Source organism: Pseudomonas sp. F007, from assembly GCF_057814275.1.
In genome coordinates this window covers 56,703-111,306 of the sequence record NZ_JBVATA010000014.1, presented here as the reverse complement: position 1 = coordinate 111,306, position 54,604 = coordinate 56,703, and the positions used below count along the sequence as shown (strand labels likewise).

Annotated in this window: 57 protein-coding genes and 1 tRNA gene (1 of these 58 running past the window's edge); 34 read left to right on the top strand and 24 right to left on the bottom strand. The window is 63.6% G+C overall.

Annotated features, from left to right (window positions below):
- Both ACZYR5_RS29020 and ACZYR5_RS29015 read left to right on the top strand, forming a co-directional pair.
- Nucleotides 1–365: DUF2515 family protein (locus tag ACZYR5_RS29020; RefSeq protein WP_489092179.1), on the top strand; the 365-nt coding region annotated here is incomplete at its 5' end.
- Nucleotides 362–970 carry a hypothetical protein gene (locus ACZYR5_RS29015; protein WP_489092648.1) on the top strand — a complete coding sequence of 203 codons (609 nt, stop codon included), beginning with the start codon at nucleotides 362–364 and terminating at the stop codon, nucleotides 968–970. The genes ACZYR5_RS29020 and ACZYR5_RS29015, both read left to right, overlap by 4 nt.
- Before the next feature lie 212 nt (nucleotides 971–1,182).
- On the opposite strand, the gene ACZYR5_RS29010 is transcribed toward ACZYR5_RS29015, so the two are convergent.
- Genes ACZYR5_RS29010 through ACZYR5_RS29000 form a run of 3 tightly spaced genes read right to left on the bottom strand, consistent with a single transcriptional unit; the run spans nucleotide 1,183 to nucleotide 2,711 of the window.
- Nucleotides 1,183–1,668 (bottom strand): HIT family protein, encoded by a 486-nt coding sequence (locus tag ACZYR5_RS29010; RefSeq protein WP_489092649.1) that lies wholly within the window; start codon nucleotides 1,666–1,668, stop codon nucleotides 1,183–1,185.
- Nucleotides 1,669–2,181, bottom strand: coding sequence for a GNAT family N-acetyltransferase (locus ACZYR5_RS29005; protein WP_489092650.1), 513 nt, complete (start codon nucleotides 2,179–2,181; stop codon nucleotides 1,669–1,671).
- On the bottom strand, nucleotides 2,178–2,711 hold the full coding sequence (locus ACZYR5_RS29000; RefSeq protein ID WP_489092651.1) for a P-loop NTPase family protein: 534 nt from the start codon (nucleotides 2,709–2,711) through the stop codon (nucleotides 2,178–2,180). The genes ACZYR5_RS29005 and ACZYR5_RS29000 overlap by 4 nt, the downstream gene beginning before the upstream one ends.
- Before the next feature lie 179 nt (nucleotides 2,712–2,890).
- On the opposite strand from ACZYR5_RS29000, the gene ACZYR5_RS28995 reads away from it, so the two are divergent.
- The 3 genes from ACZYR5_RS28995 (at nucleotide 2,891) to ACZYR5_RS28985 (ending at nucleotide 4,289) form a co-directional block, all read left to right on the top strand.
- On the top strand, nucleotides 2,891–3,295 hold the full coding sequence (locus ACZYR5_RS28995; protein ID WP_489092652.1) for a hypothetical protein: 405 nt from the start codon (nucleotides 2,891–2,893) through the stop codon (nucleotides 3,293–3,295).
- A 58-nt stretch (nucleotides 3,296–3,353) separates the two neighbouring features.
- Nucleotides 3,354–3,833: a VOC family protein gene (locus ACZYR5_RS28990; RefSeq protein ID WP_489092653.1), complete on the top strand. Its 480-nt coding sequence runs from the start codon at nucleotides 3,354–3,356 to the stop codon at nucleotides 3,831–3,833.
- Between the two features lie 105 nt (nucleotides 3,834–3,938).
- The gene (locus ACZYR5_RS28985) at nucleotides 3,939–4,289 is read left to right on the top strand and encodes a BON domain-containing protein (protein WP_489092654.1); all 351 of its coding nucleotides are present in this window, start codon (nucleotides 3,939–3,941) and stop codon (nucleotides 4,287–4,289) included.
- A gap of 48 nt (nucleotides 4,290–4,337) precedes the next feature.
- On the opposite strand, the gene ACZYR5_RS28980 is transcribed toward ACZYR5_RS28985, so the two are convergent.
- From ACZYR5_RS28980 to ACZYR5_RS28945, 8 genes are all read right to left on the bottom strand, one after another.
- Nucleotides 4,338–5,318 carry an ABC transporter ATP-binding protein gene (locus tag ACZYR5_RS28980; RefSeq protein WP_489092655.1) on the bottom strand — a complete coding sequence of 327 codons (981 nt, stop codon included), beginning with the start codon at nucleotides 5,316–5,318 and terminating at the stop codon, nucleotides 4,338–4,340.
- Nucleotides 5,318–6,313 (bottom strand): ABC transporter ATP-binding protein, encoded by a 996-nt coding sequence (locus ACZYR5_RS28975; protein WP_489092656.1) that lies wholly within the window; start codon nucleotides 6,311–6,313, stop codon nucleotides 5,318–5,320. Before ACZYR5_RS28975 ends, ACZYR5_RS28980 begins: the two co-directional genes overlap by 1 nt.
- Nucleotides 6,310–7,191 (bottom strand): D,D-dipeptide ABC transporter permease, encoded by an 882-nt coding sequence (gene ddpC / locus ACZYR5_RS28970; protein WP_489092657.1) that lies wholly within the window; start codon nucleotides 7,189–7,191, stop codon nucleotides 6,310–6,312. The genes ACZYR5_RS28975 and ddpC overlap by 4 nt, the downstream gene beginning before the upstream one ends.
- 1 nt (nucleotide 7,192) lies before the next feature.
- Nucleotides 7,193–8,209, bottom strand: coding sequence for an ABC transporter permease (locus ACZYR5_RS28965; RefSeq protein WP_489092658.1), 1,017 nt, complete (start codon nucleotides 8,207–8,209; stop codon nucleotides 7,193–7,195).
- Between the two features lie 77 nt (nucleotides 8,210–8,286).
- Entirely contained in the window at nucleotides 8,287–9,867 is a 1,581-nt protein-coding gene (locus ACZYR5_RS28960) for an ABC transporter substrate-binding protein (protein WP_489092659.1), read from the bottom strand.
- Nucleotides 9,868–10,039: 172 nt separating this feature from the next.
- Nucleotides 10,040–10,576 (bottom strand): D-alanyl-D-alanine dipeptidase, encoded by a 537-nt coding sequence (gene ddpX / locus ACZYR5_RS28955; RefSeq protein ID WP_489092660.1) that lies wholly within the window; start codon nucleotides 10,574–10,576, stop codon nucleotides 10,040–10,042.
- A gap of 37 nt (nucleotides 10,577–10,613) precedes the next feature.
- A complete protein-coding gene (locus tag ACZYR5_RS28950; protein ID WP_489092661.1) occupies nucleotides 10,614–11,474 on the bottom strand; it encodes a MurR/RpiR family transcriptional regulator in 861 nt (286 codons plus the stop codon).
- A gap of 210 nt (nucleotides 11,475–11,684) precedes the next feature.
- Complete coding sequence (locus ACZYR5_RS28945; protein WP_489092662.1) at nucleotides 11,685–13,373, bottom strand: sigma 54-interacting transcriptional regulator; 1,689 nt, start codon at nucleotides 13,371–13,373, stop codon at nucleotides 11,685–11,687.
- A 362-nt stretch (nucleotides 13,374–13,735) separates the two neighbouring features.
- Between ACZYR5_RS28945 and ACZYR5_RS28940 the strand changes: the two genes are divergently transcribed.
- The 14 genes from ACZYR5_RS28940 (at nucleotide 13,736) to ACZYR5_RS28875 (ending at nucleotide 26,233) form a co-directional block, all read left to right on the top strand.
- Complete coding sequence (locus ACZYR5_RS28940) at nucleotides 13,736–13,981, top strand: phenol hydroxylase subunit (RefSeq protein ID WP_027616239.1); 246 nt, start codon at nucleotides 13,736–13,738, stop codon at nucleotides 13,979–13,981.
- A gap of 19 nt (nucleotides 13,982–14,000) precedes the next feature.
- Nucleotides 14,001–14,996, top strand: coding sequence for an aromatic/alkene monooxygenase hydroxylase subunit beta (locus ACZYR5_RS28935; RefSeq protein ID WP_489092663.1), 996 nt, complete (start codon nucleotides 14,001–14,003; stop codon nucleotides 14,994–14,996).
- Nucleotides 14,993–15,262, top strand: coding sequence for an MmoB/DmpM family protein (locus ACZYR5_RS28930; protein WP_489092664.1), 270 nt, complete (start codon nucleotides 14,993–14,995; stop codon nucleotides 15,260–15,262). Before ACZYR5_RS28935 ends, ACZYR5_RS28930 begins: the two co-directional genes overlap by 4 nt.
- 40 nt (nucleotides 15,263–15,302) lie before the next feature.
- Entirely contained in the window at nucleotides 15,303–16,817 is a 1,515-nt protein-coding gene (locus ACZYR5_RS28925) for an aromatic/alkene/methane monooxygenase hydroxylase/oxygenase subunit alpha (protein ID WP_489092665.1), read from the top strand.
- A gap of 58 nt (nucleotides 16,818–16,875) precedes the next feature.
- A complete protein-coding gene (locus ACZYR5_RS28920) occupies nucleotides 16,876–17,235 on the top strand; it encodes a phenol hydroxylase subunit P4 (RefSeq protein WP_489092666.1) in 360 nt (119 codons plus the stop codon).
- 10 nt (nucleotides 17,236–17,245) lie between these two features.
- Nucleotides 17,246–18,307, top strand: a complete 1,062-nt coding sequence (locus ACZYR5_RS28915; protein WP_489092667.1) for an NADH:ubiquinone reductase (Na(+)-transporting) subunit F — start codon at nucleotides 17,246–17,248, stop codon at nucleotides 18,305–18,307.
- A 40-nt stretch (nucleotides 18,308–18,347) separates the two neighbouring features.
- A complete protein-coding gene (locus ACZYR5_RS28910) occupies nucleotides 18,348–19,259 on the top strand; it encodes a SphA family protein (RefSeq protein ID WP_489092668.1) in 912 nt (303 codons plus the stop codon).
- A 217-nt stretch (nucleotides 19,260–19,476) separates the two neighbouring features.
- A complete protein-coding gene (locus tag ACZYR5_RS28905) occupies nucleotides 19,477–20,472 on the top strand; it encodes a helix-turn-helix transcriptional regulator (protein ID WP_489092669.1) in 996 nt (331 codons plus the stop codon).
- A 300-nt stretch (nucleotides 20,473–20,772) separates the two neighbouring features.
- Nucleotides 20,773–22,515 (top strand): amidohydrolase, encoded by a 1,743-nt coding sequence (locus tag ACZYR5_RS28900; RefSeq protein ID WP_489092670.1) that lies wholly within the window; start codon nucleotides 20,773–20,775, stop codon nucleotides 22,513–22,515.
- 101 nt (nucleotides 22,516–22,616) lie between these two features.
- Nucleotides 22,617–23,357: a TorF family putative porin gene (locus ACZYR5_RS28895; RefSeq protein WP_489092671.1), complete on the top strand. Its 741-nt coding sequence runs from the start codon at nucleotides 22,617–22,619 to the stop codon at nucleotides 23,355–23,357.
- A gap of 46 nt (nucleotides 23,358–23,403) precedes the next feature.
- Entirely contained in the window at nucleotides 23,404–24,813 is a 1,410-nt protein-coding gene (locus ACZYR5_RS28890; RefSeq protein ID WP_489092672.1) for a purine-cytosine permease family protein, read from the top strand.
- Nucleotides 24,814–25,010: 197 nt separating this feature from the next.
- Nucleotides 25,011–25,463: a hypothetical protein gene (locus ACZYR5_RS28885; protein WP_489092673.1), complete on the top strand. Its 453-nt coding sequence runs from the start codon at nucleotides 25,011–25,013 to the stop codon at nucleotides 25,461–25,463.
- Nucleotides 25,464–25,637: 174 nt separating this feature from the next.
- Nucleotides 25,638–25,712 (top strand) — tRNA-Gln (locus ACZYR5_RS28880).
- Between the two features lie 140 nt (nucleotides 25,713–25,852).
- A complete protein-coding gene (locus ACZYR5_RS28875) occupies nucleotides 25,853–26,233 on the top strand; it encodes a RidA family protein (protein WP_489092674.1) in 381 nt (126 codons plus the stop codon).
- A 22-nt stretch (nucleotides 26,234–26,255) separates the two neighbouring features.
- On the opposite strand, the gene ACZYR5_RS28870 is transcribed toward ACZYR5_RS28875, so the two are convergent.
- From ACZYR5_RS28870 to ACZYR5_RS28845, 6 genes are all read right to left on the bottom strand, one after another.
- A complete protein-coding gene (locus ACZYR5_RS28870; protein ID WP_489092675.1) occupies nucleotides 26,256–27,689 on the bottom strand; it encodes an N-acyl-D-amino-acid deacylase family protein in 1,434 nt (477 codons plus the stop codon).
- A gap of 23 nt (nucleotides 27,690–27,712) precedes the next feature.
- Complete coding sequence (locus ACZYR5_RS28865) at nucleotides 27,713–28,486, bottom strand: ABC transporter substrate-binding protein (protein ID WP_489092676.1); 774 nt, start codon at nucleotides 28,484–28,486, stop codon at nucleotides 27,713–27,715.
- Nucleotides 28,487–28,559: 73 nt separating this feature from the next.
- Nucleotides 28,560–28,826, bottom strand: coding sequence for an Ada metal-binding domain-containing protein (locus ACZYR5_RS28860; protein ID WP_489092677.1), 267 nt, complete (start codon nucleotides 28,824–28,826; stop codon nucleotides 28,560–28,562).
- Nucleotides 28,823–29,434 carry a DNA-3-methyladenine glycosylase family protein gene (locus ACZYR5_RS28855; RefSeq protein WP_489092678.1) on the bottom strand — a complete coding sequence of 204 codons (612 nt, stop codon included), beginning with the start codon at nucleotides 29,432–29,434 and terminating at the stop codon, nucleotides 28,823–28,825. The genes ACZYR5_RS28860 and ACZYR5_RS28855 overlap by 4 nt, the downstream gene beginning before the upstream one ends.
- Nucleotides 29,435–29,469: 35 nt before the next feature.
- Nucleotides 29,470–30,222 carry an SGNH/GDSL hydrolase family protein gene (locus tag ACZYR5_RS28850; RefSeq protein WP_489092679.1) on the bottom strand — a complete coding sequence of 251 codons (753 nt, stop codon included), beginning with the start codon at nucleotides 30,220–30,222 and terminating at the stop codon, nucleotides 29,470–29,472.
- Between the two features lie 9 nt (nucleotides 30,223–30,231).
- Nucleotides 30,232–30,852: a LysE family translocator gene (locus tag ACZYR5_RS28845; protein ID WP_489092680.1), complete on the bottom strand. Its 621-nt coding sequence runs from the start codon at nucleotides 30,850–30,852 to the stop codon at nucleotides 30,232–30,234.
- 349 nt (nucleotides 30,853–31,201) lie between these two features.
- Between ACZYR5_RS28845 and ACZYR5_RS28840 the strand changes: the two genes are divergently transcribed.
- A complete protein-coding gene (locus tag ACZYR5_RS28840; RefSeq protein ID WP_489092681.1) occupies nucleotides 31,202–32,137 on the top strand; it encodes a LysR family transcriptional regulator in 936 nt (311 codons plus the stop codon).
- Here ACZYR5_RS28840 and ACZYR5_RS28835 read toward each other — a convergent pair.
- Together ACZYR5_RS28835 and ACZYR5_RS28830 are read right to left on the bottom strand one after the other, a co-directional pair.
- Complete coding sequence (locus ACZYR5_RS28835) at nucleotides 32,122–32,568, bottom strand: GlcG/HbpS family heme-binding protein (RefSeq protein WP_489092682.1); 447 nt, start codon at nucleotides 32,566–32,568, stop codon at nucleotides 32,122–32,124. The genes ACZYR5_RS28840 and ACZYR5_RS28835 overlap by 16 nt on opposite strands.
- A gap of 11 nt (nucleotides 32,569–32,579) precedes the next feature.
- On the bottom strand, nucleotides 32,580–33,929 hold the full coding sequence (locus ACZYR5_RS28830; RefSeq protein ID WP_489092683.1) for a metal-dependent hydrolase family protein: 1,350 nt from the start codon (nucleotides 33,927–33,929) through the stop codon (nucleotides 32,580–32,582).
- Nucleotides 33,930–34,178: 249 nt separating this feature from the next.
- Between ACZYR5_RS28830 and ACZYR5_RS28825 the strand changes: the two genes are divergently transcribed.
- The gene (locus ACZYR5_RS28825) at nucleotides 34,179–34,562 is read left to right on the top strand and encodes a nuclear transport factor 2 family protein (RefSeq protein WP_489092684.1); all 384 of its coding nucleotides are present in this window, start codon (nucleotides 34,179–34,181) and stop codon (nucleotides 34,560–34,562) included.
- Between the two features lie 320 nt (nucleotides 34,563–34,882).
- Here ACZYR5_RS28825 and ACZYR5_RS28820 read toward each other — a convergent pair whose 3' ends face one another.
- Together ACZYR5_RS28820 and ACZYR5_RS28815 are read right to left on the bottom strand one after the other, a co-directional pair.
- Entirely contained in the window at nucleotides 34,883–36,040 is a 1,158-nt protein-coding gene (locus tag ACZYR5_RS28820; RefSeq protein ID WP_489092685.1) for an alpha/beta hydrolase family protein, read from the bottom strand.
- 58 nt (nucleotides 36,041–36,098) lie between these two features.
- The gene (locus ACZYR5_RS28815) at nucleotides 36,099–37,061 is read right to left on the bottom strand and encodes a LysR family transcriptional regulator (RefSeq protein WP_489092686.1); all 963 of its coding nucleotides are present in this window, start codon (nucleotides 37,059–37,061) and stop codon (nucleotides 36,099–36,101) included.
- 257 nt (nucleotides 37,062–37,318) lie between these two features.
- On the opposite strand from ACZYR5_RS28815, the gene ACZYR5_RS28810 reads away from it, so the two are divergent.
- The 13 genes from ACZYR5_RS28810 (at nucleotide 37,319) to ACZYR5_RS28750 (ending at nucleotide 53,095) form a co-directional block, all read left to right on the top strand.
- Nucleotides 37,319–38,257 (top strand): VOC family protein, encoded by a 939-nt coding sequence (locus tag ACZYR5_RS28810; RefSeq protein WP_489092687.1) that lies wholly within the window; start codon nucleotides 37,319–37,321, stop codon nucleotides 38,255–38,257.
- A 151-nt stretch (nucleotides 38,258–38,408) separates the two neighbouring features.
- A complete protein-coding gene (locus tag ACZYR5_RS28805; protein ID WP_489092746.1) occupies nucleotides 38,409–38,819 on the top strand; it encodes a Rieske (2Fe-2S) protein in 411 nt (136 codons plus the stop codon).
- 87 nt (nucleotides 38,820–38,906) lie between these two features.
- The gene (locus ACZYR5_RS28800; protein WP_489092688.1) at nucleotides 38,907–40,031 is read left to right on the top strand and encodes an FAD-dependent oxidoreductase; all 1,125 of its coding nucleotides are present in this window, start codon (nucleotides 38,907–38,909) and stop codon (nucleotides 40,029–40,031) included.
- A 57-nt stretch (nucleotides 40,032–40,088) separates the two neighbouring features.
- Nucleotides 40,089–41,786, top strand: a complete 1,698-nt coding sequence (locus ACZYR5_RS28795) for a DUF1302 domain-containing protein (protein ID WP_489092689.1) — start codon at nucleotides 40,089–40,091, stop codon at nucleotides 41,784–41,786.
- Between the two features lie 12 nt (nucleotides 41,787–41,798).
- The gene (locus ACZYR5_RS28790; protein WP_489092690.1) at nucleotides 41,799–43,187 is read left to right on the top strand and encodes a DUF1329 domain-containing protein; all 1,389 of its coding nucleotides are present in this window, start codon (nucleotides 41,799–41,801) and stop codon (nucleotides 43,185–43,187) included.
- A 63-nt stretch (nucleotides 43,188–43,250) separates the two neighbouring features.
- Nucleotides 43,251–44,357 carry a WD40/YVTN/BNR-like repeat-containing protein gene (locus ACZYR5_RS28785; RefSeq protein WP_489092691.1) on the top strand — a complete coding sequence of 369 codons (1,107 nt, stop codon included), beginning with the start codon at nucleotides 43,251–43,253 and terminating at the stop codon, nucleotides 44,355–44,357.
- A 3-nt stretch (nucleotides 44,358–44,360) separates the two neighbouring features.
- Nucleotides 44,361–46,820 carry an efflux RND transporter permease subunit gene (locus ACZYR5_RS28780; protein ID WP_489092692.1) on the top strand — a complete coding sequence of 820 codons (2,460 nt, stop codon included), beginning with the start codon at nucleotides 44,361–44,363 and terminating at the stop codon, nucleotides 46,818–46,820.
- The gene (locus tag ACZYR5_RS28775) at nucleotides 46,810–48,054 is read left to right on the top strand and encodes an MFS transporter (RefSeq protein WP_489092693.1); all 1,245 of its coding nucleotides are present in this window, start codon (nucleotides 46,810–46,812) and stop codon (nucleotides 48,052–48,054) included. The genes ACZYR5_RS28780 and ACZYR5_RS28775 overlap by 11 nt, the downstream gene beginning before the upstream one ends.
- A gap of 13 nt (nucleotides 48,055–48,067) precedes the next feature.
- Nucleotides 48,068–48,649: a cupin domain-containing protein gene (locus ACZYR5_RS28770; RefSeq protein ID WP_489092694.1), complete on the top strand. Its 582-nt coding sequence runs from the start codon at nucleotides 48,068–48,070 to the stop codon at nucleotides 48,647–48,649.
- A complete protein-coding gene (locus ACZYR5_RS28765; protein WP_489092695.1) occupies nucleotides 48,646–49,629 on the top strand; it encodes a fumarylacetoacetate hydrolase family protein in 984 nt (327 codons plus the stop codon). Before ACZYR5_RS28770 ends, ACZYR5_RS28765 begins: the two co-directional genes overlap by 4 nt.
- Nucleotides 49,630–49,639: 10 nt before the next feature.
- On the top strand, nucleotides 49,640–50,644 hold the full coding sequence (locus ACZYR5_RS28760) for an NAD-dependent epimerase/dehydratase family protein (protein WP_489092696.1): 1,005 nt from the start codon (nucleotides 49,640–49,642) through the stop codon (nucleotides 50,642–50,644).
- Complete coding sequence (locus ACZYR5_RS28755) at nucleotides 50,622–51,416, top strand: cyclase family protein (RefSeq protein ID WP_489092697.1); 795 nt, start codon at nucleotides 50,622–50,624, stop codon at nucleotides 51,414–51,416. Before ACZYR5_RS28760 ends, ACZYR5_RS28755 begins: the two co-directional genes overlap by 23 nt.
- Nucleotides 51,417–51,460: 44 nt before the next feature.
- Nucleotides 51,461–53,095 (top strand): arylsulfatase, encoded by a 1,635-nt coding sequence (locus ACZYR5_RS28750; protein WP_489092698.1) that lies wholly within the window; start codon nucleotides 51,461–51,463, stop codon nucleotides 53,093–53,095.
- Nucleotides 53,096–53,258: 163 nt separating this feature from the next.
- Here the strand turns inward: ACZYR5_RS28750 and ACZYR5_RS28745 are convergent, their stop codons facing one another.
- The 3 genes from ACZYR5_RS28745 to ACZYR5_RS28735 form a co-directional block, all read right to left on the bottom strand.
- The gene (locus ACZYR5_RS28745) at nucleotides 53,259–53,777 is read right to left on the bottom strand and encodes a GNAT family N-acetyltransferase (protein ID WP_489092699.1); all 519 of its coding nucleotides are present in this window, start codon (nucleotides 53,775–53,777) and stop codon (nucleotides 53,259–53,261) included.
- 66 nt (nucleotides 53,778–53,843) lie between these two features.
- Nucleotides 53,844–54,413, bottom strand: a complete 570-nt coding sequence (locus ACZYR5_RS28740; RefSeq protein WP_489092700.1) for a DJ-1/PfpI family protein — start codon at nucleotides 54,411–54,413, stop codon at nucleotides 53,844–53,846.
- Nucleotides 54,414–54,489: 76 nt separating this feature from the next.
- Nucleotides 54,490–54,604: the 3' portion of a hypothetical protein gene (locus ACZYR5_RS28735; protein ID WP_489092701.1), read on the bottom strand. 80 nt of this gene lie beyond the right edge of the window; the window shows 115 of its 195 coding nt (coding positions 81–195); its start codon lies beyond the right edge, outside the window — the gene reads right to left on this strand; the stop codon is at nucleotides 54,490–54,492.

The following is a 54,604-nucleotide window of genomic DNA, read 5'->3' as shown; positions in this document are numbered from 1 at the left end:
GAATTGCGGAGAGTGTTGAGCATCTTGCCACACACGAACAGGTCAATATCTTGCAGCCAACGATGTATAGCGATCCGTTATTGGTTGCCCTGCTTCGTGGCAATCACCTGGCCTATGTAACCAACCTGCTGCCCGGAGCGGCCCAACCAATCGAGCTGACCCTGGCCAGCCAGTGTGTCGCCGTCGATGACGGGCGCACCATCGGCTTCGGGAATAATCCACTGGCCGACCTGTCCAATATCGAGCAGCGCATGGCTTTTGTACTCAGGGCGGCAGCCCAGTTTCATCAACTGCTGCAAGGCGGTGATCGCTTCCGAATCGAGCAAGCGATCCGGGATATTTCCGCCGGCGGGGGTGTGCGATGAGTCTGCTTCGTCCTGTTGGTTGGCAACGGTGGGCCTGGGGCTTGGCATTTCTCGTGATGACGGTCTGGTGGATCGACGCACAGTCGGAAAAGGAAATTGCTTTGGTGATTGGCGAGCCGTACGAGGACATGCGCCAGCGTTCCAGTGCATCCATTGCATCAGCCATCCCTGCGCAAGTGTCATTCAATATCCCTAAGTCTGATGCCAGGCTGCGCTTCGTCGATCCGAAGTTTGGCTTTGTAACTCCAGCAGCACGTTTTTTCGCGATCATCTACCAGAATGATCGAATTGGCAGCGTCCGAATGTCCCCTCAAATCGAGCCACTGCTTCTCGACGACATTTTCAAAGTCGTGCTGGATTTGCAGGAACAATGGCGCAACGCCGGTTGGGTACTCACTCGCCCCGATCAATATCCTGCGCTCGCCGACACACCACAATGGCGTGCCAGGTTCAGCGGGCTCAGGCCCATGGGTACGACCTATTGGCAGGCTGGTGATCTATATCAGGTGATGATGTCGGTGCGTCGATTCAAGGATGACAAGCGGCCTACGGAGGATCGTTACCTGATTACCTTGAGTATTGCCAAACCCTGGATGAAACCGTGAGGTTTCGTCGCCCTGTGACCGGGCAACGATGGACCTGGGGCTTGGCATTTCTCGTGATGACGGTCTGGTGGATCGACGCACAGTCGGAAAAGTAAATCGCTTTGGTGATTGGCGAGCCTTACGAGGTTATGTACGACCATCTTGACGCGGTGTTGCTGATGGCCCCTTCGCTGGCAAGCCAGCTCCTACAGTTCAGTGAGCCCAGCCAACCGCTATCCCCCCAACACCCCCCGCAACCCCTCGATAACCTCCCCAACCGAAGGCCCTTCAACCGCCGGCGGCGTCGGGCTTTCGCCGAACTCGCGCCAGATAAACAACGTCAACTCCGCCCCATCGGTCAGCGCCTGGCCGTTGGCGAGTGAGCCAAACGTCTGCAGCAGGCGATAGCGCGGGTCGTCCCAGAACAGTGCCTCCACCCAGGCATAAACCGGAATGAAATGAAAGTGGATCGGATACCCCGGCTCATGCCCAAAACGACTGATGTACAGCCACTTCGGCTTGAGCCGGGTTTCCAGCGCGTCCTGGGTCCGCGCGAGCAGGCCACCCAGTTCCGCCAGGGCGGCGGCGGGCAGGTCGCTCAGCGATTGGGCAGGGGCCTTGGAACCCAGCATCAGGTAACCGGGCAACGCGGACGCCATGTGGTGATTGAGGATCCAGTGATCGGTCTGATGAATGATGAAGCGAGCCGGAATCTGCACTTATTCAGCCCTCTGCGGCACCAGATCGAATCGATAATCGTGCAGGTTGCCGCCCTCGCGGTCGAGCGCCTCGATCAGAAACCCGCAGCGCTCCAGCACTCTCGCCGAGCCGAGGTTGCTGGCGTACACGCTGGCCAGCAGTTGCCGCAGTTTCCACTGCGACCGCGCCACCCCGATCAGGTGCTCCAGCGCCCGTGTCGCCAGGCCCTGACCACAGGCGTGCTCGGCGATCCGGTAGCCGACTTCGGCGCGAAATCCGGCGCGGTCGATGTCTTTCAGATTGGCCCGGCCGATGATTTTGCCTTGCGGGTCCTCGATGACAAAGGGGTGCCAGGTGCCGGCGGCGAAGCCGGCCAGGTAGGCGGCGATATGCGCGCGGATCCCGTGCAGCGAGTAGAAGTCCGAGCCACGGGCATCGATATGACGTTCGAACCAGTCACGGTTCTGCACCTCGAACGCCAGCAGCGCCTTGACGTCATCAGCTTGCAGCGTGCGAATGGTGATGGCCTTCATGAGCTGAGCACCACGCCGGCGGCCAGGTCGCGCAGGAAACCGGCCACCTCGTCACGATCGCGCAAGTGGACCACCGGAACCTGCGGCGCGACCGCCAGGCGCACCGCCTCGATGCCGGGACGAGTGACGCGGTCGAAGTGCCAGACGTAGTGCAGGAACTTGAGGAATTCACGGTCTAGTTTTTCGCTGCAACCGTCCGGTTTATCCGCCCGTGGCCGGTTCAGCGCGCTGCGCAGGATCACCCGGCGTATGCAGGTGTGGCGCGGGGTGTCGAGCCAGATGATCAGGTCGGCAGTGGGCAGGCGCAGGTCGAAAGTCTTGCGCGAGTAGTTGCCTTCGCAGACCCAGGCGTCGCCGGCCACGGCCTCGCGCACCCGTTGGCGAAACAGCGTGGTGTCGGCTTCGACCCAGTCGGGCTCCCAGAACAATCGGTCCAGATGCACCACCGGCAAACCCAGGCGCTGGCCGAGGGCGCGGGCCAAGGTGGACTTGCCGCTGCCGGAGTTGCCGAGTATCACGATGCGTTGCATAAGCAGATCCCTTGCTCAAAACCGGCGAGTCTAAAGCATCTGCCCCACCGCCTGCGACTTGGGTCGTAGTGCGTCTGGCCCAGGCCCATTCTCTTTGGTCGCGAATCCCCGGTTAACGTTGGACGCCGATTCACCCGGCTGCAATGCTTCGGACTCGCCCACGGAAAAGGAGTTCAGCCATGCTCGGTGCTTACGCCCAGTACAGTCAGCACTACATCACCACCCTGATGATCGTCACCACGCTGTTCTTCGCCCTGCCGATCTTTCTCGCGCCGATGGCCTGGGCGCGGATGATGGGCTGGACGATTCCCGAACACCGGCACCTGGCGATCTACTTCGGCCGCTGCCTGGGGGCGTTCATCCTGGTGGTGGAAGCGGCCATGCTGCGCTCGGCCACCACCGGCACCAGCTTCAGCTACGCCTTCGACATGCTCTTCGTGGTGTTCAGCCTGATGTTCGTGGTGCACGTCTACGGCGCGCTGAAACGCATCCAGCCGCTCAGCGAAACCCTGGAGATCGGCTTCTGGGCCGCGCTTTTCGTGCTCAATGTGCTGTTTTATCCGGCCACCACCATCACGCTCTAGGGCGCCGGGGCACAGGGTCTAGAATGAACGGGTCATTCCTTCATCGTGGAGCCTCGAGATGACCAGCAAAAACACGATTTGCCTGTGGTACGACACGGCGGCCCTGGAGGCCGCGACCTTCTACGCCGCGAACTTCCCCGACAGCAAGGTGGGCACTGTGTATCGTGCGCCGGGGGACTACCCCTCGGGCAGGCAGGGCGACGTACTGACCGTCGAATTCACGGTGATGGGCATTCCCTGTATTGGCTTGAACGGCGGGCCGGCGTTCAAGCACAGCGAGGCGTTCTCGTTCCAGGTGGCGACCGACGACCAGGCCGAGACCGACCGCCTGTGGCATGCGATCATCGACAACGGCGGGGCGCCCAGCGAGTGCGGCTGGTGCAAGGACAAATGGGGCCTGTCGTGGCAGATCACCCCGCGGATGCTGATGGCGGCGATCAGCAATCCCGACCCGGCGGCGGCCCAGCGCGCCTTCAACGCGATGATGACCATGAGCAAGATCGACATCGCCACCATCGAGGCCGCGCTCAAGGGCTGAGTTGTCCGCGAGGACTATACTTATCCAGTGTTGTTACCGCTGTGGCGCGTACTCCACAGCCCATTGACTCTCAGTACGCCAGGTCAAGCGACAGAGGGTTTTGTCATGAAGAACCACACCTTGCAGCATTTGTCCCAGGACCTGGGCATGGCGGTCCACGATACCTGGACCACCACCCGGGTGAAGTCGGCGCTGGCCATGGCCGACAAGGCGCTGAGCCTGCAGATCCACGTCAAGACCCACGCCGGCACGGTGACCTTGAGCGGCCGGGTCATGACCCATCGCCAATGTGAGCGGGCCATCGAACTGGCCCGTGGCGTCCCTGGCGTCATGGCAGTCGATGCCCGGGACCTGCTGACCCACGTGTTCCATCCCGGCGACCTGCCCCAGGCGCCCGATGCCGAGGAAGCCAGCGAGTATCGCTCGCCGTTGTCGGGCAAGCAGGACGATCACTGACCCCCAACCCCTGGCTTGGCATCAGGGTGCCGAGCCAGGGGTGAGCGGTCAGAGCGGCCGAGCCTGCACATGGCACCTGACCTGTTGCGTCCCGCTGCCGAGCAAGGCTTGCGGTAACTCGCAGCCCGCTGTCCGAAAGGCACAGCGGTCGTGGAAAAAACACCCTGCAGGCAGGCGGCGGTTGCCGGGCAGCTCCGTGGGCGCGGCTACCTGCTCGTCCTGCAGCGGCACTCCCAGGCGCGGCACCGCTTCGAACAACAGCCGCGTGTAAGGGTGTTGTGGCCGTTCGAGCACCTGGGCCGCGCTGCCCAGTTCGACGATCTGTCCCAGGTACATCACCGCGACACGGTCGGCCATGTGCCGGACCACCGAGACGTTGTGGGAGATCAGGATGTAGGTCAGGTTGCGCGCCCGTTGCAGGTCGGCCAGCAGGTTGAGGATCTGCGCCTGCACCGAGATATCCAGGGCCGAAGTCGGCTCGTCGAGGACAATGATGTCGGGGTCCGAAGACAGTGCCCGGGCAATGGCAATCCGTTGCCGCTGGCCACCGGAAAACTGGTGTGCGAAGCGATCCAGGTACTCCGGGCGGATACCCACCTGTGACGCGACCCGGGCTGCGACCTCGCGCATCTCGGCACGCGACTTGTGACCACGGGCATACAAGGGTTCGGTGATGATCCGCCAGATCGGCAGGCGCGGATCGAGGGACGATTGCGGGTCCTGGAAGACAATCTGGATATTGCTGCTGCCCTGGCCATGCTGGCCGGCGGTCCAGTTCAACTCACCGCTGGTCGGCGGCACCAGGCCCATCAGCAACTGTGCCAGGGTGCTTTTGCCGCAGCCGGACTCACCGACGATGCCCAGGGTTTCCCCGGCCCGCACCTGCAGGTCGATGCCATTGATTGCATGGGCGTAGCCGCGTGGCCGGCCCAGCCAGTCATTGCTCACCGGGAAGCGTACACGCACGTCCCTGAGCCGCAGAATCTCCGGGGCGGTGGCGCTCACGTCGTGGATCAGCGCACTGTTCATCAGCAAAGCTCCTTGACCGGCAACCAGCAGGCACTTTTGCGCTGCTCGTTGCCATTGACCGGGTTGAGAGTTGGTCGTGTGGCGCACATCGGCATGCGCTGGGCGCAGCGTTCGGCAAAGGTGCAGCCGGCAGGCAGGCTGGCAAGGTTCGGTACTTGTCCGGGAATGGTCATCAGCGCCTGGCCGGGTTCGACCATTTCCGGCAGGCCGCTGAGCAGGCCCCGGGTATAGGGATGCTGCGGATTGCCCATGACTTCGGCCGTACTGCCTTGCTCGACCACGGCACCGGTGTACATCACATAAACGCGGTCGCAGAACTGTGAGACCAGCGCCATGTCGTGGGTGATCAGCAGGATCGCCGTGCCTTTTTGCCGGGCCTTCTCACGCAACAGCAACAGCACCTGGCGCTGCACCGTGACGTCGAGCGCGGTGGTCGGTTCGTCGGCGATCAGCAACTGCGGTTCGCAGGAGAACGCCAGGGCGATCATCACCCGCTGGCGCATGCCGCCCGAGAGCTCGAAAGGGTAGCTGTCCAGCACCTGCTCGGGACTGGCGATGTGCATGTCGCGCAGCAGGGCGATGGCCTTGAGCCGGGCTGCGGCCTGGCTGATTTTCTGGTGATGGACGATGACGTCCAGCATCTGCCGGCCGATGCGTCGGGTCGGGTTCAGCGCGGTCATGGGTTCCTGGAAGATCATCGCCGCGTCGCGGCCGCGGATCTGCAGCAAGTCTTTCTCCGGCGCCGCGAGCATGTCACGGTCGAGCATGCTCAGGCTGCCACTGGTGATGCGATAGCTGCGCTCGGGCAGCAGGCGCATGCTGAGCATCGCCGTGACCGACTTGCCCGAGCCCGATTCGCCGACCACGCCGACGATTTCCCCGGGATTGACGTGCAGCGACACGCCGTTCAGGGCTTTGACGTTGTTCCTGTAGGCCGGGAACTCCAGGCTCAGGTTGTCGATGGCCAATACTGCATTGGAGGTTGGCATGGTCATTTCCCCTGTTGCCGTGGGTCGAGCAGATCGCGCACGCCATCGCCCAGCAGGTTGAACCCGGTGGCGGTGATCAGAATCGCCAGGCCGGGGAAGGTCGAATACCACCAGTTATCGAGGATGTAATTGCGCCCGGTGGCGACCATCGCGCCCCATTCGGCGGTGGGCTGTTGCGCGCCAAGGCCGATGAAACCCAGGGCCGAGGCCATGAGGATGGCGCTGCCGATATCCAGGCTCAATTGCACCAGCAAGGGCGGCATCGCGTTGCGCGCAACGTGCCAGTGCACCATGTGCCAGCGGCCGGCACCGAAGGTTTCGGCGGCCTTGACGTAGCCCATCTGGCGAATGGTCAGGGCCTGGCCGCGGGCCAGGCGCACGTAGGACGGGATTCGCACCAGCGTGATCGCCAGCATGGCGTTGAACAGGCTGGCCCCGAGCGCGGCGGCCAGGGCCATGATCAGCACCAGCGACGGTACCGACAGCATGATGTCCATCAGGCGCATGGTCAGGGCGTCGAAGCGCCCGCCAATGACCCCGGAAAAACAGCCCAGCAGCCCACCGATCAGGCACGAGGCGAAGGCCACGAACAGACCGACGCCCACCGATTGCTGGCTGCCGTACAGCACCCGGCTGAACAGGTCGCGGCCGACTTCGTCGGTGCCGAACCAGTGTTCCGCCGATGGCGGGGCCAGGCGTTCGGCGAGGTTCAGCGCGTTCGGATCGTGGCTGGCGAGCCATGGGGCGAAGATCATGCACAGCAGGACGATAAAGGTAATCGCCAGGCCAGCCATGGTCAGCGGGCTGCGTCGGACCCGGTAGCCCAGGTAGGCGAGTTTTGCGCTCCAGCGCGGGCCTTGTGCGGCCGTCAGGGTAGCGGACATTTCAATTCACCTCGCCGATGCGTGGGTCGATGACGCGGTAGAGAAGGTCGATGGCCATGTTCAGCAGCACATAGATGAACGACACGAGGATGGCGAAGCCCATCACCGCCGGAAAGTCCAGGGCCTGGATCGACTTGACCACATAGGCGCCCATGCCCGGCCAGGCGAACACGGTTTCGGTCAGCACAGCGCCGTACAGCAGATCACCGAGGGTCAGCCCGAGCACGGTCACCGAGGGAATCAGTGCGTTGGGCAGGGCGTGGCGCAGGATCACCGTCCAGCGCGACAGGCCGTAGGCACGGGCGGTGCGGATGTAGTCCTCGCCCAATTGGTCGAGCATTGCCGAGCGGATCTGCCGGGCCACCACACCCAGGGTCACGAAACCCAGGGTCGCCGCCGGCAGGATCAGGTGCTGCAGCGCGTCGACGAACAGTGCGCCGTCAGCGGCCAGCAGCGAGTCGATCAGGTAGAAGCCGGTGAATGTCGGTGGTGGGCTCATGCCCTCCGACAACCGACCGCCGCCAGGCAGCCAGCCGAGGTGGCCGTAGAACAGCACAATGGCGCCCAGTCCGAGCCAGAACGCCGGGGTGGAAATGCCGGTCACTGCCAGGGTGCGGGCGATCTGGTCGATGGCGCGGTTGTGATAGACCGCCGAGAGGACGCCCAGCGGTACGCCCACCAGAATCGCCAGGAACAGCGCCACCAGGGCCAGTTCCAGAGTGGCGGGGAAGAACGCCTGCAAGTCTTCCAGCACCGGGCGGTTGGTACGAATCGATGTGCCGAGGTCGCCCTGCAGCAGGTCCATCAGGTAGCGACCGTATTGCTGGTACAGCGGCAGGTCGAGGCCCAATTGATGGCGAATGCCAGCCACCAGTGCGTCGCTGGCACGGTCGCCGGCGATCAGCCGGGCAGGGTCGCCGGGGATCAAATGGGAGATAGCAAAGGTAATCAGCGAAACACCGAATACGACCAACACCAGGCCGAACAGGCGCTTGCGCAACAAAGTCAGGAAGGCCATCGGGCACCTCAGTCACGGCAACGACAAAAATCAGAATCCGCGCCAGCCAGCCCTGGCCGGCGCGGGGAACCGCCGGGTTACTTGCTCATGCTGCCGAGGTTGAACACCTGCTCGAGCATTGGGTTGAACACGTAGCCCTTGACCGAGTCACGCATCGGCAGGGTGTAGCTCTTCTGATAGAGGTAGGCGTAGACGCTGTCCTTGAGCACGATCTTCTGCGCGGCCTGGTACAACTCGACGCGCTTGGCCGTATCGCTGGTGGCGGCGGCTTCGCGGATCAGGCTGTCGACCTCGGCATTGCTGTAGAACGAGCGGTTGCCCTGCAGGCCCTGCATCTTCGAATCGAACCAGAAGTTCATGAACATGTAGGGGTCGGCAAAGTCCGGGCTCCAGGCGCCGGCGGCGATGTCAAAGTCGGCCTGGCCGACGCGCTCGCGCAGGGTGGCGTTGGCGGTCTTCTCCAGTTTCAGGTTGATCCCCAGCGGTGCCAGCGCGGCTTGCAGGGTCAGGCCGATCGGTTCCCAGTTAGGGTCCTTGTCGGAATACATGTAGCTCAGGTTGGTGATTTTCTGCGGTGCCTTGGCCAGGCTTTCCTTGGCCGCCGCCATGTCTTGTTTCATGGTCGGCAAGCTACTGTCATAGGCCCACATGCCGTCGGGGATCGGCCCGTTCATCAACTTGGCCTTGTCCTTGAGAATGCCTTTGACGATGCCGTTGTAGTCCACCGCTTCGGTGATTGCGCGACGGGCGTCGACGCTGGTCAGCGGGCCTTTCTTGTTGTTCAGGTACAGGTAGGTGACCCGCAGCGACGGGAACTCCTTGACCACCACGCCGGACTTGCTGGCGAGCGCGCCGAGCTGGTCTTCGGGCATGTCTTCAATGATGTCCAGGTCACCGCGTTCCAGTTGCAGGCGACGCACCGACGGCTCGGCGATGATCTTCACTACCACGCTTTTCAGCGCCGGTTTGGGGCCGGCGAAGTAGGTGTTCGGCTCCAGGGTCAAGGACTGGCCTTTTTGCCAATTGCTCAGGCGGAATGGACCGGAACCGGCGGTGTGGCTGGACAGCCAGGCGTTGACGTCGGCGCTCTGCTTGACCACGGCCGGGTTGATGATCGAAGCGCCGTTGTGCGCCAGGGTAAACAGGAACGGCGCGAACGGTGTCTTCAGGGTGAAGCGGATGGTTTGCGGATCGACGACCGCCACCACCATGTCTTCGGGGAACGCGCCGGACGGCCCTTGCTTGAGCGTCATCAGGCGATCGAAGGAAAATTTCACCGCTGCGGCGTCCACCGGGGCGCCGTCATCGAACTTGTTGCCAGGCTTGATCTTGAACTCCCAGACCAGGTTGTCCGGCGACACTGTCCAGCTTTCGGCAAGGTCGCCCTGGACTTCGGTGCTGCTCTTGTCACCTTCGACCTTATAGCCCACCAGGCGCTGGTAGGACGGGTAGGTGATGGTCCAGTCGTTGTTGTCGAAGGTCACGGCCGGGTCGAGGGTCTGTGGGTCGGCGGGCTTGCCGATCACCAGGGTGTCCTGGGCCACGGCGGCACTTGCCGCCTGCCAGGCGCCGAGACTGAGGGCACTGCACAGGACGCTGAGCAGCAGTTTGCCGGCGCCGGGAAAGGGTTTGCGGGTCACGGTGTGGATGGGGGTCATGCCGGTTTCCTTGATCATTCGATAGGGAAGAGGTTTGTTTTTATAAAATCTATAACCGGGCAGTAGCAGGTGAAGCAGGGTGAAACTGAACTTTTGTTGTTATGCGCCGCCGGTTGCTGGCGGAACTCTGCGGTTCCATGGCCATGGCGTATTTGCGGCGGGTTGCAGTCGACTATTGCTCCAGCAGGGGGAAATCGTCGGCATTCGGTAATTCGAAGTGCCACCACTCAGTGGCGATGGCCTGGAAGCCGGCACCGAGCATGATCCCCAGCAGCAGCAAGCGATTGCGCTGCACCTCGGGCGGCAGGTCGGGGTAGAACTGATGGGATTTTTCTTCCATCGCGTCGAAGGCGGTGCCCATGTCCAGCGGCGTGCCGTCGGCGTCCACCAGCGTCAGGTCGATGGCCACGCCACGGCTGTGGTGCGAGCCCAGGTGCGGGTCGCGCACGTAGTCGTTGTTGGGCAAGGCTTCCCACAACAGATACTGGGCGTAGGGTGGGCGGTAGGCGTCATAGATGCGCAGGGTATAGCCCGCCAGGCGGGCCAACTGGCTGGCCTTGGCCAGGCAGGCGGCGGCTTCACGGTGCAGCAGGCAACGGCTGGTCGGGTAGATGACTTTGCCAGCCAGGTTGTCGGCACTGGCGTAGATCAGTTCGATTTCTACCTGATACTGCTCGGCATCAATCTCGACGAGGGGGTTGTGGTTCACGCAAACACTCCAGTTAAGCTTCGGTGGGGCGAGGGGATCAACCTTCGAACTGGCCGAAGGCTTTTTGCAATTGACGGTTCCTGGCCAGGCGCTCATCCAGGCGCTCACCGTATTTTTCCGCGACAGCCGATACCATCAGGTTCAACAGGCACGCCAGCGGGGCGGGCGAGTCCCAGAACTGTCCGACATCGGTTTTCAGTTGCAGCAGGTCCAGCGGGTAGTCCCGTGCCCAGGGGCATTGCAGATCGGTGATCAGCGCCAGCGGCAAGCGGTTGTCGATCGCGGCGTCGCAGAAGGTCTGCGTCACGCTGGAATAGGCGCGAAAGTCGGCAATCAACGCGTACGGATTGGCAAAACCGGAGTTCAGGGTCTCGGCGTAGATACCTGAGAGACCGTCGACGTAGTAGACCTTGGGGCGAATGTATTCCAGGTGGCTGTGGAAGGCCGTGAGGATCCCGCGGGTGGATTGAATCCCGAGAATGAACACTGCATCGGCTTCGTAGATGTTTTGCACGATTTGCGCAAACGTCTCGCTGCGCGCCAGGCCGTAGACCATCTGAATCGCTTCGATTTCGCGGTGCAGGGAGCGTTCGAGGGCATCGTCGGCAGTGGATTCGGCGCGAAATGCGGCAATACGGTCGGTAATCAGCCAGGAAGTCGGCGCTTCCCCGCGCAGGCTCTGTTTGACTTCATCGATGTTCTGGTAGCCCAGTGAGCGCAGGAAGCGACCCACGGAAATGCCGGTGGTGCAAGCCTGCTGCGCAATGCTGTCGGCCGACTCGAACGGCAGTTGTTCCGGGTTACCCAGCAGGTAACTGGCGATGCGTTTGCCGGTGGGCGTCAGGGTGGAGAACTTTTCTTCCAGCACCTGCAGAAAACTGTTCTTTTCCATGGACATGGGAGCGCACCGGGAGTGAAATTGTTATTGGTATGTCATTTATTTGCCTTGTGTTACGAACATAACATCTGTTTTCGAGGGAACACAATGTCTTTTTTCAGGCGCGGGTAAGAGGGGGGATAACGGCCTGGCAGGTCACGGCGAGCCTGCTCGCGCAGAACGATCACCGCGACGGCTCACCTGCCAGGAGGTTGCGCCTGGCCGAAGGGCTCAGGCGCGGTGAGTGATTTTCTTCAACCGATAAGCCAGCGCCGGCCGGGTCAAACCCAGCAGGCGCGCGGCTTCCGAAACGTTCTGCTGGCTGCGTTGCATCGCGGCCTGGATCAGGGCGTCTTCCACTGAGTCGAGGCTGATGCCGCTGCCGACGATTTGCTCGATCCAGCCATCGGCGCCACTCGGCAGCGACTCCACCAGACGTCCATCACTGGCCACGCTGATGCTTTCGAGCAGTTCCGGGGAGTGGGGGAAGAGGGCGTCGACGGCGATGCTCTGGTTCTCGTCGGTGATGATCACCCCGCGTTCCATCAGGTTTTCCAGTTCGCGGATGTTGCCCGGCCAGGGGTAATTCAGGCAGACCTCCAGCGCTCGGTCCGAGAGGCCCAGGGTCTTTTTGTTGTAGCTGGCGTGGAGCTTGTCGAGGAAGTGTTCGATCAGCAGCGGGATGTCCTCGCGGCGCTCACGCAGGGCCGGGATGCGCACCGGGAACACGTTCAGGCGATAGAACAAATCCGCGCGGAAACGTCCCTCGCGCACGGCCGTTTCCAGGTCTTCGTGGGTGGCGGCGATCACTCGCACGTTGACCTGGCGGGTCTGCGAATCGCCGACCCGTTCCAGTTCCTGCTCCTGCAGAACCCGCAGCAGCGAGGCCTGGGCGCGCGGGGTCAGTTCGATGATTTCGTCGAGGAACAGGGTGCCGCCGTTGGCCCGTTCGAAGCGCCCCATGCGCGACTGCTGGGCGCCGGTGTAGGCACCTTTTTCCACGCCGAACAGCTCGGCTTCGATCAGGTCGGCGGGGATCGCCGCACAGTTCAGGGCGATGAACGGGCCGCCGGCGCGTTCGCTGCGCAAGTGCAGGCTGCGGGCGATGACTTCCTTGCCGACCCCGGTTTCGCCGAGCAGCAACACCGAAGCCTTGCCGGCGGCGACCTTGTCGATCAGACCGCAGGTCTTGCGGTAGATCGCCGACTGGCCGATGCCGTAGAACTTGCCGGCTTCGAGTTGCAGGCGCTGGCGCATGTTCGCCACCTGCACTTGCAGCGCCTGCAACTCATCGATGATCGGGTCGCTCTGGAAGTAGCGCATGATCTCGTCGGCGTCCTCCCACTGTTCCGCCGGCTTGCCGATGATCCGGCACTGCGCGTCGCCGCAGCCACGGCAACTGACTTCCTTGTAGATGATCTGCCGGCCGAGGAAAAACGAGCTGTAGCTGATCGCGTAGCCCAGCAGCATCCAGCACACCGGCTGCTCGGAATGCAGGTTTTCACTGTGGCAGTTTTCCACTTCGAAGGAGTCCTGCCATTCGATGTCGGCGTAGAACTGGCCGTTTTCCAGGTCGATGTCGATGGCTTGCGGACGCACCTTGACCATGCCCTTGAGCGAGTGCAGTTGCGGGCCGGTGAAGAACATTTCGACGTCGCTGCCGTGGGGCCGCAGCTTGCGCGCCAGCTCGGCGTCCTTGAGCCCGGACTGATAGCCCAGCCGCAGGAAAAAGCCCTTGGCGCGTTCGACGCCGAGCATCTCGATCAGCTCGCGGCGACACGACGCCATCATCGAGACCTGGACCAGCAACATGCGCTGCTCGTCGAGCCAGATCTTGCCCTCGGTCCCGAGAAAGCGAACCTGGTCGGTCAGGTCCTTGAGCGCCGGTGGGCGCTGCGAGGCCTTGTAAGTGGTGATCATGCAGGTGCGCCCCTGATTGTAGTTATGTGGGGTTTGACGCGTTCCGCCCAGGCGGTGGCGGAGGTTTTTTTATCAGTCACCGCGAGCGGTTTTTTACGGCAAGGCGAGCTCGGGTTTCCTTTTTCTAAGGCGCCTGAAAGCGCGCCGAAAGTCAATCTCGGCGTCATTGCTCATTTGCTCAATCGACGGGTCGCGGGTTGAGCAAATGATCAAATTCAGCGGGCCGGCAGCTTGCCTGGTAGACGTCGCACGAATCCGGGTTAATCGGTAACTGTCTGTTAATAAACGATTAATTTCAAAAAATAGCACCTTGGCACCCTTGTTGCTCTAGCCCCTCGTACCTCACCTGGGAGTTTTCGAGCATGACTGACACCGGCACCCCCTTCGACCAACTGCCGCGCTACGTCCGGGTTCGCAGCGAGCCGGACGCGACCTTTGTCGAATTCGATTTCGCCATCGGCTACCCGGAGTTGTTCGTCGAGCTCGTGCTGCCCCGGCAGGCCTTCGAGCAGTTTTGCCAACACAACCACGTTCGGCACATGGACGCCGCCATGGCCCAGGCCGTGGACGACGACATGCACAAGTGGCGTTACGGCGACAGCCAATAACAACAACAGGACGCAAGCGATGAACATCGAAATCAAGACCACCAGCGTCGAGCCGATCCGGCACACGTTCAGCCACACCCGCCGGCGCTTCGGCGACAAACCGGCGAGCCGTTACCAGGAAGCCAGTTTCGACCTCGAATCGGCGCGCAACTTTCACTACCGCCCGCTGTGGCAGCCCGACAAGTTGCTCAACGATCCGAGCCGCACCGCCGTGCTCATGGCCGACTGGTACGTGGTCAGCGACCCGCGCCAGTTCTACTACGGCCCGTACGTGCAGACCCGGGCGAAGATGCAGGAGAACGCCGAGCACGACTTCGCCTTCTGCGAGAAGCGCAACCTGCTGGCCGGCCTCGACCCCCACAGCCGCGAGCAGATCGCCCGCCTGCTGCTGCCGCTGCGTCACGCCGAGATGGGCGCCAACATGAACAACAGCGGGATCGCCGCTGACGGCTTCGGCACCAGCCTGACCCAGATGCACATGTTCCACGCCATGGACCGCCTGGCGATCGCCCAGTACCTGTCGCGTATCGGCCTGATGCTGGAAGACGACGGCCTCGCGCTGCTGGCCCAGGCCAAACAGCAATGGCTCGAAGACCCGGCCTGGCAGGGCGTGCGCCGTTACGTCGAAGACAGCCTGGTGATCAAGGACTGGTTCGAACTGACCCTGGCGCAGAACCTGGTCAGCGATGGCCTGTTGTACCCGCTGCTGTTCGGCAAATTCGACGAACAACTGAGCGCCGCCGGCCACGGCCAGGTCGGCATGCTCACCGAGTTCATGCGCCTGTGGTTCGGCGAAACCCAGCGCTGGGTCGATGCACTGGTCAAGACCGTGGCGGCCGAAAGCCCGGCCAACCGCACCTTGCTCGAAGGCTGGATCGCCACCTGGCGCGGCCGCGCCCTGGAAGCCCTGGCACCGCTGGCAGCCATCGGTCCGGGGCACGAGGCCCTGCAAGCCGTAGACAACGAGTTCGGCGCCCGCCTGCAGAAACTCGGCCTGACAGGAGCAGCAGCATGACTTCCCTCGTCTACATCGCCTTCCAGGACAACGACAACGCGCGCTACATCGTCGAAGCCATCGCCGAGGACAACCCCCATGCCGAGGTCCAGTACCAGCCGGCGATGATCCGCGTGCAGGCCGAGCAGCGCCTGGCAATCCAGCGCGCCACGGTCGAGGAAAAAATCGGCCGCACCTGGGACGTGCAGGAAATGCTGATCGACGTCATCACCCTGGGCGGCAACGTCGAGGAAGACGAGGACAGCTTCACCCTGCACTGGAATTGAACGCCGAACCTACAACGACAAGAATCGGAGTGCCGCCACCATGGCCGCGAAACGCCTGAACCAGAAAGAAAAATACCGCTGCATGACCCGCGACCTGGGCTGGGAGCCGAGCTACCAGAGCAAGGAAGCCATCTTCCCTTACGAGCGCTTCGAGGGGATCAAGATCACCGACTGGGACAAGTGGGAAGACCCGTTCCGACTGACCATGGACGCCTACTGGAAGTACCAGGCGGAGAAGGAGAAAAAGCTCTACGCGATCCTCGACGCCTTCTCGCAGAACAACGGCCATACCAACATCTCCGATGCCCGTTATGTCAACGCGCTGAAGCTGTTCCTCTCCGGCGTGACGCCATTGGAGTATCAGGCCTACCAGGGGTTTGCCCGGGTCGGCCGACACTTTGGCGGCGCCGGCGCGCGGGTCGCGTGCCAGATGCAGGCGATCGACGAACTGCGCCATGTGCAGACCCAGATCCACGCCATGAGTCACTACAACAAGCACTTCAACGGCCTGCACGACTTCGCCCACATGCACGACCGCGTGTGGTTTCTCTCGGTGCCCAAGTCGTTCTTCGAAGACGCGCGCAGCGCCGGACCGTTTGAATTTCTCACGGCGATTTCGTTCTCGTTCGAGTACGTGCTGACCAACCTGCTGTTCGTGCCGTTCATGTCCGGTGCCGCGTTCAACGGCGACATGGCCACGGTCACCTTCGGTTTCTCGGCGCAGTCCGACGAGGCCCGGCACATGACCCTCGGCCTGGAAGTGATCAAGTTCATGCTCGAACAGCATGAGGACAACGTGCCGATCATCCAGCGCTGGATCGACAAGTGGTTCTGGCGCGGCTATCGCCTGCTGACCCTGGTCGGAATGATGATGGACTACATGCTGCCGAACAAAGTCATGTCCTGGGCCGAGGCCTGGAAGGTCTATTTCGAAGATGCCGGTGGCGCGCTGTTCAAGGACCTGGAGCGCTATGGCATCCGTCCGCCGAAGTACGTCGAGCAGGCGCAGATCGGCAAGGATCACATCAGCCACCAGGCCTGGTCGATCTTCTACCAGTACAGCCAGGCCACCAACTTTCACACCTGGATGCCCACCGACGAAGAACTCGACTGGCTATCGGCCAAGTACCCGGACACCTTCGACGCCGTCTACCGGCCGCGCTACGAACACTGGCGCGCCTTGCAGGAGAAGGGCGAGCGCTTCTACAACCCGAGCCTGCCGATGCTGTGCCAGATCTGCCAGATCCCGCTGGCGTTCACCGAGCCGGACGACCCGACCACCCTCAGCCATCGCAGCTGCGAGCACGAGGGCGAGCGCTACCACTTCTGCTCCGACGGCTGCTGCGAGATTTTCCAGTACGAGCCCATGAAATACATCCAGGCCTGGCTGCCGGTGCACCAGATCCTCCAGGGCAACTGCGGCGGCGCCGACGTCGAGGCGGTGGTGCGCGACTACTACAACATCAACCCAGGCCAGGACAATTTCGAATACCAGGACTCGCCAGAGCATCAGCGCTGGCAAGCCTGGCACCCGCAGACCAAGGCCCCGGCCTGACGGAACGCCGCCTGCGTGGCGGCTTCCCCTCCACCGACAATAACAAGGAAAAATCATCATGCCCGTGACTGCCATCGGCGCGTACAGCGCCCAACCGCTGGACAGCCAGCAACACTTCAACGGTGCGCAACTGGTGTACCTGGGCTGGGACCGGCACCTGATGTTCTGCGCGCCCTTTACCTTCCCATTGCCACCGGACATGGCCTTTGCCGACTTCCTCGAGCAGGTGGTCAAGCCGGCCATCGCTGCGCATCCGGACGCCCGCCAGGTCAACTTCAACGACGCCCGCTGGCGCCTCGACGGCCAGCCGTTCACCCCCGAGCTGGAACTGAGCCTGATTGCCAACGGCATTGGCCACAAGAGCCTGCTCAATCTGGTCACCCCCGGCCTGAATGGGCTGGCCGGCAGCGGCAACTGAGGACAGGATCATGAGCTATCTGGTAACCATCGAACCCACCGGCGAGCAGATTGAAGTGTCGCCGGGCCAGACCATCCTCCAGGCGGCGTTGCGCCAGGGCGTGTGGCTGCCGTTTGCCTGCGGCCACGGCACCTGCGCCACCTGCAAGGTCCAGGTGCTGGAAGGCGAGGTCGATATCGGCGCCGCCTCGACCTTCGCCCTGATGGACATGGAACGCGAGGAGGGCAAGATCCTCGCCTGCTGCGCCATGCCCACCAGCGATCTGGTGATCGAGGCCGACATCGACGTCGACCCGGATTTCCAGGCCTTTGCGGTGGAGGACTATCGCGCCGTGGTCAGCCAACTGGTCGACCTGTCGCCGACCATCAAGGGCGTGCACCTCAAGCTGGATCGGCCCATGGCGTTCCAGGCCGGGCAGTACATCAACCTGCAACTGCCGGGCATCGAGGGCACCCGGGCGTTCTCCCTGGCCAATCCGCCGAGCCGGGCCGACGAGCTGGAGCTGCATGTGCGGCTGGTGGAGGGCGGGCAGGTCACCGGGCACATCCATCAGGCGCTCAAGGTCGGTGATGCGCTGGAGTTATCCGGGCCTTACGGACAGTTCTTTGTCCGTGGCTCACAACCGGGGGGGCTGATTTTCATTGCCGGCGGTTCGGGTCTGTCCAGCCCGCAGTCGATGATCCTCGACTTGCTGGAGCAGGGCGATGAACGGCCGATGGTGCTGTTCCAGGGCGCGCGTAATCGCGCCGAGTTGTACAACCACGAATTGTTCGAGGAACTCGCGCTGCGTCACCGCAACTTCCGCTATGTGCCGGCCCTGAGCCAGGCCGCGGACGACGAGGGCTGGACGGGCTTTCGTGGCTATGTGCACGACGCCGCGAAACAGCATTTCGACGCCCGCTTCAGCGCCAACAAGGCCTACCTGTGCGGGCCACCGCCGATGATCGACGCGGCGATCACCTGCCTGATGCAGGGCCGGCTGTTCGAGCGCGACATCTTCATGGAGCGCTTCTACAGCGCCGCCGACGGTGCCGCTGATGGACAACGCTCGGCCCTGTTCAAACGCATCTGACAAGTCTTTTGCCACCGATAACAACAATAAAGGTTGAACCATGATCAGCACACCGCATAACACCCTCGTGCGCGGCGCCGTTGCCGCGTTGATCGGCCTCGGCGCGAGCCTGCCTGGCGTGGCCCTGGCCACCGAAGGCGGCGGCACCTCCTACCCCTTGGGCGCAGAGAACTACATGTCCGGGGCCATGCCGCCACCGGGCTTCTATGGGCAGTTGTTCGTCAATCATTACGAGGCCGACAACCTGCGCGGCAACGATGGCGACAAGCTGCCGGTGGATTTTCGCGTGCGCGCCAACGCGATCACCCCACGGTTGATCTGGGTCAGCGACTACAGCCTGTTCGGCGCCAGCGTGGCGCTGCATGCCATCGTGCCGCTGGTGGACCTCAAGGTCGAACTCAATGGCCAGTCGCAAAGCAAGCAGGGCCTGGGGGACATCATCTTCGGCCCGGCGTTGGGCTTTCATCACAGCGAGAAATTCCACAGCATCCTCGCCCTGGACATGATCGCTCCCAGTGGTCGCTACGACCGCGATGACCTGGCCAATATCGGGCGTAATTACTGGGTGATCGAGCCGGTGTATGCCATGTCCTATATCGACCCGAACGGGCTGAATCTCGACGCCAAGCTGATGTACGACTTCAACCGCGAAAACCCGGCGACCGACTACCGCTCCGGGCAGGAATTCCATGTCGACTACGCCCTGGGTTGGGGGCTGGGCAATGGCTGGGTGCTGGGCATTGGCGGTTACTACTACCGCCAGACCACCGATGACCGCCAGGATGGCGAGCGGATTGAAGACAACAAGGGCAGGGCGCTGGCGATCGGGCCATCGATCAAATACAGCGGCGCCAATGGCTGGTTCGTCACCGCCAAGTGGGAGCAGGAAACCCAGGTGCGCAACCGGGCGCAGGGGGATGCGTATTGGGTGAAGCTGACGGTGCCGTTCTAGGCGTGACAACAATTGCCGACAACCTGTAGGAGCGAGCTTGCTCGCGAAAGCGGTGGATCAGTCAACATCTCTGCGCCTGAAGCACCGCTTTCGCGAGCAAGCTCGCTCCTACAAGGGGTGATGGTGCTCACAAAATCCGGCCACCGGTGGACGATCCCGCCACGCCTGTGGCAAGGTCGCGCGATAAAAATATCTAACAGCGGTCGGGGTTGCGGCAATGGCGGTGGGTGAGGCGGGTGCAGCGCAGATATCGATGGCAACGCTGGCGGCGTTCAATCGCTGTCTTTTGCAGTTGGCGCGGGTGGCCCGTGAGCGCGGTGGGTCGCATTTTATTGCCGAGGGCTTGCAGGAATTTCGCCAACTGGTGCCGTTCGCCTCGGCCTGGTGGGGTGAGATGTCGGCCTCGGACGCCAGCGCGCCGCCACTCAACTGGATGCACGGGCGCATCGACCTGCCGGACTCCTTTGTCAGCGAATGGCGCGAGGTGGCGGGGCTCGACTGTTTTGCCCATGACAGCTTTACCCGCCTGGGCGAGGTGATGCGCGACAGCGAGTTCACCGATCCCAACGAGCCGGTCAACGTGTTCGCCCGACGCCACGACCTCTACCACCTGATGAACATCACCTTCGAACTGCCGGAAAGCGGCTTGTACTTCTTCGTCTGTCTGTACCGGGGCGTCGATGGCGCGTTGTTCTGCGATCAGGACGCCGCCCTGTTCTCGGCGTTCTGCGAGCACTTGCTGCAACTCTGGCGCTTCCAGGTGCAGGACATGATTCGCCTCGACACCGGCGACGGCGCCAGCGACTTTGGCGTCGCGCGCCTGGACGGCAGCCTGTTGTACGTGGGGGCGCGGCTGTGCGCGGCGATCGAGCGCGAAGTGCCGGGCTGGAATGGCTCGCTGCTGCCGCCGGAGGTGATCGCCCAACTGTCGGCAGTGCCTTGCGTGATGCGCCTGGGGCGGGTGGCCCTGACTCTGAGCCCGAATGCCGAACACGTGATCCTGTCCCTCGAAGCACCCGCGCCCGGCGTGGTCCTGGCGCCCCGGGAGCGCACGGCGGCGATGTTGTTTGCTGCCGGGCACTCGTACAAGGAAATCGCCAAAATCCTCACCCTGAGCCCGGCGACGGTGCGCACCTACCTGCGCAATTGCTATGTGCAACTGGGGGTCAAGAGCAAGGTCGAGCTGGGCTCGGCGCTGCGTGGGTATTCCTGAAGGGCAACTGCGGTCGGTCCCACATTTACGGTCACCGCAAGCCCCTGTAGGAGCTGGCTTGCCAGCGAAGGCGTCCTAGAAAACGCTAGAAGCTTCGCTGGCAAGCCAGCTCCTACACAAGCCAGCTCCTACAGGTGAGTCTGTTGGATCGCGGGCAAGCCCCACGGTGTGTTGCTCATGGGATTACCTCCAGACCCTCCTCATCTGCAGAGGTCCGCTTCGCGCTCTTGTTCGCTAGGGTGTGCCTGCCTGGGTAGCCGGCATTGGCCGATCGCCCGATAACAACAAGAGAGCGCAGCGATGCAACGATTCATTCCCAACCTGTTGGCGGCCGCACTGGCGTTGACCGCCATTCCGGCGATGGCCGCCGCCGACCTGGTGCTGTTCAACGGCAAGGTCTACACCGCCGAACCCGGCCAGGCGCTGGCGCAGGCCGTGGCCGTGCAGGACGGCAAGATCCTCAAGGTCGGCAGCGATGCCGAAATCACTGCCCTGGCGAATGCCAGGACCCAGCGCATCGACCTCGCCGGCAAGGTGCTGATGCCCGGCCTGATCGACACCCACAGCCATCCGGTGGTCGCCGCCTACGACAGCATGGGCGCCAACCTGCAGGACGAAGTCATGCCGGTGGCCGAGCTGGAACAGTGGATCATCGAGCAGGACAAGGCCGGAAGGGCGCGGGCAGGGGACGTGATCAGCATCGCCGGGACCAGCTCGGCCTACTGGGAAAAGGCCCGCGAACTGGGCCAGCGCTTCAACCAGGGCCGCTGGGCCGACCAACCCATCGTGCTGGGCGGCATCGACGGTCACACCGGCTGGGCCAACAACGCCATGCTCAAGCGCCTGAAGATCGACGCGGCGCTGGTCAAGGGCCTGTCCGAACAGGACCGCGCCTTTGTCGGGCATGAGGCGGATTTCACCCCCACCGGCTACTTCGCCGAGTCGCGCTGGGACATCGTGCGCGGCGCAGTTCCCGCCCCGAGCAAGGAAACCATGCTGCAGGCTGCCCGCGAAGCCGTGCGGGTCAACAATCAATATGGCGTGACCGCCTGGATGGACGCCGCCGCCAACGCCGGCAGCGAAGACTCGCTGTTCGACTTCAAGGCCGGCCCGGACAGCGTCGGCGTGTTGCCGCTCTATCAGGCGCTGGCGCAGAAAGGCGAGCTCAACGCCCACGTCGCGGCGTTGCTGCTGACCAATCCGAAGAGCCAGCCCAAGGACCTGGACGTGGTGGCCAAGGTCATGCAGCAGTTCCAGGGCGTGCCCAACCTGACCTTCCCCGGGATCAAGATCTTCGCCGATGGCATCCTCGAATTCCCCGGCCAGACCGCAGCAGTCATCGTGCCGTTCAAGAACAGCAACAAGAACGGCCAGTTGCTGATCGACCCGGCGCACTTCGGCGAACTGGTGGTGGCGGCAGAAAAACGCGGCTGGATCGTCCACACCCACGCGGTCGGCGACCGTGCGGTGCGTGAGGTACTGAACGGCGTCGAATATGCGCGCAAACTCAGCCCGACCCCGGTGCCCCACAGCATCGCCCACCTGCAACTGGTCAACCCCAAGGAATTTCCGCGCTTCAAGCAACTGGGGGTGATCGCTTCGATGCAACTGCTGTGGGCCACTGGCGAAAGCTACACCGTCGAACTGGTCAAGCCGTACATCAGCGCGTTTGCCTACGGTTATCAGTACCCGGCCAGGTCCCTGCATGACGCCGGCGCGACCATTGCCGGTGGCAGCGACTGGCCGGTGTCGAGCCCGAATCCGTTCAATGCAATCGCCCAGGCCAGCACCCGCAAGGGCCCACTCGGTGTGTTGAATGCCCAGGAGAGCCTCGACCGGCAGAGCATGTTCCAGGCCTACACCCTCAACGCCGCCAAGACCCTGCGCCTGGAGCAGCAGATCGGTTCGCTGGCGCCGGGCAAACAGGCTGACCTGATCATCCTCGACCGTGACGTGTTCAAGGTCAGCGACGACGAACTGTTCGACACCCAGGTGCTCAAGACCTTCTTCGCCGGCAAGCAGGTCTACGCCCCGGCTTCCTGACCACGCCATCGCCACCATTCGTCCGGGCCCCGCGCAACGCGCAGGGTCCGGCAACGCCGTGCCTGACATTACCCGCACACTCATAACAACAAGGGTTTCCCATGAAAGCACTCTCGGTCCTGACCTTGGTCGGTTGCGTCCTCGCGCCCCTGACTTCGCAAGCGGTGACGCTCAACGACGATTTCAACCTCGACATGATCGCTACTGCGACCAGTGATTATCGCTCCCGTGGCATCTCGCAAAGCCTCGGCGATCCGGCGGCGCAGTTCGGCGCGACCCTGACCCACAGCAGCGGCCTGTACATCGGCGCCTGGACCTCCAGCGTCGACTTCGGTGATGACTTCAAGACCCGCCAGGAACTGGAGTACTACGCCGGCTACTTCTGGCAGGCCAGCGACGCCATCAGCCTCGACCTGGGCTACATCAAGTACGACTACCCCAAGGAGGCCCAATTCAACCTCAGCGAGGTCTACGCGATTCTCGACCTGTACGGCGTGAAACTCGGCACCTATTACTCCAGCGACACGCCCAACGTGTTTGGCGAAGACCAGGACACCTTCTACGCCTACCTCGGCTACACCCTGGCCTTGCCCGAAGCGTTTGGCCTCGACCTGCGGATCGGCCGCAATGACGTCAAGGACGAAGCCTTCGTTTCCCCCAACGGCGACAGCCGCTCCACTTACTACGAGTGGGAAGCCAAGCTCAGTCGCGACTTTCTCGGGGTCAACTGGGGCCTGAGTTACATCGACACCAACCTGAAAAAAAGCGAATGTGCCAACTGGTACGGCTTTGACGACCTGTGCTCGGCGACCGTCGTGGTCAGCGCCAGCAAGGCGTTTTAACGCCGCCTGCGGTCCACCAGAACAATAAATCCAGGAAATATCCTTCATGACCAAGGTCATCGATAACCCCAAGCGTCATTCACTGATCGAGTCGCGCTCGATCGATTTCATTCCCGAGGCCGAGCGTCATGGCAGCCTCTGGAGCCAATTCACCCTGTGGCTGGGGGCCAACCTGCAAATCACCGCCATCGTCACCGGCGCCCTGGCCGTGGTGCTGGGGGGCGATGTGTTCTGGTCGCTGATCGGCCTGTTGCTCGGCCAGGTGCTGGGCGGCGCGGTGGTGGCGTTGCACGCCGCACAAGGGCCGAAGCTCGGCTTGCCGCAGATGATCTCCAGCCGCGTGCAGTTCGGCGTCTATGGCGCGGCGATCCCGATCGTCCTAGTGTGCCTGATGTACCTGGGCTTCAGCGCCACCGGCGCGGTGCTTTCGGGCCAGGCGATTGCCCAGTTGATCGACGTCAGCGACAGCGCCGGGATCCTGATTTTCGCTGCCAGCATCGCCTTCCTGACGATCTTCGGTTATCGGGTGATCCACATTGTGGGCAGGGTTGCCAGCGTGTTGGGGATCATCGCCTTTGCCTACCTGTTCACCCGCTTGCTGACGCTTAACGACATCGGCCTGCTGCTCGACAATCGCCACTTCAGCTGGAGCACCTTCCTGCTCGCCGTGTCGCTGGCAGCTTCCTGGCAGATCGCTTTTGGCCCTTATGTGGCGGACTACTCGCGCTACCTGCCGAGCAGTACGTCGTCGTTTAAAACCTTCGCCGCCGTGGGCCTGGGCACGGTGCTCGGCGCGCAGGCGTCGATGGTTCTCGGGGTGTTCGCTGCGGCATTGGCCGGGGCGAATTTCCGTGGCCATGAGGTGGCGACCATCGTCGGCCTGGGCAGCACCGGGGTGATGGCGTCCCTGCTGTACCTGAGCGTGGTGTTCGGCAAGGTCACGGTGTCGACCCTCAACGCCTACGGCAGCTTCATGTGCATCGCCACCATCATCAGCGGCTGGCGCCGACGTCTGGAAATCAGCGCCGGGCAGCGCATGGTCTTCGTCCTGTTGATCGTCGCCGCGTCTACGACCCTGGCGCTGCTGGGGCAGTACTCGTTCCTCAACTCGTTCAAGTACTTCATCCTGTTCCTGCTGACCTTCTTCACGCCGTGGAGCGCGATCAACCTGGTGGATTACTACTTCATCAACAAGGAACGCTACGACATCCCGGCCCTGTCCGACCCGGCGGGGCGCTATGGAGGCTGGAACGTGCTGGGCATCAGCGTGTACGTGATCGGCGTGCTGATCCAGTTGCCGTTTGTCGACACTCACTTCTATTCCGGACCGATGGTCGCGCAGTTGGGCGGGGTGGACATTTCCTGGATCGTCGGGCTGGTGGTGCCTGGGGTGATTTATTACTGCCTGGCGAAGCCGGCTGGTGTGGCGGCGGGTCTGACGCACCGAGGTGCCTGATTCGCCGGCAAGCCGGCTCCTACAGGGGGTGAACGTATGTGGGATCAATTTACAACGCGGGCTTTGTAGGAGCTGGCTTGCCAGCGAAAGCGGTGTATCAGACACACCGCCTTCGCCGGCAAGCCGGCTCCTACGATTGCCCGCGATACCTGATCTACACTGCATGGACCCATTGCAGTCACCGCTCGGAGGTCATCATGAACAGGTTGTCGTCCATTAGCCTGTGCGTCGCGTTGTCGGTTGCCGCCAGCCAGGGATGGGCTGAAACGGTGGTGCCGATGAAAGGTCAGAACTCGCAGCAGGTCCAGCTCGATATCAACGAATGCCACAGCATCGCCGCCAGCCAGGGCACTTCGACCACCGGTACCTCCGGTGGTCGCTTGCGCGGGGCGGCCGTCGGTGCGGCGGCGGGGGCGGTGGGGGCGCAGGTGCGGGGCAATCAGCGCGACGAGGTGTACGACCGCGTCGATGACGACGTCAAACAGGAATACCGCCAGGATCGTGCCAAACAGACCGCCGCTGCCGGTGCCGTGGTGGGAGGCTCGCGGCAGCGCCAGGAGCGTCGGGCGGACGCCAAGGCCGGCAGTTCCGCCACTTCCAGCGCCTACACCAGTTGCCTGCAGGGCAAGGGCTACCAGGTCACGCCTTGAGACGGACGGGGCGCTTCGCCGGGCTGGCCAACCGGTCGATTCACGGTTCAAGGGAATAAGTAGCTGTTTTCAAAACAATTTGTTTGCCTGGGGGGTTCCCAGACGCAAGAAATGTTGGTAAATTGCCGCCCACTCGCACAGAGGCCAGCCAAAGGCCAATGATCGAAGTGCTACAGGGGCGTCGCCAAGCGGTAAGGCAGCAGGTTTTGATCCTGCCATGCGTTGGTTCGAATCCAGCCGCCCCTGCCATATTCTTCCTGCTGTTCTCGGTAAGCCGGGATGAGCAGGCAAAAAAACGCCACGGCCTTCCAGCCTGGCGTTTTTTTTTGCCTGCGGGGTGGGGCGCGGTAGACTGACCGGCCTTTTTCCTTCTCAACGCAGAGACCCCGATGGCCAACCAAGACATCACCTTCACCCCCGATCCCGATGCCGACTCGATTTCCTCCGACGTCGCCGGCTTCAACGGCGTGCTGGTCTCCACCCAGATCCCGACCCGCGCCGACGGCAGCCTGGAACTGGGCGACATCACCCTGCAAAGCGAATGCACCCTGCAGGCCCTGAAAGTGGCCCTGGAACGTGCCGGCAGCTCGATGGACCGAGTCATGCACCTGACCATCTACCTCACCGACATGGCCGATCGCGCCGCCTTCAACGAAGTCTACAAGCGCTTCTTCGCCAAGCCCTGGCCAGTGCGCGCCGCCGTCGGCGTGGCCAGCCTGGCGGTCGAAGGCATGCGCGTGGAAGTGACGGCGATGGCGGCCAAGGCCTGAGCCTCGCGCCGCCATAGGGTGCTCAACGGCGAATGAACCGGCCGTTGCGCGCCTCGGTGCTGGCGCCCTGACTGAATGACAGCGCGCCATTGACCCACACCGCCTCGATGCCTTGCGGCGGCTGGGTCGGCGCGTCGAACGTGGCGCAGTCGCGGATCTGCCCGGCATCGAACAGCACCAGGTCGGCCCAGGCGCCGACCTTGAGCACGCCACGCTCGCGCAAGCCGAAACGCTCGGCGGGCAGGCCGGTCATCTTGTGCACCGCCTGCTCCAGGCTGAACAGGCCCAGGTCGCGGCTGTAGTGGCCGAGGACCCGGGGGAAAGTTCCCCACAACCGCGGGTGCGGACGCGGGTCGTTGGGCAGGCCGTCGGAGCCGATCATGGTCTGCGGGTGGGCGAGGATGCGCTGTACGTCGCGCTCCTCCATTTCGTGATAAATCGCACCCCCCGGCTCCAGGCGCCGCGCCGCTTCGACCTGCGGCACCTGCCACAGGTCGGCGATCTCCTTGAGGGTTTTCCCGGCCATCTCTGGATGGGCCGCGGACCAGGTGATCTGGATCTTGAAGCCCTCGTCGACAATCGCCGGATCGATGGTGGTCGAGCTCGCCGCATAGGGATAACAGTCGCAGCCCAGCGGCTGTTGCTCGCGTGCGGCATCGAGCCGAGCGAGGATCGCCGCGCTGCGTCCCCAATTCTGTCGCCCGGCGCATTTGAGGTGGGAGATGATCACCGGCACCCCGGCGTCGCGGCCAATGCCGATGGCTTCGTCGATGGCGTCGACGATCCCGTCGTCTTCGGAGCGAATGTGGCTGACGTAAATCGCGCCGACGGCTTGCAGGGTCGCGGCCAGCTCATCGACCTCGGCGGTCGGCGCCTGCGCCGCGTTGCGGTAGGCCAGGCCGGTGCTCAGGCCCAATGCACCTTGCTGCAGCGCCGCGTGCAGGTCGTCCGCCATGGCCGCGCGTTCTTCAGCGCTGGCCGGGCGGTCGAAATGCGCCATGTGGTTGGCGCGCAAGGCGGTATGCCCGACCAGCGCCGCCACGTTCACCGCCGGCCGCACCGCTTCGATGGCCTCGGCATAGGCGGCGAAACTCGGGTAACGGAAATCCTCGGCGTTGCCCAACAGGTTCATCGGATCCGGCGGCTCGCCGCGCAGGCGCACGCCGGCGGCGCTGATGCCGCAGTTGCCGACGATCACCGTGGTTACGCCCTGGCAGATCTTCGGCAGCATCGCCGGGCTGTTGAGCAGCGCCAGGTCGTCGTGGGTGTGGACGTCGATAAACCCGGGGCTGAGGACCTTGCCCTCGGCATCGATCTCTACCCGGGCCTGCAGCCGGGACAAATCGCCAAGCGCCTGGATTCGCCCCTCATGCAGCGCGACATCGCCGCGAAACGGCGCCGCCCCGGTGCCGTCGATCAGGGTGGCGTTGCGGATCAGGGTGTCAATCGCGTGCATGCGTGGGCTCCAGCAGGTCAGGTTCAGTCGCCGTAGATGTCGTAGCTGAAGTATTTGCCCTGCACCTGGGCATAGGTGCCGTCAGCGCGGACCGAGGCAATCGCGCGGTTGAAGCGTTGCGCCAGCTCGTCGTTACCCTTGGCCACGGCAATCCCGGCGCCTTCGCCGAAGTACAGCGTGTTGCGCAGCTCCGGTCCGACAAAGGCAAAGCCCTTGCCCTGCGGGGTCTTGAGGAAACCTTCGTCCAGCGGCGCGGCGTTGGCGATGGTGCCGTCGAGGCTGTTGGAGACCATGTCCAGGTAGATTTCCGACTGCGCGCCATAGCGCACCACTTGCGCCCCCAATGGCTCGATCTTGTCGCTGGCGTAGCGATCCTGGGTGGTGCCACGCTGCACGCCGATGCGCTTGCCCTTGAGTTCGCCCAGATCATCACTGACCGCAACACCCTCGCGCATCACCAGGCGCGCCGGGGTGGCGTAGTACTTGTCGGTGAAGGTCACCGAGCGCTTGCGGTCGTCGGTGATCAGCATCGAGGAAATCGCCGCGTCGATCTTGCGCACTTTCAGCGACGGGATCAGCCCATCGAATTCCTGCTCGATCCACACGCAACGCACCTGCATCTGTGCGCACAACGCGTTGCCGATCTCGTAGTCGAAACCGCCGAGGCTGCCGTCGGCATTTTTGAAGGCGAAGGGCGGATAACCGGCCTCGATGCCCAGGCGCAGGGTTTTATCCTCGGCCTGCGCACCCAGGGTGCAAAGACTCAGTACACAGCCCAGCCACAACGCTTTTTTCATGGAAAACCCCGGGGCTGAGCCCCTGTTGTTTTTTTGAGGAGTTGAGTGCGGTTATTTGTCCATAATGGACTTATTAGTCTCGAATGGTCAATCCGTTCTTCCACCGCCGGTAATCCTCCCGCATGCACACCGCACAGGGTCGATACCCCGCAGCAATGGCGGCTGTCTCGTCGGCAAAGAACACCCGCTGCCTGACGTAGCCGCCACGGGCAATGGCGCGCAGGGCGCCGGGGCAATCCAGGCGGCCGTAGATTTTCGAGCGTCGATGGCCGCCGAGCAGGCCGGGTTGTTCGCTGGCGACGGGCTGGCCGTCGGCGTCGAGCAGCCAGTAGATTTTCACCCCTTGGGCACTCGCCACAGGTACCAGGCGGCCGCCGTGCGATGGGGGCTCCAGGCTGCGCCGAGTTCGCTCATCGCCCGTGGCTTTGGTGCGTCGCTCAGGCCTTTGAGGCGGCGATAGCCATCGCGCACGCCAAAGTCGTCGGCGGGCAGGATGTCCGCTCGTTCGAGGGTATAAATGAGCAGCATCTCCACGGTCCAGCGGCCGATACCGCGCAGGCGGGTCAGGCGTTCGATCAGCATTTGATCGTCCATGGCCTGTGCTTCCCGGTAGCCCGGCACACTGCCGTCCAGGGTCGCGGCGGCGATGCCGTGCAGGGTGGTGATCTTGCTGGCGGAAAAGCCGCAACTGCGCAGCACGCTGATGTCACTGGCCAGTAATTGCTTGGGGCTGGGGAACACCTGGTCGGGAAACAACGCGAGCAAACGGCCTACAATCGCATCGCCGGCGTGGGCGTGCAGTTGTTGGTAGGCGATGGCCCGCACCAGCGCCTCATAGGGTTCGCGGGCGGGTTTCGGTTGGTGCAGGCACGGGCCGATGGCCGCGACATGGCGCGCCCAGTCCGGGTCGAGGGCGGCAAGGAACTGGCTGGCGGTGGAGTAGGGCATGGGGGCTTCGCGAACGTCGGGATGACTTGGGCAGGTTAGTCGTCTACGCGCTGCGTCGCACCCGCGGTCTTGCGTTCAAATTCGATCGGCGAGGGCGTTCCAATCGCACGGGCGGCGTGTTCGGCCCATTGCTGGTAGATCGCCGGACCGGGATGGAAACCGTCGCGCGCCATCTGCCCGGCCGCTGGCGACAGGTTGATCTCCAACAGTGTGCAGCCGGCGGTGTGCTCTACCAGCGTCGCCAGATGCTGGTTGAAACGCCTGGCGCGGCTGCCCAGATAACCACGCAGCGGACGTGGCAAGGCGGGGAACAGGTGCATTGGCGGCAGCGGCGAGACGATGATCTGCTGCACGCCGAACGTGTCGCGCAACAGTTGCAGCAGGCTTTTTTGCAGCACCAGCCACTGTTCCAGGGTGATGCGGCTGGTGACATCGTTGACGCCAATCGACAGCAGCGCCACCTCGAAAGGCTGCGCATCCTGTTCCTCCAGCAGCGTCAGCAGCGCCCGGGAATCCAGGCCCGACTGCGCCCACAGCGTCCAATTGACTTGATAGTCGCCTGCCAACTGCGCTACCAACCGGCCGCTGAGGGCTTGATCCTGAGTCTCTGCGCCAACCCCGGCGGCGGCCGAGTCGCCGACAATCAACAGGCGCAAGGGCGAGCCGCTGCCGACCTGCCCCTGGCGTTCGCCGCTGGGCTCCGGCAGTCGCGGCGTGACCCGGCGGGTGTACAGGCCCTGCAATAACAGCAGCGGGCCGAGTACGCGCTCGGCGAATTGTTCATGCATGACGACGCCTTAGGCCCGACGCGCCAGCAACAACACACTGGCCGCCGCCGACAGCAGGGCCGCGCAGCAGCGGTTGAACAGGCGCTTGCCCCGCGGCTGGCTGAACCAGCGGCGCATGTGCAGGCCCATGTAGGCGTAGGCCGCAATGGCGATCCACTCCAGGGCCAGGAACAACGCGCCCAGCACGGCGAATTGCGGCGTGACGGCCTGGCTCGGGTCGACGAATTGCGGCAGGAAGGCGGTGAAGATCAGGATGGCTTTCGGATTGCCCGCCGCCACCAGAAACTCCTGACGCGCCAACCCGAGCAAGCCAACCTCGGCGCGCCTGCTCTCGGCTTCAACCTGCACATCGGCGATCCACAGTTGCCAGGCCAGGTACAGCAGGTAGGCCGCACCGACAATCTTGATCCCGTAGAACAGCCACTCCGAGGTCTGCAACACCACCGCCAGGCCGGCGGAGGCGAGGGCGATCATCGCGGCGAATGCCAGCAACCGACCGCCGCCCGCCAGGCACGCGGTGCGATAGCCGTAGCGCGTGGCATTGCTGACCGACAACAGATTGTTCGGCCCGGGCGCCATGTTCAGGGCGAAGCAGGCGGGGAGGAACAGGGTGAGGGTGGCGAGGTCCATCGGTGGCTCCGAGGGCTGGGGGGCGATAGGGGAGTGTGCATTATTGGGGGCGGGGCTGATAGCGGCTTGCGGTGTTTCTGGCTTACCGAGTTGTGGCCTTCGCTAGCAGGCTAGCTCCCACAGGTTTTGTGTCGATCACACATCCTGCGGTGCATCCTGTAGGAGCTAGCCTGCTAGCGATTGCGGTGTGTCTGACAAATGGGTGGTACATGTGCAGATGGGATCGCGGGCAGGCACAGCTGACTCACAGGTATCACAATCCCCAATACCACCCATCCCGACACACGATTGGTCGGCCCCCTTAACCCCACGTCACCCTTGGGCCTCCAACTAAAAGGCCCGCCGCAGCATGCGTTATCGACGTCTCGACCTGAACCTGCTGGTGGCCCTGGATGCCTTGTTGACCGAATGCAGCGTCAGCCGGGCGGCCGAGCGCTTGTGCCTGGGCCAGTCGGCGACCAGTTCGGCGCTGGGGCGGTTGCGCGAGCATTTCAATGACCCGCTGCTGGTGCAGGTGGGGCGCCGTCTGGAGCCGACAGCCCTGGGCCTGGTACTGGCGCCCAAGGTCCAGCAAGCCCTGGCGCTGACCCGGGAAATTGTCGATGCGCCGCTGGACTTCGACCCGGCCAGTTGCAACCGGCAATTCACCCTGGTGGCCTCCGACTACGTGGCCGGGGTGCTGTTGCCGGCGGTCAGTCGCGAGCTCGCACGGGTCGCACCGGGGGTACGGCTGAGCCTGCGCGATCTGCCGGTGCCGCGTGACGGTGATGTGGTCAGCGAAGCCCTCGACTATCGGCGCAGCGATTGCGTGATCGTGCCCCAACGTCGCTTGAACCCGGCCTATCCCCAGGTGCCGCTGCTCAGCGATACGTTGTGCTGCCTGGTCTGCGCACAGGCGCGGCAGTATGCCGAGGGCTTGAGCCTGGCCGACTTTTGCGCCGCCGAGCATGTGGTGCGCGAGTTCGCTGACGGCCGTAACCTGGCGATGGACGCCCTGCACCTGAACGAGCTGGGTATAGAGAGACGGGTGGCGGTGGCGCTGGAAAGCTTTGTGCTGATGCCGGAATTCGTCGTCGGTACGGCGCGCATCGCCACCTTGTTCCGCCGCCAGGCCGAGGGTTTTGCCCGGCGCTATGGGCTGCGGATTCACCCCGCACCGCTGGCGTTTCCGCAGGCCGTGCAGGTGCTGCAATGGCATCCGTATCAGGAACGCGATCCGGCGTTGACGTGGTTTCGCGGCCTGTTGCTGGAGCAGGCCGCGTTGCTCGATCAGCCGGGCGACTGATCGCCGGTATCGGCCACCAGCCCGGCCAACTCGATGGCGGCCACGGCGCAGCGTTCGTCGTTGTCCGAGGTGTCGCCGCTGATGCCGATGGCCCCGACAATCACCCCCTCGGCATTGCGGATCAACACCCCGCCGGCCACCGGAATCACTTCGCCGACGGTCAGGCTGTTGATCGCGTCGAAGAACGCCGGCATTGCCTGGGCGCGTCTGGCCAGCTCGCGTCCGCCAAAGCCCATGCCCAGGCAGCCACGGGCTTTGCCGTTGGCAATTTGCGGGCGCAGGAAGCTCGCCTGCTCGTCGCGCAATATCGCCAGTGGATGAGCCGCAGCATCCAGCACCACGGCGGCCAGGGGTTTGAAGCCGATGTCCCGGGCGATGCGGATCGCGCTGCTGGCGATCTCGATGGCGGTGGGCAAATCCAGGGTGCGCATGGTGTTTGTCCTCATACTGACCACTTGCCCAGTTGGGCGACGCGGTCGCGGGTGTACAGGTCGGTCCATTTCAGCGAGTTGAAGTCCGACACTTGCTTGGGGTTGTACGGGGTGCGTTCCAGGCGCACCGGCTGGCCGGCCTTGTACACCGCCTTGAGCCGCGAGCGGTCCTGGAGAATGCGGATGTCCTGCAGTGGCGAGCCGTCGAGCAGCAGGAAGTCGGCCTGCTTGCCCACTTCTAGCGAGCCGAGGGTCTCGCCACGGGGCATGCAGCGCGCGCCGACGGCGGTGGCGGCATACAGGGCTTCGGCAGGGGTGAAGCCGAGGCGGGTGACCAACAGTTCCAGTTCTCGGGCGTGCCATTCGCCATAGGGTGTCACAGCAAAGCCACTGTCACTGCCACAGGCGAAGGGCACGCCGGCAGCCTTGGCGCGCTTGAGCACCGCCGAACCGACTTCCAGGGTGCGTGCGCAGTAACCGGCGTAACCGGTGCTGATCGCCGGGTCGTGGGGCTGGCAGAAGTCCACGGTGTTCTGCGGGAAGGTCATGGTCGGCGCGAGGATGCTGCCGGCTTCGAGCAAGGCCTCGATGCAGGCGTCGTCCATATAGAAGGCGTGGAACACCAGGTCGACCCCGGCGCGGGCGGCGTACATCACCGCCTCGCGGCCATAGGCGTGGGTCGCCACCTTGCAGCCGAGGCGATGGGCCTCCTCGACCATCTCGCGGGTTTCGTCGGCGGTGAACGCGGCGATGATTTCGCCATTCGGTCGGCGGTGTGTGCCGTCCATGGCGATCTTGATCAGGTCCACACCGTCCTTGGCCTGCTTGCGGATTTCCGCCAGGGCTTCGCTGCGGCTGGTGACCAGGCGCGCGGTGAAATATTCCGGGGCGCCGACCCGGCTGGGGAACCAGTCATTGAGGCTCTGGCGGTTGGTGATCACCCGGCTGCTGGCGGCGATCCGCGGGCCTTCGAACAGACCGGCGGCGACCGCGTTGCGCACGGCAATGCTGAGTTGGCCGCTGTCGCCGGGGCAGACCATGCTGGTGACGCCGGCGGCCAATACGTGCTGGGCGAAGAACATCCCGCGCAGCGCACGGAATTCGTCGCTGGTCCAGATATCGATGTCTTCCTCGCTCTGGGCGTTGCCGAACGCCAGGTGGGTGTGCACGTCTACCAGGCCGGGCATGACGAAGTGGTCGCCGGCGTCGACCACGCGGTCTCCTGCCTGTGGCTGCGGGGCCATGGCGGTGGGGCCGACGTAGCTCAGCAGGCCGTTTTCCACCACCAGGGTTTGCTGCTGACGGGTGTGCAGGCCCGTGCCGTCGAACAGGGTCTGGCATTTCAGGTGCAGGGCGTTCATGGCGTTCTCACGTTGTTTTTGGTTATGCCGGGCGAGGCTAGGGCGCGACCGGGGAGGGCACCAGCAACTTGCGTCAATGGCTGGGTATTGATGGTGTCGATACTGGCTGTGGGTCAGGCGCCGTGGGCCTTGGCGACGCTGCGCGGCGGGTATCGCGAGTGACGATGGCTGGCATCGTGATCGGCGATTTTTGGTCGATTGGCACTGGCGTCTATGGTGCGCGCTCAATCCACGTAGAGAGCTGTTGCCATGACTACCGAAGCGCTAAGAAACCAGCTGCTGGGCCTTGAACAGGAACGCCGCCGGGCGTTGATCGAAGAAGACCATCCACGGATCGCCGAGCTGTTCGCCGATGACCTGGTGTACGTGCACACCACCGGGTTGGTGCAAGACAAGGCGCAGTACCTGGAGTACGCGAAAAGCGCCGTTGAATACCTGGAGATCGAGCGCGGTGAGTTGCTGATTCGGTTCTATGGCGAGCACCTGGCGGTAATGACCGGCAGCCAGTGCAACACCCTGCGCAAACGCGGCGGAGAGCAGTCGATTCGCGGGGATGGCTTTGCCACGCAGGTGTGGACGTTGGGCGAGGCGGGCTGGCAGATCAGTTCGTTTCAGGGGACGCGGGCGGTGTAGGGGGACAGCAACTCTTGTGATCGACCCTGTAGGAGCCGGTGCCCGCTTGCGGTGCCCGCTTGGGGCTTGCCGGCGAAGGCGGTCTCAAGCTTCGCATCGACAGTACGGATGCTTTCGCTGGCAAGCCAGCTCCTACAGGGGTTTGCGGTGGATACATAGCTTGTGATCAGCCACAAACTTGTAGGAGCCGGCGCCCGCTTGCGGCTTGCTGGCGAAGCATTCAGCGCCACCGTGTTCATCCTGAATGAACGCGGTGGCTGGGCTTTTTTCGCTGGCAAGCCAGCTCCTACGGGGATTTTGCGGCGGATGCGATCTAGCGGTCAGGCAGTGTGCCCACCCAGATTTTCCGCCACCCAATCCGCAATGTACTGCCCGGCATTGATGCTGTTGTCAAAGCTCGAATGCTGCACGCCACCCTCGCGTTCGGTGAAAATCTTCAGTTCGCGTTTCGGGCTGTTGACCAGTTGCTCGTAGGTGCGCTGCGCCCATTTCAACGGGATCTGCGAGTCCTTTTCGCCGTGGGTGACCAGGAACGGCACTTTGATCCGGTCCAGCACGCCGTCGAGGTGGACGTTTTCGGCGATCGCCATGAATTCCTCCATGTCCTTGGCGCCCCACACCCATTGCACATGCGCCCAGTAGTGCGGCACCGGGAAGCTGCCTTCTTTTTCCAGGCGGCGTTTCTGCACGTCGCGCCAGTCATGGTTGGCGCCCCAGACCACGCCGCAGGCAAAGCGCGGTTCGAAGGCCACCGCGCGCGGACAGTAGTAGCCGCCCAGCGACACGCCTTCCAGACCAATACGTTGGGCATCCACGTCGCTGCGGGTTTCCAGCCAGTCGACCACGCGGCTGGCCCAGTGTTCGCTGTCGTAGCGGGCGATCAGGTTGTGCAGGCGCAGTGCTTCACCGGTGCCGGGCTGGTCGATGATCAACGACGACACGCCGCGCTTGGCCAACCAGGCGGGCAGGCCGACGCGGTATTTCATTTCCTTGGTGGAATCCAGGCCATTGACCTGCACCAGGATCGGCGCCGGGCCGTTCACGCCTTCGGCGCGCACCAGCAAGCCGGAAATGTGTTTGCCCTCGTAAGGGATTTCAACCCGCTCGCAGTTCTCCCGCGACAGCTCGATGCCACGCTTGAAGGTCTGCAGGAAACGCTGGTACAGCTCGCTGCGGCCCGGCGCGCCATGGGCTTGCAAGCGCTCGCAGGTGAGGTAATAGGTGGCGGCGCGGTTGTATTTTTCACCGGCAGACAGCAACCGGCCCTGGCCTTCGTCTTCCTCGGCCAGGCCGCAGAGTTTGTCGGCCATCTTCGCCCAGGTTTCGCGAAAGGCCTTGGTACCCGCGGCATCGGGTTGCAGGGCGGCTTCCTGCAGCGGTGCGCACATCTCTTCGATTTCGCCCATGCGCGCGCCCATTTCAATGGCCAGGTCGACGGAGAGATTCCACACGTAATTGGTTGGGAAGTAGCGGAACATGATGTTGTTGTCCTTATGGTTACCTTGGCGTTCTCAAGGCACGTTAAGGACGCCCCGGCTAGTTGACCAATCGTGACTCGGGATGCGAGGTATCACCGGCGGCGATAGGAGCCTGCTCCAGGTGCTGGACAAACTCGCTGATGCGCTCGCGCAGCCAGCGGTGCATCGGGTCGCCGTCGACACTGCGGTGCCAGAGCATGCACTCGCGCATCACCGGGATTTTCACCGGCGGATTGAGGATGCGCAGCGGCAGATGTTCGGCGTATAGGCGCGCCAGGCGCTGGTGCATGGTTGCGATGCGCTGGGTGCCGACCACCAGTTGCGGCAGGGTGTTGAAGTCATTGGTGATCACCTCGATGCGGCGGTTGAAGCCGTACTGGTTCATGAACCACTCTTCAATGCTCAGGTGCCGGGTGCGGCCAAAGCCGACCGAGACATGGCCCATGTCCATGTACTGCTCCAGGCTCAGGCTGTCGCCGACCAGGGTGTTGCCGGTCCACACCACGCACACGTGATCTTCCTCGAACAGCAACTGGTGCGGGTGGCCGTCGATGATGTAGCGCTCGGGCACGATCATCAGGTCCACCTCGCCGCGCACCAGCAGCTCGCCGGAGTTGTCGCCGGGGCCGAGCATTTCGAAAGTGATGTTGGGCGCTTCCTGATGGATCTTCTGGATCACCTGGGCGAACAGCACGCTGATCAGGTAATCCGAGGTCACCAGGCGGAAGTGGCGCTTGCTGGTGGTGGGGTCGAACACCGGCTTGGCGGTGATCGACGACTGGATTGTCAGCAGCACTTCGCGAATCGGCTTGGCCAGTTCCTGCGCATAGGGCGTGGGCTGCATCTTGCGCCCCACCTGCACCAGCAATTCGTCTTCGAAGTAGTTGCGCAGCCGGCCCAGCACGCCACTGGTGGCCGACTGAGTCATGTGCAGGCGTTCGGCGGCACGGGTGATGTTCTGCTCTTCGAGCAGGACATCGAGTGCCACCAGCAGATTGAGGTCCAGGTGGTTGAAACGCATCAGGCATGTCCGCTTTTGTATTTATTTTCGCGATACATTCCGGTGATTTCATTGTGCCGTCAACCCCGCCTGCAGGTATCGCGTTTGCCGATAGGTCACATCCCCACTCGCGATTAGTCAGCTGCCAGCCGTCAGGTCAATCTTCGCCGCAGTCGGACCTGTGGCCGACACCACCCGCGGATGCCATGCGCCGCCCAACGCCCGACTCGAGCGTTCGGCCGCCGTCTGCGGATAATAATTTCAACGGAGTGGTAGCCATGAACATCATTGGTCTTGATGCCCTGATTTTTGGCGTCGATGACGTCCAGGCCTGCAGCGCTTGCCTGAGCGACTACGGCCTGGCGCCGGTCGACGTCGACAGCAACGGTGGGCGTTTTGAAGCACTGGACGGAACGGCCGTGATCATTCGTCGGGCGGATGATCCGACCCTGCCGGCGGCCATCGGCCCGGGCCCATCGATTCGCGAGACGGTCTACGGGGTTGCCAGCGCGGCTGATCTTGACGCGATCGAAGACGAACTGGCCCGCGATCGCCAGGTCACTCGCGACAACGGCGTGCTGCACAGTGTCGACGACATGGGTTTTGCCATTGCCTTCCAGGTCACCGTGCGCCGGCCTTATAGCGCCCCGGACGACCTGAGCAACGCCGCCGGCCACGCGCCGCAACGGCCGCTGAACCAGCCGGGGATCACCCTCGACATGCAGGCGCTGCCGCGCACCTTGTCCCACGTGGTGTACTTCGTGCCCGACGCGGCCAAGGCCGAAGCCTTCTACGCCGAGCGCCTGGGTTTTCGCACCACCGACACCTTTGTCGGCGCCGGCCCGTTCATGCGCCCGGCAGGCTCGGACGATCACCATTGCCTGTTCATGATTCAGACCCCGCCGCACATGAAAGGCTGCGAACACTTCACCTTCCACATGGGCAGCGGCACCGAAGTGCTGCTGGCCGGCACCCGTTTCGAGCAGAAAGGCTGGACCAGTTTCTGGGGCCCGGGCCGTCACCTGTTTGGCTCCAACTGGTTCTGGTACTTCAACAGCCCGCTGGGTTGCCACATCGAATACGACGCCGACATGGACAAGCATGACGACGCCTGGGAAGCCCGCCGCGCACCGCTGTCGGCGGATAACTCGCAGCTGTTCCTGTTCAATTCGAAAGCCAAATGGGCACCGGGTGGGCCGCCGCCGAAGGGGGTGTGATTACGGATTTTGCGACCAGCCACCACCCCCTGTAGGAGCCAGCTTGCTGGCGAAGGTGGTCAACGATGACGCGTTCATCCGGATGTACGCGGCGCCCTCGGGTTTTTCGCTGGCAAGCCAGCTCCTACAGGGCATGTGTGGGGAGGTAATGATGAGCCAGGCCGATTTCCCCCTGTGCCCCCTGGACGATCTGCAAGACGGCCAGGCCCGCGGGTTCGATCCGTTGCAGCGCGGCAGGGACAGTGTCTTTGCCTTGATCCATCAAGGGCAGCCAAGGATTTATCGCAACAGCTGCCCCCATCTGGACGTGCGCCTGGAGTATCGCAAGGACCGTTTTCTGTCCGCCGACGGCCAGTTGATCGTCTGTTACGCCCACGGTGCGCAGTTTCTGCTAGGGACTGGGGAATGCGTCTACGGCCCTTGTCTCGGGCAACACCTCGAGGCATTGCCATGGCGGGTGGAGGAGGGCTGGCTGGTGCTGCAGATGCCGGTCAGGGAGACAAATCCACCGCCGTTCGAGGTATCGCGTTTGCAGATACATCACATCCCTACTCGCGATTAGTCAAATCCCTGCTTTGCCGGGAAGCTGGACCCAACGACGCAGTGCCCGACGCTGCAGCGAACCACAAGAATAACAAGTGAGAACACCATGAATGCAGTGAGCAAAGTTCTGATTGTCGGCGGTGGCATTGGCGGCCTGTGCGCGGCCATCGCCCTGCGACGCAAGGGCATTGAGGTCGATCTGGTCGAGCTCAAGTCGCAGTGGACGGTGTACGGCGTCGGCATCATCCAGCAGAGCAACGTGGTCCGCGAGATGGCCAAGCTCGGCGTGCTCGACGGCTATCTCGACGCCGCCTACGCCTTCGAAGACGTCGCCATCTACGGCCCGGCCGGCCAACAACTGGCGCGCATTCCGGGGCAGCGCCTGGCAGGCCCGGAGTACCCGGCCAACGTCGGCATTTCACGCCTGGCACTGCACAACGTGCTCTGCGAAACCACCCTGCAACTCGGTGCCCAGGTGCGCCTGGGCCTCAGTGTCGAAAGCCTCGACGACACCGGCGATAGCGTTGACGTGCTGTTCACTGATGGCAGTCGCGGCGAGTACGACCTGGTGGTCGGCGCAGACGGCCTGTTCTCGAAAGTTCGCGGCCTGATCTTCGGCGACACCTACACGCCGCGCTTCACCGGCCAGTCGGTGTGGCGCTACAACTTCCCGCGCGCGCCGCAGATCGATCACCTGGCCAACTACCAGAGCGCCGAAGGCAACGCCGGCCTGGTGCCCCTGGCCGGTGACTTGATGTACCTGTTCCTCACCTCCCACGAACCGTCCAACCCGTGGATGGACCCAACCACCCTGGCCGAGCAGATGCGCCAGCGCCTGCAAGGCTTCACCGGTGTGATCGGCGAATTGCGCGAACAAATCAGCGACAGCAGCCAGGTGGTCTACAAACCGATGGAAGTGGTGTTCGTCAACGAGCCCTGGTACCGCGGGCGCGTGCTGCTGATCGGCGACGCCGCCCACGCCACCACCCCCCACCTCGGCCAGGGCGCCGGCATGGCCATCGAAGACGCCATCGTCCTCAGCGAAGAACTGACCGCCGGCGGCGACGTCGAGCAACAGCTGCAGCGCTTCATGGCGCGGCGTTTCGAACGCTGCAAGTACATCAGCGAAAGCTCGATCCTCGCCGGCGACAAGGAAATGCAACACGACCGCGAGTTCGACCGCATCGGCCTGGTCAAGCAGATGCTCGCCCGGACGGCGGAGCCGATCTGATTCGGCGCAGCCCTTCACCCACAGCAGTTACCACTATAAAAACAAGAGGTTAACGCGATGGTTAGTTCCCCGACTGCGACGCTTGCGCGCCGCCCGGTCTGCACGTCTGCACCCTTTGCTTTCAGTCTGGCCGCTGCCCTGGTGCTGTGCAGCCAGGCGGCCCAGGCCTTCCAGGTCGACACCGGCAACCCGGATTTCAAGCTGCGCTGGGATAACACCCTGAAGTACAGCGCGGCCTGGCGCACCCAGAATCCCAGCCACAAACTGACTGAAGGCCAGGTGGCGCTGAACCAGGATGACGGCGATCGGGCTTTCGAGAAGGGCCTGATCTCCAACCGTACCGACATCCTCTCCGAGCTGGACATGTCGTTCAAAAACGTCGGCGCGCGCCTCAGTGGCGCCGCCTGGTACGACACCGCCTACCAGGACGACAACGATAACGACAACCCGGCGCGGGCCAACGCCCGGTCGGTGGGTTACGACCAGTTCACCGACGACACCCGTCACCTGCACGGCGGCGACGGCGAATTGCTGGATGCCTTCGTCTACTGGAACGGCGAGCTGGCCGAGCACGCCACCTCGTTCCGCGCCGGTCGCCACGGCCTGGTGTGGGGTGAAAGCCTGTTCTTCGGTGCCAACGGCATTGCCGGTGGCATGGGCCCGGTGGACGTGGTCAAGGCACAGTCGGTGCCCAACACCCAGTTCAAGGAAATCACCCGCCCGGTCAATCAACTCTCGGGCACCTTCCAGCTCACCGACGACGTGTCGCTCGGCGCCTACTACCAGCTCGAATGGGAAGAGACCCGCCTGCCGGGCGCCGGCAGTTACTTCTCCACCAGTGACACCATTGGCGAAGGCAACGAACGGCTGATCGTCGGCGCGCCATTCCCGGCGTTCCTCGGTGGCAATCCGGCCAGTCCGGCGGCGTTCTTCCACGGCAACGACAAGGAAGCGCGCAGCTCGGGGCAGGGCGGCCTGCAACTGAAGTACAACGCCGAGACGGTGGAGTACGGCCTGTACGCGATCCAGTACCACGACAAGACGCCGAAGCTGTACCTGCGACCTTCCACCGGCGCGCCGAACTTCAGCACCGGGCAGATCGGCGAGTACTACTGGGTCTATCCAGAAGACATCCGCGCCTTCGGCGCCAGCTTTTCCACCACTGTCGAGGAGTACAGCTTCGCCGGTGAAGCCTCGATGCGCTGGAACATGCCGCTGGTGTCCAACGGCCAGACCGTGCTGCCCGGGGTCGAAGCCGACAACGACGATCACCCGCTGTACGCCGTTGGCCGCACCGCCCACGTCAACCTCAACGTGCTGGCGTCGTTCGGCCCCAACTTCATTGCCAGGGAGTCCGGCCTGGTCGGCGAAATCGCCTGGAACCGCCTGCTCAGTGTCACCAAGAACCGTGAGGCGCTGGACCCCGGCGCCACCGATGACGGCCTCGGTTTCAAGGTGGTCTACACCCCGACCTACCGGCAGTTTTTCTCCGGCGTCGACATCAGTCTGCCGGTCGGCCTCAGCTACTTCCCCCTGGGCAAGTCGGCGGTGGTCAGCACCTTCGGGGCGGACAAGGGCGGCGACATGAACATCGGCATCACCGCCACCTACCTCGACCGGGTCACCGCCGGCCTCACGTACACCCACTACTACGGCCCCGAGGACACCAACCTCAACGCCGCCAGCCAGTTCAATTTCAAGCAAGCGCTGAAAGACCGGGACTACCTGGCCTTCTCCATCAAGACCACGTTTTAAGAGGACTTGCGCATGACCCATAACAATAAATCCGGGGCGTTCAAGCTCAGGACCCTGTGCTTTGCCTTGCTCGGCAGCCTGACCCTGTGCAGCCAGATGACCCTGGCGGCAACGGCTGAAGATGCGGCCAAACTGTCGAAGAACCTGACCCCCTTCGGCGCCGAGCGCGCCGGCAATGCCGATGGCTCGATCCCGGCCTGGGACGGCGGCTACACCAAGGTCGATCCGTCTTTCAAAGAGGGCGGCAAGCGTTCCGACCCGTTCGCCGCCGACAAGCCGCTGTTCAGCATTACCTCGAAAAACCTCGCGCAATACGCTGGCAAGCTCAGCGCCGGCACCCTGGAAATGTTCAAGCGCTTCCCTGACACCTACCGCATCGACGTCTACCAGACCCGCCGCACCGCTGCCGCGCCGCAGTGGGTGTATGACAACACCCTGAAAAACGCGACCCGCGCCAAGCTGGTGGAAAGCAGCGCCGGGCCGGTGCCCGAAGGCGCCTATGGCGGCATCCCGTTCCCGATCCCGCAGAACGGCGCCGAAGCCATGTGGAACCACCTGCTCAACTGGCGCGGCACCTCGATTTCGATGCACTTCCGTCACTACCTGATGACCGCCGATGGCAAGCAGGTGATGACCACCGACGGCCAGGCCATCCAGGAAATGCCCTACTACTACCAGGACGGTACGCCGGAGTCGTTCGCCGGTGACTACTGGCTGTTCCGCCTGCTCAACGTCGGCCCGCCGTTGCGTGCCGGCGAGCAGATCATGGGGCGCACCAACCTCAATGGCGACCTGTCCCAGGCCCACGTCTACCTGACCGGGCAACGCCGCGTGCGCAAGCTGCCGAATGCTTGCTGCGACACACCGACGCCGGCGACCGCCGGGGTCATGTCGTTCGACGAACTGAGCGTGTTCCAGGGCCGCATGGACCGCTTCAACTGGAAGCTGGTGGGCAAGCAGGAGATGTACATCCCGTACAACACCAACAAGGTGCAGGCGGCGGCGAAACCGGAAGACCTGTTCCTCGCCCACCACCTGAATCCGGATTACGTGCGCTGGGAACTGCACCGCGTTTGGGTGGTTGAGGCCGACCTCGCGCCGGGCAAGCGTCACCAGTTGCCGAAGGGCCGCTACTACCTCGACGAAGACACCTGGCAAGCCATGCTCGGCGACCGCTGGGACGCCAACGGCCAACTGGCGAAGACCCTGTGGTCGCTGCCGGCGGTACTGCCTGACCTGCCAGCCCAGGCGCAGCTGTCCTCGGGCTTCTACGACCTGACCTCCGGCGCCTGGTTTATCCAGAACGTCTACACCGGCCTGCCCGAGCAGTACGGCCTGGTCGATCGCTACCGCGCCTCCGAGTTCTCGCCAGCGGCGATGGCGGGTGCCGGGGTTCGATGAGTGTCCGGGCGGATCGCGGCCGGTACGGCGCGATCCGCTTTCAATCGGTTTTTCGAGGTGGGTATGAACAGAATTTGTCAGCGGGTGGGACGGCTGCTTGCGCGTCTGGCGTTGCCGCTGGTGTTGCCAATCAGCCTGGCGCAGGCCGCGGCCGTGGGCGATGCGCTCGCCACCCCGGCGATGCAGGCACCGCAAGCGACTTCCGCGGTGCTGCTGGACCTGGCTCGGGCCGGCGCGCGGCTGGTGGTGGTGGGGGAGCGGGGTATCGTCCTGCTGTCCGATGACAATGGCCTGAGTTGGCGTCAGGCGGCGGTGCCGGTGTCGGTCAGCCTGACGGCGGTGCAGTTTGTCGACGCCGATAAGGGTTGGGCGGTGGGGCATGGCGGTGTAGTGCTCGCCAGCCGCGATGGCGGTGAGCACTGGGTGGTGCAGTTGGACGGCGTGCGCGCCGCGCAACTCGAACTGGCGGCCGCCACCGAGGAACTGCCCAAGGCCAACGATCAGGACGCTGCCAGTGCACGGGTACAAACCGCCGAACGGCTGGTGGCCGAAGGCGCTGACAAGCCGTTTCTCGCCCTGCAATTCATTGACGCCCAACACGGCCTGATCGTCGGCGCCTACGGCCTGGCTTTCCGTACCGAGGATGGCGGCAACAGCTGGCATTCGCTGATGGGCCAGATCGACAACCCCATGGGCGCGCACCTGTCGGCCATCGCCCAGCAAGGCGAGCACTGGTTCCTTGCTGGCGAACAAGGCTATCTGGCCCGTTCCGATGACGGCGGACACTCGTTCAGTCAATTGCAAAGCCCGTACCCGGGGAGTTTCTTCACCCTGCAATTGCGCGATGACGGGGTGCTGCTGGTGGCCGGTCTCAAGGGCAATGCCTTTGCTTCCAGCGACCTTGGCCAGAGCTTCCAGGCGGTGCCGGTGAACATGCCGGTGTCCTTCAGCGATGCCATTCGCAGCGCTGACGGCCAACTGCTGCTGGTCAATCAGAGCGGCGCGCTGTTTCGCACCAGCGGCCAACCGGGCGCCTTGCTCCAGCCTTACGGCAAGCCTTTGGGCAAGCCCGTCGCCAGTGTGATCGAGGCCGCCGACGGCAGCCTGACCCTGGCTGGTTTCACTGGACTGACGCGCCTGCCGCCGTCGGTCACCACCGCTTCGGAGTGAGTCATGAAGTCTTTCGACAACGCCACGGCCAGCCTGGCGAATTTCGATCCACGCTCCGGCTCGGTGGTCGAGCGCACGCTGTTCAACCACCGCCTGTGGGTGTTGCTGGTGTGTGTGCTGACCACCCTGGTGCTGGGTTATCAAGCGACCCGGATCGAGCTCAACGCCAGCTTCGAGAAAATGATCCCGACCCAGCAACCCTACATTGCCAACTACCTTGAGCATCAGAAGCAGCTCACTGGCCTCGGTAATGCGCTGCGGATCGTGGTCGCCAACCGCCAGGGCTCGATCTACGACGCCGAGTACCTGAAGACCCTGCAGGCCCTGAGCGACAAGCTGTACCTGTTGCCCGGCGTCGACCGCGCCTACATGAAATCGCTGTGGACCCCGGCCACCCGCTGGGTCGCGGTCACCGAGGACGGCCTCGATGGCGGTCCGGTGATCCCCGACGACTACAGCGGCAGCGCCGCCAACCTCGAAGCCTTGAAGCGCAACGTGCAGCGCTCCAACGAACTCGGGCAACTGGTGGCGTTCGACCAGACCTCGAGCATCATCTACGTGCCGTTGCTGGCGACCACCGCCGACGGCAAGGCGCTGGATTACGCGGTGTTGTCCGGGCAACTGGAGAGCCTGCGTAGCACCTATCAAAACGCCCATATCGACATCCGCATCACCGGTTTCGCGAAGAAAGTCGGCGACCTGATCGACGGCCTGAAGCAGATCCTGCTGTTCTTCGCCGTGGCGATCCTGATCACCACCGCCGTGCTCTACTGGTACACCCGCTGCCTGCGCAGCACCCTGCTGGTGGTGCTCTGCTCGCTGGTGGCGGTGGTCTGGCAGCTCGGTCTGTTGCCCATGCTCGACTACCAGCTGGACCCGTATTCGGTGCTGGTGCCGTTCCTGGTGTTCGCCATCGGCATGAGCCACGGCGCGCAGAAAATGAACGGCATCATGCAGGACATCGGACGCGGCATGCACCGGGTGGTGGCGGCACGCTTTACCTTCCGCCGGCTATTTCTTGCCGGGCTGACCGCGCTGCTCTGTGACGCGGTGGGCTTTGCGGTGTTGATGCTGATCAAGATCCAGGTGATCCAGGACCTGGCGGTGATCGCCAGCATCGGTGTCGCGGTGCTGATCTTCACCAACCTGATTCTGCTGCCGGTGTTGCTCTCCTATGTCGGCGTTTCGCCCCGTGCGGCGCAGCTGAGCCTGAAGAGCGAACAGGCTGAGCAGAGCGGCCAGGTCCGCCATGCCTTCTGGCGCTTTCTCGACCTGTTCACCCAGCGGCGCTGGGCCAGCCTGTGCATCGCCATCAGCCTGGCGCTGGCGGCCCTGGGTTTCATCGTCAGCCTGCAACTGAAAATCGGCGACCTCGACGCCGGTGCCCCGGAGCTGCGCGCCGACTCGCGCTACAACCAGGACGATGCCTACCTGACCCGGCACTACGGCGCCAGCAGCGACCTGTTCGCGGTGATGGTCAAGACCCCGGCCGGCAGCTGCGCGCGCTACGACATCCTCGCCAAGGTCGATGCCCTGGACTGGCAATTGCGGGCCTTGCCGGGCGTCGATTCGACCAACTCCCTGGCGCTGCTCAACCGACGCATGCTGGTCGGCCTCAGCGAAGGCAACCCCAAGTGGTACGAGCTGCAGAACAACCAGGCGATGCTCAACATGATCACCGCCAGTGCGCCACGCGGCCTGTACAACGAAGACTGCAGCCTGCTGACCCAGTACGCCTACCTCACCGACCACAAGGCCGAAACCCTGACCCGGCTGGTGGAGCACGTGGAAAAATTCGCCGCGGCGAACAACACCGATGAGGTGCAGTTCCTGCTCGCCGCCGGTAATGCCGGGATCGAAGCCGCGACCAATATCGTGGTCAAGCAGGCCAACCGCGAGATGCTGGTGTGGGTCTACGGCGCGGTGATCGTGCTGTGCCTGATCACCTTCCGCTCCTGGCGCGCGACCCTGTGTGCGGTGATTCCGCTGATGCTCACCTCGATCCTCTGCGAAGCGCTGATGGTCTGGCTGAACATCGGGGTCAAGGTTGCCACGCTGCCGGTGATCGCCCTGGGTGTGGGCATCGGCGTCGACTATGCGCTGTACGTGATGAGCATCCTGCTCAGCCATCTGCGTCAGGGCGCGAGCCTGTCCGAGGCCTATTACCGGGCACTGGTGTCCACCGGCAAGGTGGTGATGCTGACCGGTATCACCCTGGCAATCGGCGTTGCCACCTGGATCTTCTCACCCATCAAGTTCCAGGCCGACATGGGCGTGCTGCTGGCGTTCATGTTCGTCTGGAACATGGTCGGCGCGCTGCTGTTGCTGCCGGCGCTGGCGTACTTCCTGCTGCCGGTGCGCCGCGAGGCAAGCGTCACGGTGGACAACGCCAGCGTTTCTGAAGCAGCACCCGTCACCCCCGTCCATCACTCGCGTATCTCGGAGCCGTGCCATGCTCGCTAATGCCGTTGAACACAATCCGCGCCGCCAGGCCGGCTGGCCGCAGTCGCTGCTGTTGCTGTTGGGCAGTTGCCTGCCGGTGCTGGGCGCGGTGTTGCTGGCCCCGGTGTTGCCGAGGATGCAGGCGCATTTTGCCGAGGTCCCGGGCAGTGCGGTGCTGGTGCCGGTGGTGCTGACCTTGCCGGCCCTGGTGATTGCCCTGCTGGCGCCATTCGCCGGGATGATCGCCGACCGCCTCGGGCGCAAGCCGCTGCTGCTGGCGAGCATGTTGCTGTACGTGCTCTGCGGCGTGCTGCCGTTGTGGCTCGAGTCGCTGCCGGCGATTGTCCTCAGCCGCGCCGGCATCGGCCTGGCCGAGGCGGGGATCATGACCTGCTGTACGACGCTTATGGGCGACTACTACAGCGGCGCCCGCCGTGAACGGTTGTTTGCCCTGCAAATGGTCGCCACCTCGCTGTCGGCGGCGGTGTTTATCGCCCTCGGCGGTTTCCTCGGGCAAAACGACTGGCGCACGCCGTTCGCCCTGTACGCCGTCGGCCTGGTGTTCCTGCCGCTGATGGCCTGGCTGCTGTGGGAGCCGCAGGCTCGGGTGCAGCCAGCGCAAGCCTTGCCGGTCGCTCAAGTGTTTCCATGGCGCGCACTTGCACCCTTGTACGGGCTGTCGCTGCTGGCGGGCTTGAGCCTGTTCATCGTTCCGGTGCAGGCCGGTTACCTGCTCAACCTGCTGCACGTCGATGCCCCGGAGCAGATCGGCATGACCATGGGCGCCAACCAGCTGGGGGTGCTGATCGGTGCCCTGAGTTTCCGCCTGCTCAGCGGTCTGCGCGGCCAGCACTTGCTGCTGATCGCCTATGTGCTGGCGAGCCTCGGCGGCTTGCTGATGGCCAACGCCCACAGCCATGTGCAGGTGGTGGTTGCCGTGACCATCAATGGCCTGGGCATCGGCCTGATGTTGCCGACGCTGATCACTTGGATCATGGCCCAGGTGACCTTCCACCAGCGCGGCCGCGCAGCCGGTTGTTTCACCGCGGCGATCTTCGCCGGCGAATTCATCAGCCCGCTGGTGGTGCTCGGCATCACTCATGGCGAGGCCACGGCGTTGCCTTTTGCCTTGGCCATTGTTGGCGGGCTGCAACTGCTGGTGGCGCTGCTCTGCCTGGCGCTGCCACGACTCGCGGGCCTGTCGCCGCGCACGAACATTGATGTCGGTGGTTCGACCATCGGCAACGGACATTGAACGAGGATCTTCCATGCAAGCGCTTCCCGAATTCAAACGCGTGGTCACCGGTCACGATCAGCAGGGCCTGGCCATCGTCGCCAGCAACGGCCCGACGCCCAACGTATTCCCGCTGTCGGCGGTGCCCGGCACGGTGTTTCATGAGCTGTGGAACAGCAGCGCCAGCCCCGCAACCCTGGACAACGCCAGCGACCCCACCAGCAAACCGCTGCAACTGAGCCCCGGGCCCCAGGGCAGCGTTATCCGCGTGGTGGATATTCCGCCGGACAGCGTGCAGAACCAGGTCAGCGCCGAGGAGGCCGCCGCCGTGTTCGCCGAAATCGGCCAGTCCCACGCCGGCACCGGCCAGGCCAATTCGCGGCACAAATTGATGCACCGCACCGAGACCCTCGACTACGGCATCGTCACCGAGGGTGAAGTGTGGCTGGTGCTCGACGAGGAAGAGGTGCACCTCAAGCGCGGTGACGTGGTGGTGCAGCGCGGCACCAACCACGCCTGGAGCAACCGCACCGACGCCATGGCGCGCATGGTGTTCATCCTGCTCGACGGCCGTTACGCCGCCGAATTGCACGACCGCCTGGGAGCCTCGGCATGAAACTCGCGACTTTGAAAAATGCCACCCGTGATGGACGTCTGGTGCTGGTTTCCCGGGATCACGCCTGGGCTGTGGACGCCAGCAGCGTCGCGCCGACCCTGCAACACGCCATCGAACACTGGAGCGACTGCGAGCCGCGCCTGCAGGACTTGTCCCGCCAGTTGAACGAGGGCGCGGCGGCACAGGCCTTCGCCTTCGATCCACATCAGGCCATGGCCCCGTTGCCCCGCGCCTACCAGTGGTGCGACGGCTCGGCCTTCCTCAGCCACGGCGCACTGATGCAAAAAGCCTTCAACCTCGATCCCATCGATGGCGCGGAAAATACGCCGCTGATGTACCAGGGCGCCGGTGACGATTTCATCGGTGGGCGTGACGAAATCGCGCTGCCGAGCGAAAGCCAGGGCATCGATTTCGAAGGAGAGTTCGTGGTGCTGGTGGATGACGTGCCGCTGGGCTGCGATGCGCCAACCGCGCTGCAGCACATCAAGCTGATCCTGCAAATCAACGACGTCAGCCTGCGCGCCCTGGCCCCCCGGGAAATGCGCACCGGTTTCGGCTTCCTCCAGGCCAAGCCGTCCTCCAGTTTCGCCCCGCTGGCGATCACCCCGGACGAACTGGGCGACGCCTGGCGCGGCGGCCGGGTGCACCTGCCGTTGCAGGTGCACTGGAACGGTGAGTGGTTCGGCCATCCCCACGGCGGGCAGATGAACTTCGATTTCGGCCAGTTGATCGCCCACGCGGCGCTGACCCGGCGCCTCGGTGCGGGCAGCTTGATCGGCTCCGGCACGGTGTCGAATGCCGAGCGCAGCGCTGGCTCGGCGTGCATTGCCGAGCGCCGGGCGATCGAGATGATCGAGCACGGCAGCCCGCGCACCGGCTTCATGCGCTTCGGTGACCGGGTACATATGGACGTGTTGGGCAGCGACGGCCAGTCGTTGTTCGGCGCCATCGATCAATGCGTCGTCCAGGCCCGGGGCTAAGGAGTCGCTTATGCGAGTGTTGATCACCGGCGCCAATGGTTTTGTCGGTCGCGAGCTGGTGCGCTGCCTGTTGGCGCGCGGCAGCCTGCGTGGACAGCCGATTGACGCCTTGCTGGTGCTGGATCGCGACCTCCACGGTCTGCCGGATGACCCCCGGGTGCGTCGGCATTTCGGCAGCGTCACCGATCCGGCGTTGATGCGCCGGGTGCTGGCCGACGGCATAGACGTTGTATTCCATCTGGTGAGCATCCCCGGTGGCGCGGCGGAAGAGCAGTACGACCTCGGTTATCAGGTCAATCTGTTGGCCAGCCTCGAACTGCTCAACCAGCTGCGCAACAAGCGCCGGCCGCCGGTGCTGGTGTACGCCAGCAGCGTCGCGGTGTATGGCGGGCAGTTGCCGGCGCGGATGAGCGAAAACGCCGAACTGCGTCCGGAACTGTCCTATGGCGCGCACAAGGCCATGGTCGAATGCGCGATCAATGACCTGGCCCGGCGCGGCGAGGTCGACGGCCGAGCGTTGCGCCTGCCGGGCATCGTCGCCCGGCCCCGGGAACCCAATGGCCTGCGCTCGGCGTTCATGAGCGACCTGATGTGGGCCTTTGCCGAGGGTGAGACTTTTTGCTGCCCGGTGTCGTCCGAAGCCACCGCCTGGTGGATGTCGGCGCGCTGCTGCGTGAACAACCTGATCCACGCCGCCGAGCTGGACGGCGCGGCGTGGGGCCCACAGCGGGTGTGGCAGTTGCCGGTGTTGCAACTGTCCATCGCCCAGGTCATCGACGCTTTGGCCGAACGCTACGGTGAGGAACGCCGCGCGCTGATCAGTTTTGCCGCCGACGCCGGGCTTGAAGCCTTGTTCGGCCAGATGCCCGCTTTGAAAACCCCGCACGCCCGCGCCGCCGGCTTCCAGCACGACCGCAACGCCGCCGCGCTGCTGCGCAATGCCCTTAATCCCGCGGCCCCCAAACACTTGCCGCTGACCGGAGAGACCCTCGATGTCACTGCCAAACACGCGTAAACGCCGCCTCGTCGACCTGTCGGTGACCCTCGACAACAACCCCTACACCGATCCGCCGCCGCTGTTGCCGAAGATCGACTACATGGACCATCAGCAGGGCTGGCCGGAAATGGCCGCGATGTTTCCGGGGCTGCAACTGGAGCAGATGCCCGGTAACGAATCCTGGGCCGCCGAGCGCCTGCAGATCACCACCCACAGCGGTACGCACATGGACGCGCCCTGGCATTACGCCTCGACCACCGACGGTGGCGAGCCGGCCTTCGGCATCGACGAGTTGCCGTTGGACTGGTGCCTGCAACCGGGGGTGAAGCTGGACTTCCGCCATATGCAGGACGGGCATGTGGTCACGGCCGCTGAAGTCGAAGCCGAGCTGGCACGCATCGGCCACGAGTTGCAGCCGCTGGACATCGTGCTGGTCAACACCCGCGCCGGCGCGCTGTTCGGCCAGCCGGGCTACCTCGACGCTGGGGTGGGCATTGGTCGTGAAGCGACGATGTACCTGCTCGAACGTGGAGTGCGAGTAGTCGGCACCGATGCCTGGAGCTGGGACGCGCCGTTCAAGTACACCCGCGAGCGCTTCGCTGCCAACGGTGACGCCTCGATCATCTGGGAAGGGCACAAGGCCGGGCGCGATATCGGTTATGGGCAGATGGAAAAACTGGCCAACCTCGAGGCCCTGCCAGCCAATGGTTTCCAGGTGTCGTGCTTCCCCTACAAGATCAAGCACGCGTCGGCCGGGTTCGTCCGGGCGGTGGCGATTTTTGAAGAGTAGGGCGCGCATCAGCCTTTGATTAAAAGCATAAGAAGAGAGAACCCATGGCTCGTTTGCTTCTGCCTCACACCTTGCTGACTGCCGCGCTGGCGCTGACCAGCAGCCTGGCCCTGGCGGCCGCGGCACCGCCGAACATCCTGCTGATCGTCGCCGATGATTTGGGCTACTCCGACCTCGGCAGCTACGGCGGCGATATCAACACCCCGACCCTGGATAAACTGGCGAAGGACGGGCTGCAATTCACCCATATGTACGCCGCGCCGACCTGTTCGATTACCCGCTCGATGCTGATGTCCGGCACCGACAACCACCTGGTCGGCCTTGGCACCATGGCCGAAGCTCTGCAGCCTTTTCAGAAAGGTAAACCGGGATACGAGGGTTATCTGAACCCGCAGGCCTACTCGATTGCCGAGTTGCTGCAACAGGGCGGGTACAGCACGTCGATGGTCGGCAAATGGCACCTGGGGCTGGAAGCCGATCAGGGGCCGGATAAACGGGGTTTCCAACAGTCTTTCACCTTGCTGGAAGGCGGTGCGCCGCACTTCAAACCGGCGACTGTCGACCCGACAAAAATCGAACAGGTGCACTACCGGGAAAACGGCCAAGCCGTGGAGTTGCCGGAAAATTTCTATTCCTCGGACTTCTACACCGACAAGCTGATCAGCTATCTGCAGAACAGCAAAAGGGACGGCAAACCCTTCTTCGCCTACGCCGCGTTCACCGCGCCACACTGGCCGTTGCAGGCGCCCAAGGAGTACCTCGACAAGTACCAGGGCCGCTTCGACCAGGGCTATGACAGCGTGCGCCTGGCGCGCATCGAGCGGATGAAAAACCTCGGCGTCCTAGCCAGTGATGCCCAGCCCGCCAAGCCTTTGCCGGTCAATCCGAAACTGCCGGGCTGGGATCAACTGAGCCCGGAACAGCAGAAGGTCGAAGCGCGGAAAATGGAAATCTACGCAGCCATGGTCGACAACCTCGACCACAACATCGGTCGCCTGATCGACTACCTGCGTCAGAGCGGGCAGTACGACAACACGCTGATCGTGTTCATGTCGGACAACGGCGCGGCAGGCGAGAATCACAGCCAGTTCTATCCGATTGGTGCGCACACCGACAACAGCCTGGCCAATCTCGGCAAAAAGGGCTCGCAAATCGACTACGGCCTGCGCTGGGCCGAAGTCAGCGCCGCGCCGTTCCACCTGTTCAAAGGCACCACCGCCGAAGGCGGCATCAGCGTGCCGGCGATTGTCCAACTGCCCAAGGCTATGAGTCGGCAAGGGATTGAACGTGGCATCGCACGGGTCGATGACCTGGCGCCGACCTTCCTTGAGGTGGCCGGGATTGCCCAGCCACAGGTCGCGGGCAAACATCCGATCACCGGCAAATCCATGTTGCCGCTGCTGGCTGGCAAAGGCAGCCCGCACGGCGACGGGCGTCTGGCCGGGGAGTTGTTCGGTAATGCCTATTACCGCGAAGGCAATCTGAAACTGTTGGGCATGCGCCCGCAGGCAGGGTTTGGCGATAACGCCCAGCCGCTGCAGTGGCAGCTGTTTGATCTACAGCACGATCGTGGCGAGACCACGGATCTGGCGGCCGCGCAGCCGGACACGGTGGAGCGGCTCAAGGGAGAGTGGATGAAGTATGCGGGGGAGGTGGGTGTGGTGTTTGCGCCGAGGTGAACGCAAATCTTCTATTCGATCACATACCCCGTAGGAGCTGGCTTGCCAGCGAAAAACGTCAACGATAACGCGCGCTACCTGAAAGCACGCGGCGATCTCTGGTTCTTCGCGAGCAAGCTCGCTCCTACGGGGCCGGTGATCGGCGCAGATCACCGGCCAGCCATCAATCCACCACCCATGCCATGGCGCACCGGCTGCCCGCGGCAAATCCATGCTGGTACTCCTCGTTCACTATCGCCGCCAACCGCTGATCCAGATCTGCGGTGGCTTTGATCTGGAAACCTGCGCGGGCATAGAAGGGCGCATTCCAGGGCACGTTTTTGAATGTGGTGAGCGTCACCGAAGCCAATCGACTGGAGCGCGCATAATCCTTCGCCGCTTCAATCAGCAGGCGCCCGGTTCCTTGTCCTTGCATCGCTTGCATCACTGACAATTCATGAATGTGCAGATCATGGCCGTGGCGTTCGGCACTGAGAAAACCCTGCGGCCGATTTTCGTCATCCACCGCAACCCAGCAGGTCGATAGTGCAATGAGTTGGCGGTGACGTTCGACGGGCATCGGCGGCGAATCAGCCAGCCACCTCAATTCACCAATCATGCGAAATGCCTGGGCCGCGGAGGTTTCAATGGCGGGCAGGAGGGGAGCGTCTGCCGGTACGGCGATGCGGATAGTCGCGGGCATAGGTTGCCTTCAGTGGTTGTCCAGCCGACAGGAAGATTGAGTCAGGTCCCAAAGGGGTTGGCGCCATCACCCATGCTCCGCCGCCAACATCGACCTGAACTGTGAAACGCTCTCGGCAGCCAGCCCGGCGGCTTCGAACACCGCGCAGGTGAAGCTGACCGGTGCAGTACCTGGCGCCGTGATGATGCGCTGCGCAGACACCGCTACCGGGCTGCTTTGATAAAGCCCGTGCCCTGCATAATCCTTGGCGTTCTGTTGCAGGAACTCGGCGCTGTTCGAGGTATGGGCAACGGTGTCGAGCAGCCCGGCTCGCGCCAGTGCCAGGGTCCCGCCGCAGATGCCGGCAAGGGTCGCGCCACTGGCTCGACTGGCCTGCAGAAAGTCTCGAAGATCCGGTGCTGCCGGGCCTTCCCAGGCGAATCCACCAACCACCACGACCACCTCCGGCTGCCAATCCAGACAGTCCTGCAGGCTGCTTTGCACCACGACGTTCAAGCCACCCTGCGAGCACAGTTGCCCGGGTTCAGGGGTGAAAAACTTCACCTCTATTCCGTAGAACGGCGATGCGGTTCCTGCGATGAATGCGTATTCCCAGTCCGCAAAACCGGGGGTCAATACCAAGCCAATCCGTGCCATTGTCGCAACGCTCCATGAATGCCGAGATTTCCGGGTGGCAGCATACAGAATTCAAGGGCTTTGCTGGTGAAGCAAGTCATTGGGTTCTGTTCATTCTCGGCTGGATTTGAGTGCGCGGCACCATCCCGGCCCCGGTCCGATTGGGGCCGCCGTTGAGCGCTGGGTTGTTCAGTGAGTTGTCCTGGTCATTG

Coding starts and splice junctions, on each gene's coding strand:
- ACZYR5_RS29015 (WP_489092648.1), top strand. CDS start 362: ATGAGTCTGCTTCGTCCTGTTGGTTGGCAACGGTGGGCCTGGGGCTTG.
- ACZYR5_RS29005 (WP_489092650.1), bottom strand. CDS start 2,181: ATGAAGGCCATCACCATTCGCACGCTGCAAGCTGATGACGTCAAGGCG.
- ACZYR5_RS29000 (WP_489092651.1), bottom strand. CDS start 2,711: ATGCAACGCATCGTGATACTCGGCAACTCCGGCAGCGGCAAGTCCACC.
- ACZYR5_RS28995 (WP_489092652.1), top strand. CDS start 2,891: ATGCTCGGTGCTTACGCCCAGTACAGTCAGCACTACATCACCACCCTG.
- ACZYR5_RS28990 (WP_489092653.1), top strand. CDS start 3,354: ATGACCAGCAAAAACACGATTTGCCTGTGGTACGACACGGCGGCCCTG.
- ACZYR5_RS28985 (WP_489092654.1), top strand. CDS start 3,939: ATGAAGAACCACACCTTGCAGCATTTGTCCCAGGACCTGGGCATGGCG.
- ACZYR5_RS28980 (WP_489092655.1), bottom strand. CDS start 5,318: ATGAACAGTGCGCTGATCCACGACGTGAGCGCCACCGCCCCGGAGATT.
- ACZYR5_RS28975 (WP_489092656.1), bottom strand. CDS start 6,313: ATGACCATGCCAACCTCCAATGCAGTATTGGCCATCGACAACCTGAGC.
- ddpC (WP_489092657.1), bottom strand. CDS start 7,191: ATGTCCGCTACCCTGACGGCCGCACAAGGCCCGCGCTGGAGCGCAAAA.
- ACZYR5_RS28965 (WP_489092658.1), bottom strand. CDS start 8,209: ATGGCCTTCCTGACTTTGTTGCGCAAGCGCCTGTTCGGCCTGGTGTTG.
- ACZYR5_RS28960 (WP_489092659.1), bottom strand. CDS start 9,867: ATGACCCCCATCCACACCGTGACCCGCAAACCCTTTCCCGGCGCCGGC.
- ACZYR5_RS28950 (WP_489092661.1), bottom strand. CDS start 11,474: ATGTCCATGGAAAAGAACAGTTTTCTGCAGGTGCTGGAAGAAAAGTTC.
- ACZYR5_RS28945 (WP_489092662.1), bottom strand. CDS start 13,373: ATGATCACCACTTACAAGGCCTCGCAGCGCCCACCGGCGCTCAAGGAC.
- ACZYR5_RS28940 (WP_027616239.1), top strand. CDS start 13,736: ATGACTGACACCGGCACCCCCTTCGACCAACTGCCGCGCTACGTCCGG.
- ACZYR5_RS28935 (WP_489092663.1), top strand. CDS start 14,001: ATGAACATCGAAATCAAGACCACCAGCGTCGAGCCGATCCGGCACACG.
- ACZYR5_RS28930 (WP_489092664.1), top strand. CDS start 14,993: ATGACTTCCCTCGTCTACATCGCCTTCCAGGACAACGACAACGCGCGC.
- ACZYR5_RS28925 (WP_489092665.1), top strand. CDS start 15,303: ATGGCCGCGAAACGCCTGAACCAGAAAGAAAAATACCGCTGCATGACC.
- ACZYR5_RS28920 (WP_489092666.1), top strand. CDS start 16,876: ATGCCCGTGACTGCCATCGGCGCGTACAGCGCCCAACCGCTGGACAGC.
- ACZYR5_RS28915 (WP_489092667.1), top strand. CDS start 17,246: ATGAGCTATCTGGTAACCATCGAACCCACCGGCGAGCAGATTGAAGTG.
- ACZYR5_RS28910 (WP_489092668.1), top strand. CDS start 18,348: ATGATCAGCACACCGCATAACACCCTCGTGCGCGGCGCCGTTGCCGCG.
- ACZYR5_RS28905 (WP_489092669.1), top strand. CDS start 19,477: ATGGCGGTGGGTGAGGCGGGTGCAGCGCAGATATCGATGGCAACGCTG.
- ACZYR5_RS28900 (WP_489092670.1), top strand. CDS start 20,773: ATGCAACGATTCATTCCCAACCTGTTGGCGGCCGCACTGGCGTTGACC.
- ACZYR5_RS28895 (WP_489092671.1), top strand. CDS start 22,617: ATGAAAGCACTCTCGGTCCTGACCTTGGTCGGTTGCGTCCTCGCGCCC.
- ACZYR5_RS28890 (WP_489092672.1), top strand. CDS start 23,404: ATGACCAAGGTCATCGATAACCCCAAGCGTCATTCACTGATCGAGTCG.
- ACZYR5_RS28885 (WP_489092673.1), top strand. CDS start 25,011: ATGAACAGGTTGTCGTCCATTAGCCTGTGCGTCGCGTTGTCGGTTGCC.
- ACZYR5_RS28875 (WP_489092674.1), top strand. CDS start 25,853: ATGGCCAACCAAGACATCACCTTCACCCCCGATCCCGATGCCGACTCG.
- ACZYR5_RS28870 (WP_489092675.1), bottom strand. CDS start 27,689: ATGCACGCGATTGACACCCTGATCCGCAACGCCACCCTGATCGACGGC.
- ACZYR5_RS28865 (WP_489092676.1), bottom strand. CDS start 28,486: ATGAAAAAAGCGTTGTGGCTGGGCTGTGTACTGAGTCTTTGCACCCTG.
- ACZYR5_RS28855 (WP_489092678.1), bottom strand. CDS start 29,434: ATGCCCTACTCCACCGCCAGCCAGTTCCTTGCCGCCCTCGACCCGGAC.
- ACZYR5_RS28850 (WP_489092679.1), bottom strand. CDS start 30,222: ATGCATGAACAATTCGCCGAGCGCGTACTCGGCCCGCTGCTGTTATTG.
- ACZYR5_RS28845 (WP_489092680.1), bottom strand. CDS start 30,852: ATGGACCTCGCCACCCTCACCCTGTTCCTCCCCGCCTGCTTCGCCCTG.
- ACZYR5_RS28840 (WP_489092681.1), top strand. CDS start 31,202: ATGCGTTATCGACGTCTCGACCTGAACCTGCTGGTGGCCCTGGATGCC.
- ACZYR5_RS28835 (WP_489092682.1), bottom strand. CDS start 32,568: ATGCGCACCCTGGATTTGCCCACCGCCATCGAGATCGCCAGCAGCGCG.
- ACZYR5_RS28830 (WP_489092683.1), bottom strand. CDS start 33,929: ATGAACGCCCTGCACCTGAAATGCCAGACCCTGTTCGACGGCACGGGC.
- ACZYR5_RS28825 (WP_489092684.1), top strand. CDS start 34,179: ATGACTACCGAAGCGCTAAGAAACCAGCTGCTGGGCCTTGAACAGGAA.
- ACZYR5_RS28820 (WP_489092685.1), bottom strand. CDS start 36,040: ATGTTCCGCTACTTCCCAACCAATTACGTGTGGAATCTCTCCGTCGAC.
- ACZYR5_RS28815 (WP_489092686.1), bottom strand. CDS start 37,061: ATGCGTTTCAACCACCTGGACCTCAATCTGCTGGTGGCACTCGATGTC.
- ACZYR5_RS28810 (WP_489092687.1), top strand. CDS start 37,319: ATGAACATCATTGGTCTTGATGCCCTGATTTTTGGCGTCGATGACGTC.
- ACZYR5_RS28805 (WP_489092746.1), top strand. CDS start 38,409: ATGAGCCAGGCCGATTTCCCCCTGTGCCCCCTGGACGATCTGCAAGAC.
- ACZYR5_RS28800 (WP_489092688.1), top strand. CDS start 38,907: ATGAATGCAGTGAGCAAAGTTCTGATTGTCGGCGGTGGCATTGGCGGC.
- ACZYR5_RS28795 (WP_489092689.1), top strand. CDS start 40,089: ATGGTTAGTTCCCCGACTGCGACGCTTGCGCGCCGCCCGGTCTGCACG.
- ACZYR5_RS28790 (WP_489092690.1), top strand. CDS start 41,799: ATGACCCATAACAATAAATCCGGGGCGTTCAAGCTCAGGACCCTGTGC.
- ACZYR5_RS28785 (WP_489092691.1), top strand. CDS start 43,251: ATGAACAGAATTTGTCAGCGGGTGGGACGGCTGCTTGCGCGTCTGGCG.
- ACZYR5_RS28780 (WP_489092692.1), top strand. CDS start 44,361: ATGAAGTCTTTCGACAACGCCACGGCCAGCCTGGCGAATTTCGATCCA.
- ACZYR5_RS28775 (WP_489092693.1), top strand. CDS start 46,810: ATGCTCGCTAATGCCGTTGAACACAATCCGCGCCGCCAGGCCGGCTGG.
- ACZYR5_RS28770 (WP_489092694.1), top strand. CDS start 48,068: ATGCAAGCGCTTCCCGAATTCAAACGCGTGGTCACCGGTCACGATCAG.
- ACZYR5_RS28765 (WP_489092695.1), top strand. CDS start 48,646: ATGAAACTCGCGACTTTGAAAAATGCCACCCGTGATGGACGTCTGGTG.
- ACZYR5_RS28760 (WP_489092696.1), top strand. CDS start 49,640: ATGCGAGTGTTGATCACCGGCGCCAATGGTTTTGTCGGTCGCGAGCTG.
- ACZYR5_RS28755 (WP_489092697.1), top strand. CDS start 50,622: ATGTCACTGCCAAACACGCGTAAACGCCGCCTCGTCGACCTGTCGGTG.
- ACZYR5_RS28750 (WP_489092698.1), top strand. CDS start 51,461: ATGGCTCGTTTGCTTCTGCCTCACACCTTGCTGACTGCCGCGCTGGCG.
- ACZYR5_RS28745 (WP_489092699.1), bottom strand. CDS start 53,777: ATGCCCGCGACTATCCGCATCGCCGTACCGGCAGACGCTCCCCTCCTG.
- ACZYR5_RS28740 (WP_489092700.1), bottom strand. CDS start 54,413: ATGGCACGGATTGGCTTGGTATTGACCCCCGGTTTTGCGGACTGGGAA.